This is a genomic window from Psychromonas aquimarina ATCC BAA-1526, from assembly GCF_000428725.1.
Taxonomy (GTDB): domain Bacteria; phylum Pseudomonadota; class Gammaproteobacteria; order Enterobacterales; family Psychromonadaceae; genus Psychromonas; species Psychromonas aquimarina.
In genome coordinates, this window is record NZ_AUAM01000021.1 from 1 (window position 1) to 57,671 (window position 57,671).

Here is a 57,671-nt window from a genome sequence, read left to right on the forward strand (position 1 = left end):
GCGCAAGGTGTGAGAGTTCAAGTCTCTCTTTCCGTTTCATTACTTGTTTTTATAGCGAGTAAGTAAAAAAGAAGCACAGGTCTATTTCTACCGTGGGGGAAGCTCAATAATATTAGAGGATTATCACAGCTCTATATTTCAACACATAATGCCGTAGTCGAATCTTTACATTTCACCGATGCAGTTAGCATTGCTTTTCTACACCATTGATATTTATAATATTAGGTCTCGAAAACCCTCTATCTGAGTGTAACTGATACAGTGAAAACAATTTTACTTAATCATACTAATTTAACACTTCGCAATGCCCTAACATCGCTTTTCGGCGGCCGCTGTATTTCTGTCTTTTATAACTGATACCTAGCTGCGTCAGCAGCACTCTCATTCAATAAATAATAGCAAATCCACTAATTTTCTATTCATTTATGCTTGTTAAAATGGAGACTGGTTAAATACAAATAAGATTTGTATTTGGGTTCTTGATTTTGTAATTAGAATAACTAGTTACTGCAGTCAACGCCCTGCTTCCATCCATTTTTCCTACGCCTAAATAAATTAATGGAACTGCTATAACCTGCACTCCAGATACTGGTGATGCAGCCGTATCTGAATTTTGAAAATAGGCATCAAATGAAATGAAAATTAACAGTCTCTGGCTGGCTGATACCCTGGCCCTAATGTCTTTTACAATAATTACAGGCATCTTTATCGAAGTATTAATTGTCGGCATGACAATACAACAGTCACTGCTGTCACGTTTACTGTGCCAGCCTGTAAATATTGTAACTGGGCGGATGTACGGAATCTATCGAGATAAAATCATTGGAAAATTAAATAGCGCTAAACTGCACAAACGGTATAAGGTTCTGGGTGATATCACAGCTTATATCACCTTCCAACTACCACTATATATACTGATACTTTTCATTATCGGTATGGATATACAAAACATCACCAAGGCTGCCATGGCTCAAACTTTGGCTTTACTTGTTCTAGGCGCCCCCTATGGATATTGGCTTACTGCTGTACGAAAATTTATGAATGCAGCATCAGACCCCGCTTTACGGATAACAGGTTAAAGAAAAGACTGACAGAGAAACCTGCCAGCCTTTTCTTTTATCAGCTTTCTGCATCAGGCTCTTACCTGGATAGCAGTAAGTCGTTACATTTCCTTTGTATCAAGCAGCGAATTGAAGTCTGTACTATTTGCCCTCTTTAGTTTCTTAGATGCTGTAACACAGCCTCTACCATGTTATTTAACGGCTCAACCTGATCCACGCCTCCTGCTAACAGCGCTTCTCTCGGCATCCCGTACACAACGCTGCTTTGTTCATCTTGTGCAAAGTTAAATGCCCCGCTATTTTTCATGCTTAATAATCCCGCTGAACCATCTTTTCCCATACCTGTTAATATTATTCCAATAGCATTTTTTCCGACGTGTGATGCAACAGATTCAAACAATACATCTACTGACGGGCGGTGGCGGTTCACCGGCTCCAGTTCATTAAGCAGCGTGTAATAACAGCCTGATTTGCGAATGACACATAAGTGCTTACTTCCCGGCGCAATGTATGCGGTTCCAGCATTAAGCAGCTCATTATGCTTAGCTTCTTTTACATTTATTGTGCAGAAAGTGTTTAAACGAGCGGCAAATGATGCTGTAAAACCTGCCGGCATATGCTGAGTAATCACAATAGCCGGACATTCTTCGGGCATAGACCTTAATATGCAGCTGATAGCTTCAGTGCCGCCCGTTGATGCACCAATCGCAATAATTGTTTTTCTATTGATATTGTCAGCGGCAGACATTGATACTGTTGAAATACCAGCATTAAGGGGAAGCCGCTTATTCTGCTTAACTTTTGCCATAGAAGCAGCTCGGATTTTATCGGCAATTTCCTGGCTGTATTCCTGCATTCCATTAAGCTGATTAATTTTAGGTTTAGTAATAAAATCAACTGCTCCCAGCTCTAATGCCTGCATAGTTACCGCAGAGCTTTTTTCCGTTAACGTCGATATCATTACTACCGGCATTGGACGTAAACGCATTAATTTTTCAAGAAAATTTAAACCGTCCATTTTCGGCATTTCAACGTCCAGCGTTAAAACATCCGGGTTTAGTGCTTTAATCAGCGTCCGGGCAATTAGCGGATCCGGAGCCTCTCCGATAACTTCCATATCATGCTGAGAATTAATAATCTCTTTCAAAATTCTACGAATTAACATTGAGTCATCAACAATCAACACTTTTATGCTCATAACAACTCCAAATAGAATTTACAATCAGCTGAACAGATCATAATCACCATCTGCATCTGTTTGATTAACTTTAGAAAAGTAACTTTTTTCGCGCATCTCTATGGTGTTGTTATTCACCTTTTTAAGTTTGCGTACCATTACCTTTCCCGTTTTCGGAAAAAAATATACTTTTCTTGGATAATCCCCCAGCAGATCCTCAGCACAAACCGGTATAGATTCATTTTTAAAATAACTGACTACAAATTCCGCATTGCTTAAACCTACATCCAGTTCATGAAAATGGCTCATCATCCGCCCTCCTCCAAACACTTTAGCGGCTAAATTCTCTCTTTTTCCACCAAACTGGATAATTTTGTTAATTAACAGCTCCATCGCGTAGGCACCATAGCGGGCTGATTTATCAAGGCAGGATTTTCCTGCATGGTTATTTTCAGGAAGCATAAAATGATTCATTCCTCCAACCCCGTTGTTCTGATCCCAGATACATGCCGAAACACAGGAGCCTAATACGGTCACCAAAACCATATTACGAGTAGTAACATAATATTCGCCAGGCAGTAACTTAACCGCATCAACATCAAATGTCTGGTCAAAATAGGTTTGGAAAGCCAGCTGCTCTTTATCCATTATTTTTCCCAAGCGCAGAATAAATCCAGCAGCAGCCGGTAAACAGCACTGAAAAAATAACAATAAAAACGCGCTCGTACTGCACACTATTCATTCTTACACTCTCCGATAGACAGTATGCTTTTCTAACTTAAAAACATTGGATGCATTTGGAAAACTCTCTGAATGACCGACAAATAACAAACCTCGCGGGGGCAGTTTCTGAGCAAACTTTTCAAGCAGCTCATACTGCGTATCTTTATCAAAATAGATCATGACATTCCGACAAAATATTACGTCAAACTGTCCTTTCATCGGCCATTCAGGTGATAATAAATTCAATTTTTTAAATGTAATTAAACGCCGCAGTTCAGGTTTTATTAAAACGAATCCCTCTTGAACCCCTTTACCTTTTAGAAAAAACTGTTCAGTTTGTAATCTGCTTAATTTTTCAATTTTATCAATTGGATAAATCCCCTTTTGTGCCTTTTCTAATACACTGGTATCTAAATCTGTTGCTAGAATTTTCACCGGAGGAGCTAAACAGCCGAATAGCGAGACCATAGTCATAGCTATGCTGTAGGGCTCTTCTCCAGTGGAGCTGGCTGAGCACCATATTTTAATCGGCTGGCTCTGTGATACTTTTGAATAATTACGTTTTACATGGGAAGCTAATGCTTCAAAATGATGTTTCTCTCTAAAAAATGAAGTTAAGTTAGTGGTCAGCGCATTGATAAACTCTTCCCACTCTGAACTATGCGGATCGTTCAGTAAGGATAAATAGACACTAAAACGGCTGATTTTATGGAAGCGTAATCGTTTTACTAAACGGCTGTAAACCAGATCCTCTTTTTTTTCGCTCAAAGAGATGCCCGCATGCTCATAAATTAATTTCTGCACATGCGCAAAGTCTTTATCGGTAAAAATAAACTCTCGTAAGTCATCCATTAACTAAAACTCTGTCCATTCATCATCATTCGGCGTTTTAGGAATTTGATGAAAACGATGATGCGCTTTTCTATCTGCCGCTAGAGGAGTCTGCAGTACATGCTCAGCAGCATCACCGGTATCAAAAACACTCACTGATACAGATAAAGTATCAGCCTGCTCTTCTAATGACTCAGCAGCGGCGGCGGCCTCTTCAACCAGTGCTGCATTCTGCTGAGTGACCTCATCCATCTGCATTATTGCCTGACTGACCTGACCAATACCGGAACTCTGCTCCATTGAAGCCGTTGCAATTTCTGCCATAATATCAGTAACCTGCTTAACGGCAGTTACTATCTCATCCATTGTATTGCCCGCTTCATCCACTAATTTAGCACCAGCTTCTACCTTATCAACGGAGTCACCAATTAACGTTTTAATCTCCTTGGCAGCGGCGGCTGAACGCTGCGCAAGGCTTCTCACTTCAGAAGCAACAACCGCAAAACCACGTCCCTGCTCTCCGGCGCGGGCGGCCTCAACCGCCGCATTTAAAGCTAAGATATTGGTCTGGAAAGCAATACCGTCGATCACCGAAATAATGTCAACAATTTCACGGGAGCTGTCATTTATATCACTCATGGTATTAACGACTTTACCAACTACATCACCGCCTTTAAGTGCAATATCTGAAGCACCATTGGCTAATTTATTTGCCTGTTTTGCGTTTTCAGCATTCTGTTTAACTGTGGTGGTTAACTCTTCCATACTGGCGGCTGTTTCTTCCAGGCTGGAGGCCTGCTCTTCGGTGCGTTGTGATAAATCACTATTACCCATTGCAATCTCTTTTGATGCAACATTGATAGTATCCGCGGCTTCTTTTATCTGTAAAACAATCTCTTTAAGTTTATTAGCGGTTAAGTTTGAATCATCTTTTAACTGACCAAATGTACCCTGATATTCATTGGTAATACGATCGGTCAGATCCCCTTTTGCTAAAGCAGACAGCATACGAACAACTTCATTTAAACCTTTTTCGCTAGTTTCCATCAAACGGTTAACCGCTTCACAAAGCTGCGTGAAAAATTTATCTTTCCCTTCCAGGCTCATACGGCGGGTAAAATCCCCCTGTACTGCGCCGTTTACAATGCTCGCTACCTCTTTTTCAATAACCACTTCAGCAGTTCTGTCTGTCCACTCAATGACTGAGCCTAAACGGTCTCCATGTACATTAATAACCGGGTTAGCAACCAGCAGGAAGGTCCTTCCTCCCACTTCTATTTCTGCTCTGTATTCACTGGTAAATGATGCTAATAGTTTTTTCTGATGTTCAGGGTGTTTATGAAACAGATCAATATTACTGCCCATTAATTTCTCAACATCAAAATTAGGCAGTTCTTTACGAATATCATCTTGTGCGTTGCTTAACATCGGCACAATCGAGTTATTCATATAAATAATATTGCGGTTATTATCGGCGATCATGACATTGGTACTTACATTATCTAAGCCTATTTTGATACGTGTCGATTCATTCGCCAGGCGTTTCATATCCTCAACTTCAAAACCAAGCTTTATCTGCATCATTTTTAAGGCTTCAAGTACACGGCCGACCTCATCGTCATTACCCGCTTCAACATCAATACCATAATTCCCCTGGGATAATTCACGAAAATATCCTATCGCCCGATCTAATGGTTCAGTGATACTTTTACTAAGTTTCACAGAAACAACAAAAGCGATAACAATCACAGTTACAGTAGAAACCAGCATAAACAGGGACATGTTAATAAAACTGCTGGTGCTTTGCTGGTAAAGAGATTCTGCCGTATTCATATTCTGTACTATGGCCTTTTCAATCTGCTCCTGCAGTGCAGGCATCTGTCTAGCGGAGACCTTTAATAGTGCCTGCAGCGGTTTCGTATCACCGTCATAAATAAGCAGCTCCGCCGGAGAATAAACACCATCGAGCAGCTTTTTACTTAATTTTTCAAGGGTTTTATTTTCTGACAGCTGCGCAGGAGTAAAGCTGTGCATTGCATATTTTGCCTGCAGTGCTTTGATAATATTTAAGTTTTCACTTAACTGTTCACTTACTGACTGTAGGTCCTGAGTATTTTTTGGTGATAATGCAGCTTGTAATAAATCACTGCTTTCATGCCACTTATGCTGCAGAGATATCAACTCATTCTGCGCAGTCATATGGTTATTGTATAACTCATTAAGGGTGTTATTAGTTTGATTATTAACAGAAACTCCGATTATACCGCCGCCAAGTAAAACAAATGCCATCAGCATAAACATGGCGGAAATTCGTTTTTTAATACTTATATTATGCAGAAAGTTGAGCTTATCCTGCCAGGAAGGAGATACAGGCTGGCCATGTATTATTTTTAATCCCCCCTGTTTTCCCTGTTTAAATAAGCTGTAAACTGCACTGGTAGTTTCAATATCACTGCGCGAAGCCGCTGTGCGTACAGACATATAACCAACATGCTGACCATTTTCTAAAATAGGCGTCACATTCGCTTTAACCCAATAAAAATCACCATTTTTACAGCGGTTTTTTACCAGACCTGTCCATGGTTTTCCATTTTTGATATCAGCCCAAAAATCAGCAAATGCTTCAGCAGGCATATCCGGATGACGAACAATATTCTGCGGCTGGCCCATTAATTCAGCTTCGGTAAATTGACTTATACGCAGAAAATCATCGTTAATATAAGTAATATTCCCCTGCAGATCGGTATTAGATACGATTGAATCCTTTTCAGTTAAAATGTATTCATTATTTGTTACTGGAATATTATTTCGCATAGTGACACCCTAATTTTAAATACTTTAACTACAACTATCTGCTTCAGGCTAACTGTTCAACCAGCGCCATCTCTTTACTGCTCATTAAATTTTCTATATCAATTAGAATCAACATCCGCTGGTCAACGACTCCCAGCCCTTTAATGTATTTAGTATCCACTACAGCGCCAAACTCCGGCGCTTCTTTAATCTGCTCACGGCTTAGAGAAATCACATCGGAAACACCGTCAACCACCATTCCTACCACCCTGTCTGCGATATTAAGAATAATAACAACCGTCATTTCATGGTAAGTCACATCACCTAAATTAAACTTAATTCTCATATCAACAATAGGCACGATAATGCCGCGTAAATTGATCACCCCTTTTATAAACTCCGGCATATTCGCGATGCTTGTCACGGAGTCGTAACCGCGGATTTCCTGCACAGTGAGAATATCAATACCGTATTCTTCATCTCCCAGAGTAAATGTTAAATAACCGCTTTCCTCTGTTCCCGTCATTTCAGAGATAAAATTATGCCCAGTGTCTGCTTCACTTTTTGTTTCCTGCATTGTTTTGTCCTTTTACTCTTTTGTTCTTTATTCCATTGAGCTGATTAAACCGGCAGCATCAAGAATTAAAGCAACCCGTCCATCTCCCATAATGGTTGCACCAGAGATGCACGGCACTGCGTGAAAATTCGTTTCTAAGCTTTTCAAAACGACCTGCTGCTGACCGACTAACTGATCCACTAATAAAGCTATTTTTTTATTACTGCTCTCTAACAGCACTAAAATTCCATCACTCGGCTGATGCACCTGTGTTTCAATATTAAACAACTGGTGCAGAGCCAGTAATGGAATATATTCCCCTCTGACTTTTACCACAGTGCCTTTACCGTTTATGGTTTTTATGTTCTCTGTCTGCGGCTGCAGTGATTCACAGATAAAAGTCAGCGGGATAATGTAGATATGATCTCCAACCGAAATCGACATACCGTCTAAAATGGCTAAGGTAAGTGGTAAGCGGATAGATATGGTTGACCCCAGCCCCAGATCAGAGTGAATTTCAACCTGTCCGCCCATTTCAACGATATTACGTTTCACCACATCCATACCGACACCGCGGCCGGAAACATCGGTGACTTTTTCCGCAGTAGAAAAACCGGCAGAAAAAATCAGCTGATAGACCTCGTTATCAGTCATGCTGTCACTGATATTCAGTCCGCGTTCGGCAGCTTTAGCTGTTATTTTTTCACGGTTTAACCCGGCTCCGTCATCACTGACGTTTATTACTACATTACCGCCTTGATAAAAGGCAAACAGGGTAATAGTACCGATTTCCTCTTTACCCTGTGCAAGGCGTATTTCCGGCATTTCAATGCCGTGATCTATGCTGTTGCGGATAAGATGAGTTAACGGATCTGCAAGCTTTTCCACCAGCCCTTTATCAAGCTCCGTTTCATCACCAATCATCTTCAAATTGATCTTTTTATGTAATTTACTCGATAAGTCACGTACAACTCGAGGAAAACGTGCAAATACAAAACTGATCGGCATCATACGGATCGACATTACCGACTCCTGCAGATCCCGGGTATTTCTTTCAAGCTGAGTGAGCCTGTTTAAAAGAATTTCATGCTCCGAAGGATCCAGCAAAGCAGAGATCTGGGTTAACATAGCCTGAGTAATCACCAGCTCTCCAACCTGATTAATTAACTGATCCACCTTTTCAGTATTAACCCGGATAGAGCTGGATGACTCGGAACCGTTTCGACTGCTTTTTACAGCGCTTTTTAATCTGCCTGCAGGCACCGGCTTTTTTTCTATATGTTTATCTTCATCGCTAAAAAAGCCATAACTCTGCGTTTCCTGCTCTGCGCTTTCCGCTGCTTTTGGAAGGAGCAAAGACGGCTGTGCAGGCAAGTCATCACTATCATTATTAGAGTTAACGGGTAATTCATCGAAAATTCCAAAGCTGTCATTTTCTATTAGTGCATGAGTGTTTTCTTCTGCAAACAATCCAAATGCATCTTCTTCCTGTTTTTTCTCCTCTTTAACCTCCAGTCCAGTGATAACAATAGAGCCGGGTTCTGCAAAAAAGGTGATGCAGTCAATCAGCTCATCATCCGACACTGAAGCTTCAGCCAGCGTCAGGCACCATTTTTTATAACCATCCTGTATATCACAGCTGCAGCTGAGTTCAGCAAACTCTGCTAATTCACGCAGCAGAGTGCTGATATCTTCTTTCTCCTCTGTTAAAAAGGTAATCTCTCGACAAACTGTTTCTGCGGCTGAGTTATTTTCAGCTGATTCCGGGGAAACTGCCCTTTCAGCCGATAAACTTTCTAGAGACTTACATAGTGTTTTAACTTTATCCGGATCAACTTCCCCGCCTTCCTGATGTGCTTCCTTCAGCTCAGCTAAAAGATCTCCTGCCTGTAGAAAAGCATCAATCATTTCAGAGGTTAATATGGTTTCTTGTTTACGTAATTTATCTAAAAGCGTTTCAAGAATATGCGTCACTTCAGTCATATCATCAAAAGCAAAGATTCCTGCGCCTCCCTTAATTGAATGGGCGGCTCGAAAGACAGCATTTAAATCATCTAAACTGGGGGATTCAATATTAATAGCGAGCAGCAGCGACTCCATATTAGCCAGATGCTCTGATACCTCTTCAAAAAAAACAGCATAGAACTGCTTCATATCTATCGACATATCACCTCACATGGAGAAAAAACAATCAATTAACCTAAGACTTTAGCAGTTAATTCAAGCAGCTTAGCCGGATTAAAAGGTTTCACCATCCAGCCCGTTGCACCAGCTTCCTTTCCCTTTAATTTCATTCCATTACTAGCTTCTGTGGTTAACATTATGATAGGTATACGCTGATAAGCGGGTAAACTGCGTAAAGATTTAATCAGAGTAATACCGTCCATTCGCGGCATATTCTGATCCGTAAGGACAAAGTTGTAGGTATTAATTCTGCACATATCAAAAGCTTCTTTACCGTCTTTTGCCAGCGATACCTGATAGTTTGCCGAAAGCAGCGTGACTTCCACCATTTGCCGGATTGAAATCGAGTCATCTACAACTAAAATATGCTTGGCCATTTAATTACCTCTATTATTTCGGTTAATTTTCTAGAAAAACTCAATTTCACCACTATCCATATTGGAAGAAGAAACAGGATTATTTACACTCTGTTGTTTTTTTGACTGTAAATCATGCACTATTTGTTCTATCTCCTCTGGAATGTAACGCCCTTCTGTATTTGCAAGCTGCTCCATAGACTCCGTCAGCTGCTTAATGCTAGAAAGGGTAAACTGCAGGCTTTGAATACTGATGTCACCAAACTGCAGCCCGCGCATCGCATCATGCACCGCTTCGACTAACTGCCCCGCCAGCTGGTCAATATTGCGGGTCATCTGCAGATCATTGTCCGCTTTATGCGCCAGCTTCTCGATCGCGGCTTCCACTTCTTTTTTAGAATTCAATACGTAATCAACATCCTGAGTTGCAACATTTTTCACATCTTTAGCAAGTTCAGAAATAAGACGGTTCATTGAAGAGAGCTGCTTTTGAATCTCCATGCTTACTTCAGATGAACTATTTGATAATGAGCGCACCTCACCGGCAACAACAGCAAACCCTCGCCCGGCTTCCCCGGCTCTGGCCGCTTCAATAGCGGCATTTAATGCTAATAAATTTGTTTGTGATGCAATCCTTTCAATCCCCTGAAGCGCTTTCATCACTTGCGGCATTTGTTCGCTGATATGATTAACTTTATCAAGCAGAAACAGGGACTCATCCCCCATTTTCGCAGCCGTCTCTACAAAATGATTCAAAGTATTAGAGGTTTCCTGTGCAAACTGGCGCATATCAACAACGTCATCATTATTGTGCTTTTCTGAACCTGCACTTAATATGCCGTGCAGATATGACTGCTGCTGCTCAAGCAGGATCTGGATTGCAGAAAAAGCACCGCTTAATGTCGTAACAGCTCCCTCCTGAGTGCCAAGCAGATCGGTTAAATCATGCTTCCAGATATGCATGCTGTCCAGACTTTCGTTAGCAACAGCACGGGTGCTTAATAGGATTTTTTTATCAATTTCAGTTTCGTGACTATTGAGGTCCAGACATTCATCACCTGTATTACCTGTCTCAACGTTTTTGAAATAATCACAGAGGAAGGCCAAAAAAGTCAGCCCTAAAATAATGACGATTTCTGCAAATATAAACTGCAGTGCGGCTAAGCAGATAAGCAGCAGTGCAGAAAGTTTGAATATTTTAATCAACATAATATTTTTAAACATGATGTCTAATACCTGTACTTTTAAAGAACTGTTCATTAAAAGTAGTCATATTTAAATTTGTTTATCTGTTAATCTTTTATTGACGCTTTGCTTTTTTGATCTAGATCACTTTTGCTTAGTTTTTATTAAACTGAAGGATATGTAAAACAGGTTTATTTTAAGAAAGAAAAGAGCAGCCGCGTGGTTTAACGGCAGGCAGGTACTAACAAAAATAGATAATGAAACTTACTCCAAGTCTATTGCCCGGATGGCTTGTTTTAAAAAATCGGACCTAAGCTGAAATTCGGCACTGGATTTTTTACTGCGGCTTGCATGCAGCTGGCTTTCAACCCCTACTAACTCTTGAAATAACCAGCCGCGGATCATCACATAATAACGCGAGTCCGTTCCGTAGGAGATAATGGTCTGTAACGACTGTGCATGCTCAGGATCTGTTAAAGCAGTCTGGATTTCCTGCACCATAATACCGATTTCATAGGCTTGTTCATCACCAGCAGCTGGTGCTGAAGGCTGTTGTGCACAGGCGGAATTCAAGAGTATAAATAATACTGCGCTCAGCAAAGGTTTATTGATCATAAGCAGTTCTCATTAATTTCATTACACAGTAGACAAGCATTATATATCCGTTATCACGCAAAATATATTTATCAAAAGTACAGCGGGTTGTTAAATCCTAGCTTTATTATTTAAAATTCACACCTATATACTCTGCAAAATGGTAAATTACGCCTGTAAATTTATCTTATAGAGCTTAATATCATGATTATCAAAAAAGAGTGGCGAATTCTCACTGTCGGTGATGGAGACTTATCATTTTCCTGCTCGTTACTTAAACACCACCAGCCAGCCTCTTTAACTGCAACTGTCTATGATTCTTTAGAAACAATGCAGGGGAAATACGGTGATGACTTTTATCAGGAGCTTAAAGCCCGGAATAACCCGGTACTGTTTGAATTTGATGTCACCAATCCAGATTCCTGGGGCTCTTTAAAACCACACAGCTTTGATTTAATAATCTTTCAGTTTCCGTTATTACCCGCTTTTCGTTCTTTTGAGGAATACCAAAACCGCGGTGAAGATGTCAATATCAATACCCTGAACCGCCGTTTATTACGCCGTTTTCTAATTAACTCCTGCAGTCATTTTTTAGATCCACAGGGGCAGCAGTTATGTTTCATCACCTCTAAAGATGTAAAACCATATCGTGAATGGAATATTGAAAATGATCTGCATCTATACACAAATATCCATTATTTAGGCTCCACAGCCTTTGATATTAATATGTTTCCCGGATACAAAATTCGTAATGTAGACCGTGATAAACATGTAAAAGATACTAAGGGCATAACCTATGTCTGGAGTAAAAACAAAAACAACGACCTGGCAGAAGAGCTGCAGCAGGCTCTATATCAGGGGGATAACTGCTGCACAGCCTGCCGGGCCGGGCCTTTTTCAACGCAGTCCGATCGTGTCGAACATAACCTGTCAAAAAAGCATTTAAATATGATGGAATTTAAAAGGCTGTGGTTAACCGACCTAAAAAAATGAAAAGGTAAATAGAATGAGGGGCAGCTTCCCCTCACTGATATCTAACGCTTATCTTCAAGCTTTCATTTAAGCTGCTATTTGTTTTTCGCCTGAACAGCTTCAAAAACAGCCGTCTGCTCTGCTGTGGCGGGTAACTGGTGATTATCCTTCCACTGACTGTAGGGCATACCGTAAACATGCTCTCGCGCCTGGTTATCATTCATATCAATGTCTAACTCTTGTGCTTCTGCTGTCATCCATTTTGATAAACAGTTACGGCAAAAACCGGCTAAATTCATCAGTTCAATATTCTGTACATCTTTACGACTGTTCAGATGTTTTAACAAACGGCGAAATGCAGCGGCTTCGAGTTGTATTTTCTGTTCATTAGTCATACTTTTCTCACTTATTGTTTAATCGATAATGAGAATAATAACGATTTAGTTGTTGTTATATCAAGGCTGTTTGTTAACATTTTTACACGACCTTACATCAGATAATTCAACAACCTGTTAACCAGGCATTATCATTTACTTAAACCCTGCAGATAATTACAAAACAACTAACTAGCGCACTGTTATTTAAAGCTTATATCCTATAATTTGAAGGTAAAAATAGATATTTTTGTTTGAATAGGACTCCAGCATGCAATCAACTTCCAGCCAATCTCAGGGACTGTTACTTTTTAAGCTCACAAAAGTACAAAGTTTCGCACTTGGCACATTAAAAATACAAGAGATAGTTCCCTATCAGCCGCTTACACAACTTCCTAACGCGGAGCCTAATGTTATTGGTGCAACCAGTATCCGTGGACAGACCCTGTCAGTTATTGATATGGCGGGTGCGGTTGGCTATCCTCCGATAAGTGAAGAAGAAAGAAAAGACTGCGTCATTATTCTTACTGACTGCAGCCGCCAGCATGTTGGTTTTTTAGTGCGGAAAATAGAACGAATTATCGAATGTAACTGGAAAAATATTGAACCGCCTCCAAGCAGCTTAGGGCATAAAACCTATATTACCGGTATAACCCGCTTTGAAGATAAACTCATTCAACTACTGGATGTTGAATTATTACTGTCTGAGATTTTTCCCAGTGAGGATGAAGGCAGCGTTGAAATTACAGGTGTGCAGAAAGGACTGCTGCAGAACCTGCATATCCTGTTAGTTGATGACTCAGCAGTTGCACGCCGTCAGCTTGAAAATGCGCTCACTAATATCGATGTACCTTTTAAGGTCTGCAAAAACGGTGCAGATGCGCTGTCCGTTATGAAAGAGCTGGCTGCCAAAGACAATCCGATAGACATTCTTGTCAGTGATATTGAGATGCCGGGCTTAGACGGTTATGAACTTACTTTTGAAGTACGCAGCGTTCCTGAAATTGCCGATGCTTATATTATCCTGCATACCTCTCTTTCAAGTGAGATGAGCGTAGACCGGGCTAATCAGGTAGGAGCAGATGATGCGTTAACCAAGTTTGAAGCTCAGGAACTGGTTAATGCCATGCTTAAAGGCGCTAAAAAACACGAACAATAATAATATGCGCCGCCGCACTAAGAATAATCAGCATAGATCTGTGATTTTACTGCTTCTAAAAAATGAGTTTTCAAATCGCAGATAAATTTAAGACACTCATAAAAGAACAATACTTACCGGCATCAGCCGTTAACGATACTTTACAAGAATTACTTATTTAGGATCAGCTTATGCGTCACACCCTTTATTCATTCCGCCGTTGTCCATACGCAATGCGCGCCCGTTTAGCCCTTGCTGTCAGCCTGCAGTCAGTTAATTTACGCGAGATAGTTCTGCAGCAGAAACCAGCGGAAATGCTGGCTGTCTCAACACAGGGAACCGTACCGGTTTTACAGCTGACAGACGGGACAGTGCTTGATGAAAGCTTAGATATCATGGTCTGGGCATTAGAAAAATCAGATCCTGACGGCTGGTTAACAAGCGATTTACCTGAAATGTTAACTTTGATTGATGAAAATGACTTTGAATTTAAGCAGTGGTTAGATAAATATAAATATGCAGAACGCTTCTCTGAATATCCAGTCAGTTATTACCGCCAGCAGGCAGAAGATTTTATCTTCAGACTGGAAAATCGTCTGCTTAATAAACCCTACCTGTTCGGACAAAAGATCAGTCTGGCTGATATGGCTATATTTCCCTTTATTCGCCAGTTTGCCGGCGTAGACAAAAGCAGCTTTGAGCAAAGCCCCTACCCGAATCTCAAAATCTGGTTAGACAGCCTTATCCACTCTTCACTGTTTGAACAGGCCATGGAAAAGTATCCACTCTGGCTGGAATCCGGAGAGCAGTTCTCTTTTCCATAAACACTACAGAGATCTTAAACCCTTCCGTTTTTATCCGTAAGGTCTTTAAAAATAAGACACTTATGGATAAAACATCAAAATATTTGAACATACTATTCATTTTATCTCTGTTTGATTCTTTTTCTTTTTGTATACAATGAACCTATATTAACCAACAAAGTCGCAGCAAGACATTAACAATGTTCGATATATACAGGGGTTACAGATGTCTACAGCAGTCACACAATATAATCGTTTAGCAAAACTCTTACACTGGGGATCCGCAATACTGGTAATCGGTTTGTTTGCACTAGGTTTATGGATGGTAGACCTGACTTATTACAGTGAATGGTATAAACCGGCTCCACACTGGCATAAATCGTTAGGCCTGTGCTTATTTGCCTTAACCCTGTTTCGGGTTATCTGGAAATTTATTACCGCCTCACCTGCAATTGAAGGTGCAGAGTGGGAAATTCAAGGGGCTAAAATAGCACACACAGGTCTTTATTTATTACTCTTTGCCGTTTTCATCAGCGGCTATATGATTTCAACCGCAGATGGAAGAAGCATAGAGGTTTTTAACTGGTTTTCTGTCCCGGGTTTCGGCTCATTTTTTGAAAATCAGGCGGATATTGCCGGTGAGCTGCATTTTTACCTTGCCTGTACCGTTATTGGTTTAGCAGTGCTGCACGCACTGGCAGCCTTAAAACATCACTTTATCAACAAAGACAATACTCTTAGCAAAATGCTTTGAAATAAATAATAGGGAATCAATAATGAAAAAATTACTTTTAGCAGGCGTTTTAACCACCGTATTAAGCGCACCGGCTTTAGTCAATGCGGCCGATTATAATATTGATACTAAAGGTGCACATGCTTCAATCAATTTTAAAGTCAGTCATCTGGGTTACAGTTTTATTCAAGGCCGTTTTAATAAATTTGACGGACAGTTCAGCTTTGATGCGAACAATGTGGAAGCATCAAAAGTAACAGTAAATGTTGATACACAAAGCCTTGATTCAAACCATGCTGAACGCGATAAGCATATCCGCAGTGATGATTTCATTAATGCCGGCAAGTTTCCAACAGCAAAGTTTGTCAGCAGCAAAGTAACTAAAAAAGCGGACGGCGGTCTGGCAATTGAAGGCAGCTTAACTCTACACGGCCAGACTAAAGTTATTACCATCGATGCGGACTTTATCGGAGAAGGTAAAGATCCGTGGGGCGGTTACCGTGCCGGTTTTCAGGGTACAACTCGTTTACAATTAGCTGACTTCGGTATCCAGGTTATGGGCGCTTCAAGTTATGTTGATATGGATTTACATATTGAAGGTGTACGTAAATAACAACAGATACCACTATAAAGTAAAACCCGGAAACAGCCCTGTTTTCGGTTTTTACTTTATACAGTTCAATCAGATAAAAGAATGGATCTTTCCATCATTTCACCTGCACGCACAACTTCACTTTAAAATACGACATTTTCAAAACACCCCTTAATTTTTGATATCAAACATATATTTATTCCCTTTTTTTTGACTATTCCCTTAATCATTCCCATATTTAACTATGCTTATCTGGTGTGCTTTTCTGAAAGGAATAAACAATGGAAATTTTTAATGTTTTAAAATGGCTGAATCATTTTTCGGTAAAGCAGAAAATAATTATATTAATCGCATTTATTCTTGGTGCGCTCAGCTTTATGTCTATCTATACCATCATCACATTAGATAACCAGAAAAAAGACGGTACGGTTATTAATATTGCCGGCCGGCAGCGCATGCTTTCCCAAAAATACAGCAAAGAATTTTTATTAGCTCTGCATTATGCACAGAAAACTGGTGAACAGATTGACACCAGCCAGATGCGCCAGACTAAGAAATTATTTGACGCTTCGCTGCAGGCGCTCAGTAAAGGAGGAACAACTTACCTTGATCTGAGTATGCGTAAAAGTATTCAACTGCCTAAAGAAGAAGATACCCGGATACTTAATCAGTTAAAGGAAGTGCAGAAATACTGGCGGCAGCTGCAGTCATCAATAGAAGCAGTAAACCCGCAGGAGTGCCGTAAAGAACAGCTTATGAATATCAATACACTAAGTAATAAAGTACTCGCCAGTATGAATAAAAGTGTTGTGATGTTTGCAGATAACTCCGAGCAGAAAGTACAGAGGATGCTGACCTGTCAGCAGGGAAGCTGGATAATAACCGTCCTTTTATCAATATTATTAGGCTGGCTTATTTCCCGTAATATTACCCAGCCCCTAAAACATGTTGTAGAAGCGACCAGAAGAGTGGGTCAGGGAGATCTCAAATCCTATCGTTATAATAATGAGAATAAAGATGAACTGGGCTTATTAGTTGCACAGGTTGATAAAATGCGTTCAGTACTCAGCGATGTTATCCATACCGTGCAGCAGAACAGTAAGCAGATGACTCATTCATCCTCACAGGTAGCCACGATCTCTAATGAAATATCCACAGTTAACGAACAGCAGAAAGACGGTTCAGCAAGGGTGATTAGTGCAACTGATTCGCTGCGGGATATCGCCGGCTCTGTCAGTGACCACATAAGCGAAGCCACAAAAACTGCAGAAGAAACACAAGCAACAGCAATACAGTGTATGACTGTCGTACAGGAGAGTATCGAAGAGCTCGAAGGCGCGGTTAAAAGTGTTGATATTACTGCCACTCAGATGGCCTCAGTAAAAAATGCAACTAATCAGATTCATGACATCATTGAAGTAATTGAAAATATTGCAGCTCAGACAAATCTATTAGCACTGAATGCGGCAATTGAAGCTGCCCGTGCAGGCGATCACGGCAGAGGGTTTGCTGTGGTAGCTGATGAAGTACGTACGCTGGCCTCGCGCACCGCTGACTCCACCACACAAATAACGAATTTAATCAGTGAGTTAACCGCTTCAGTTGACAGTTCGGTGAACTCAATGAGTAATGTAACCGGCCAGGTTAATCAGTCGCAGCAGAAATCCCAGCAGACATTAAGTGCATTTGACTCCATGCAGGACGGTATATTACGCAACAATGTCAACTCAACTGAAATTGCAGCTTTAAACCATCAGCAGAGTGATCATTTAGAGTCCCTGCAGAGCGAGTTAGCTCGCCTGTTTGAGATACTTGAACACAGCTCAGAAAAAGCAAACTCCACATCACTTGTTGCCAGTGAGCTGCATAATGTGGCTGAACAGTTAGATACACTGCTGCACCGTTTTGAAACAGATTCCGTGACTGCAGATGCACGCAAAGGTAATGAACAGCGTCATTTCCCGCGCATTCATAACCAGATTAAGGTTTTTGCAGAGCAGGAAGGACAGCAGGTTGAGGCTATAACACAGGATTTCAGTCTTTCAGGTTTACACTTGAAATGTATGGAAGAATTAAATTTCAATACTCGCCGGGAAGTGAATTTTACCATTCATTTACCAGCCCCAAATGCACAGCCTTTTGTTCTTAAAGGGAATATTGTTCACTCTGATAATATTGACAAGGCTTTTTATTACGGGGTTAAATTCAATACTCTAAATGATGATGAGAAAAAAAGATTACAAACAGCATTTGATTTTTTTGAAAAATCATCAGAGTTTAAAATAGCTTATTAGAGCATATAGACCCTCTGTAGTTTTATACGAGGGTCTTTTTACCGGGAAAAATCAGCCTTTATCTGCGGAAGAAACTTTACGAATAACACGACAGGGGTTACCAACAGCAACACTGTTATCTTCAATATCCCGGCAAACTACACTGCCGGCTCCGATTACACAGTTGTCTCCAATCTTCACGCCTGGTAAAACCGAAACATTACCGCCTAACCAGACATTATTACCTATTTTTATCGGCGCGCCGTATTCCGTTGTAAGTCTTTCAACGGGATCAATCGGATGCGTCGCGGCAGCCAGCATAACACCCGGCCCGAACATAACATTATCACCAATATCTACACGGCAGACGTCAATAATAGTCAGATTATGATTTGCATAGAAGTTATCACCGATATGAATGTTATAACCATAATCACAGAAAAAATTCGGCTCGAAATGCGCGTTACCTTTGATATTCAGCAGACCTTTAAGTATAAGCATACGCTCTTCAAATAACGTCGGATCGGCAAGGTTAAAAGCATGACAGGTCGATTTAGCAGTTTTACGCTGTTTAAGTAATAATTCATCCCACGCATCGTAGGGCAAACCTGCTAACATTTTTTCTTGTTCGGTCATTTAATTCTCCTGCATATTAAAGCGGCTTAGCGATAAAAAGATAAACGAATGTTTAACTTTACTCAGCAGTCTTAATTAATCAACAACTTCTACAACATTTACACTAATATGACCTCAAGGCCCTGTGCCCTTAATTCACTAATATCCTGCTGTGGTGCATCCGAGCTGGTAATCAGCACTGCAAACTGGCTGTTTTTTCCTAAACTGGTCGGAAAAATTTTGCCGAATTTACTGGCATCAGTAAGCACAATATTGCGTTTGTTTTTGGCGAGAATAGCACTGGCAACATCGGCGCGCATCATATCGCGGCTGGTAAAACCGCTGTCAGCATGGTAACCGTCAATACCTAAAAATGCCGTGCTGAAATGGGTATGTTCGATACATAAGCGGGTCAGCGATCCCACCAGGCTTTCTCCCTGATGCTGGTAAACGCCCCCCAGCAGAATAACGGCTGCCTGAGTGTTACGGATAAGATGCGCAATAGAAGCGCTTGGTGTGATAATCGTAACATCTCCTCTGTCCGCTAACACGCGAGCTAACAGTGCGTTGGCACTGCCGCCTTCAATCATCACGGTTTCACCGGAACTCACCAGCTCAGCAGCACGTTCAGCGAGTTTTAGTTTTGCATCAAAACTCACTTCCATGCGCGCACTGATATCATCACTCTGCAGTGACACAGCTGCACCATGAACACGTTTTAAGAAGCCCTCTTTTTCAAGCAGGGTTAAATCCTGCCGAATGGTTACTTCAGAAACCCCGGTATGAGCAGATAAATCCGATACCATCACGCGTTTTTCTTGATTAACTAAATGTAAAATCTCAGTATGTCTTGGGTTCATAAACATTCCAGGGAGCATAAAAAAGGCTTTCGTTAACATTTCATATGAAACTGCAGCGAAAGCCGATATCTTATAATTTATGCTCAGTACGTGCAATAATATCGTCCTGTGCATCGGGAGATAAAGCGGTAAAAAAGGCTGAATAACCCGCAACCCGTACCACTAAATCGCGATACAATTCAGGATTTTCTCTGGCGGCTAATAATGTTTCCCGAGACACAATATTATACTGCACATGCCAGCCTTTATGAAAATTAAAGAAAGTACGGATCAACATAGACAGCTTAAGCATATCCTGTTCACTTTCAACTGCAGCCGGTGTCAGCTTCTGATTAAGCAGGACCCCGCCTAGTATTTTATTTACCGGCATTTTCGCTACAGAGTTATAAACTGCTGTCGGACCTAATCTATCAGAGCCCGATGCAGGGCTTGCACCTTCAGCTAGCGGTGTTCGGGCTTTACGACCATCTGGTGTTGCCATTGTTGCGCTGCCGAAGGGCACATTTGCTGAAATACTTGATGTGCCCGCATAATATTTCCCGCCGATCGGACCGCGGCCGAAGCGGGTATTATGAAAATTCGCCAGCTCATTGATATAAACGTTATAAGCCTGCGAAATAAGCTGATCCACCGAGTCATCATCATTACCGTATTTCGGCGCATAATTTAATAAACGCTGACGAAGCAGTTCCCCTTCACTGCCGCTGTAATTATCCGCCAGCGCTTGTGCTAACTGCGGCTGACTGATCTGCGCTTCCTGAAAAACTAAGTGTTTAACAGCCGCCAGACTGTTTCCTAAATTAGCGATCCCCACCTGCAGCCCGGAAACCCAGTCATATTTAGCGCCACCCTCTTTGGCCGTTTTCCCGCGGCTTAAGCAGTCATCCACCAGCGATGAACAGAAAATATCCTGCGCCTGCTGCTCAAGTACCGAGTCCACCACACAGTCAATTTCAACCGACTTACGCGTGTAATAACGAATCTGCTCGGACCATGCCTGCATCACCTGCTCAAAATTCTCAAAGTTACCCTTAGCTAAAGACCTGTCTCCGGCTAAGAAAACCTTACCCGAGGTCGCATCGCGTCCACCGTCTAACGAAGCAAGTAAAATACGCGCAAAGTTAATAAAACTCATGCCCGTACAGCGGTATCCCCATTTACCCGGCACAGCCGTTTCAATACAGCCGATTGCAGAATAGTTATAGGCATCGTTTTTCTCAACACCCAGCTTAATAAATTCAGGAATAACAATTTCATCATTATTAAAAGCCGGCATACCAAAGCCGCATTTAATAACATCAATACAGCCCATTAAAAATTCCTGATTTAACCCCTGGTGATAACGCACACTTAAGTTCGGCTGTGTTGAGCGCAGCTGTCCGCAGGACTCCAGAATTGCCCAGGAAAAACTATTTACCGCGTCCGACGCCCTGCCGTTTTTATCCAGCTTCTGCCCGCCGATGGTGACATTCTGATAAAGCGGACTGCCTGCCGATGCCTTGGAGTGCGCGCCGGAGCGGATTTTATTAACTTCCAGCAGTTTCAGCCAGCAGCTCTGCAGGAGCTCCAGAGCAAACGACTCACTTATCTTTTTAGTCTGCTTAACATCCTGCTCATAATAACTGTGCAGATATTGATCCATACGCCCGAATGAAACGGAGTGACCGTTGGATTCAATTTGCAGAATCAGCTGCACGAAATAACATAACTGCAGAGCCTGCCAGAAAGACTCAGGTTTATTAAAAGCGATAAAGCGGCAGTTAGATGCTATGGTCTGCAGCTCTTGGAGTCGTTCAGGGCGCTTTTCCTGCAAAGCCATTTTATCTGCAAGATCTGCATAACGGACAATATGCTCCTGCACCGCTAATAAAACAATTTCAACGGATTTCAAAAACTGCTCACGCTTTAAATCTTCAAAATCAGCAAGGTCAATTCTGCAGCGGTGACCGCGTACTTCATCTATTAAACCATCCAGACCAATGTCTAATATTTTCTCATTATCCACAGCTAAATGCGCATCACCGGAAGTCATATTACCTTCCGCTTTGATAATCGTTGAAGCGAGCAGCTCCTGCTGTTCATCCGTAAATAAACCATAACAGCGATCCTGCACCGTTTTCCCTGACCAGTAAGGTATCAGTTTATGGATATTCTCTTTATCTTCTGCACTTACAGCAAACCCGGCACCAGGCCGATCCGCTAATTCATCTATTTCAGCGCCTAACCAGCGCACCGTATATTCGGGAAAAATCGGTGCGGCCCGCACTTTACCGGCCTGATTACCAATAATTAATTCATCATGCTTTATCCAGATAGTACGTGAGCGCAGATGTTCCTGCAGTGCCAGCGCACGCCGCACCACCACCGGTTTATCTTCGTTTTCCTGATAAACCCGGGTATAAGCCAGTGCCCGTTCAGTACAGACTGGCGGAGTAATAATATTAATCAGCTGCTCTTTATGATCCCGGATGCGTTTTGCTAAATAGTTAAGATTCATAGAATTAACCTCTAATTTTGACAGTGAATTGTTTTCTGCTTAATGGATGGTTTTGTGCGTACAGCTGCGCATCAGCCAGCAGTTCAGGATTGTTCAATGGTTTGTCTGAGCACAAATACTTAATATCAAGTAAGTTATATTTATTACTGCCCAGGGTGTGATAAGGCAGAAGGTGAAGTTCGCTGCAGCTTTCAAGTGAAACTGCAAAATCAACAATCTCCTGCAGCTCAGCCCGGGTATCATTAAAACCCGGTACCACAGGCACACGGATCACCAGACGTTTTGCCTGCTTTGCCAGCCGCTGAAAATTATTTTTAATACGGGATAAAGAGCCCTTAGCCCAGAGCTTAAATTTCTGCGCATCTGTATGCTTTAAGTCGGTTAGCCAGCAGTCAATATAAGGCAGAACAGATTCGATATTTTTCCAGGGTACATGCATGCAGGTTTCAACCGCAGTATTAATGCCTTCCTGATGCATACGCTGCGCAATATCTCTGACTAATTCAGCCTGCATCAAAGGCTCCCCGCCAGAAAAGGTAACTCCGCCATCACTTTGAATATAAAAGGGTTTATCTTTTAAAAGCTGCTCGCAAAGCAGATCTGTATGCGCCTGTTCACCACAGACGGACAGTGCTTTAGTCGGGCATACCGTTTTCAGCCTGTCGAGGTACAGTTCATTAACTGCTGGACGGTTAATGATAACTGCATCAGTATGATCACGGGTGATTGCACTGCTGACTTCCAGACAAGCAGAGCAGCCGCTTAAACACAAAGACGGATCAAATAACAGAGAGCGCTTTTCACTGCGGCTCTCGGGATTCTGACACCAGGAACAAGCCAGAGTGCATCCTTTTAAAAACAAAATAGAGCGAATTCCATCCCCGTCATGAGTAGAAAATCGTTGAATATTAAAATACATAAGCACCTCAAGTGAACCCCGCCAGCCTTTCGGCAAACAAAACAATAATACTTACGAACGAAATACAGCTTGATTTAGATCAAGCCAAGACCAGTTTTTAATCGTTATAGTTTTTCCATCAAATAACACCACGGAGTAATAACCATGATTGAGCTATATCTTGACAGTGCAGACATTGAGCAGGTGAGACGTTTTAACCTATGCTTACCGCTAACAGGAGTTACCACCAATCCTTCTATTCTGGCTAATTCAGGCGCCGGATTAACTAAAGTGCTGCCCGCATTAGCCGAGGTGCTCGGCCCTAATGCCCGTTTTCACGCACAGGTGGTTTCCCCTACTGTTGAAGGCATGCTGGCAGAGGCAAAACAGCTTAATCAGCTTCCCTATAACATGGTGGTTAAGGTGCCGGCGACAGAGACTGGTTTAAGTGCCGTTAAACTGATTAAAAAGGAGGGAATTTTAGTACTGGCAACGGCGATCTATTCCGCACAGCAGGGATTTTTAGCGGCACTATGCGGCGCAGACTATCTGGCCCCCTATGTAAACCGCATTGATGCAATGGGCGCAGACGGTGTCGGGGTTGTGGCGGATCTGCAGCATCTGTTAAACCAGCACGGCTTAGAAAGTAAAATACTGGCGGCCAGTTTTAAGAATACGCAGCAGGTCATGGATGTCATGAAACTCGGGATCGGCGCCGTCACACTGCCGCCTGATGTAGCGGCGCAGATGTTTTCCCACCCGGCTGTACAGCCTGCCGTGGAGCAGTTTTCACAGGACTGGCAGGCGGTTTTTGCGGACAAGCTTTCATTCGAAAGCTGAATTTAAGAACGTAACCTCAGCGTGATGCAGACAATACCATGGTCGGTACTTTGACCGTCTCGCTCAAATATAGGATTGATTAAATGCCGGTCATAGGTGTGGTGTTCGCTTAATTCAAAGATACTTGACTGGCAGCACGCATCAAACTCATTGGAGAGTAAAATATAATCCAGCACCGAGCTTGTTTCACCAAAGTAATGGGTCGCTTTACGTTGTATATGCTCACTGTCATTATCCGTTGCCTGATACAGATCCCATGAATCTTTTAACAGATATTTAGCCAGAAAAGCTTCGCTGTCATATTTAGAAACAAAACGCAGCGAGTCAGTCAGCAGATGGGTTAAAATGCCGTCAGCCAGGGTATTATTAAAATCACCCATCAATATCATCGGCAGCCCGCTCTGTTCACGGCGGCTGATCATATTAACCAGTAACAAAGCGGCTTCCGAGCCGCGCTGAATTGTTGATCCCCAGCCCCCTGCGACTTGTGCTTTTAAAGATTCAATAATGTTTTTTTCTGCTGAAAGCAAATCATCTTTTTCATGCTCAAGCATCGGGCGCTTGGATTTAAAGTGCACCACATAACAGTCGCAGTCACCTATATGCGGCAGATCAACTGTTGCACGCAGCACCTTACGGCTGAAGGAAAAATCATCTGTTAAACCAATCGCGGCGGCCAGCTCAGGATCCGGCTGCACTGCCTGGATATCTTTAATCGGATAGCGTGAAGCAATCGCCACCACCGGACTTCGGCAGATAAAATCATCAACGATCTCGGCACTGTCCACCACCGCAAAATGTCCATAACCATGATCTAAAACCAGTTCACATAACGACTCAGGACTGAACACTTCCTGAAAGCCTATTACATCCGGCTGAAACTCATTCAGGTAATCGCCGATCCAGCGCTGTTTTTTAGCCCACTGCTCGGCACTGTAAATTCGCTCAAAATCATAATAAGCAAACGGCGGCTCAAGGTAATTAAACAGATTAAAGGTGGCAATTTTAAGCTGCGAATGCGGCACAAGCTCATTTGAATTCTGCGTTGCTTCAGGATCTAGCGGGTTATTTTCTGGCAAACTGTTATCTCTAGTCATATATATATACAGAGTATAACGGAATTCACCTGTGCTCCGAAAAACATTAACTCAAAAACTCTATTTTAAAGGTTTCTGCATCACGTAAAATTCATAGCCATAGCAGCCTTTGTATTTGCGATAAATCTCAATTTCCTTCCTGCTCATCTCCAGAATCACAGCGCCGCAGCTGTCATTAATATGCTCCGCCTCAATACTCTGTAAATGCTGTTCCAGGTTGTCATAGAAAATGTCCCAGTCCCGCTGCGGTATAACAAAATGCCCCAGCAGTTTATATCCCGCCTCTTCTACTGCTTTGATATTAGCGCGCGAATCACGCATTGCCGGATAAGCTTCGTTCCAGAATATGCGCAGTTCTTCGGGCGCATCACTTCTTAACCACATCGCCTCGCTTAGCGCCATACAGGCGCCAGGTTTAAGAAACTGCTTCCAGTAGTTAAGCGCCGCATCAAATCCCATGATATAGGCAGCGCCTTCTGACCAGATAAGATCCAGACTTTGCGCCTTAAAACATAAATCGGCCATATCAGCTTTCATAGTAATAATGCGTTCTTCTAATCCAGCCTGCAGTGCTGTGTTTTGTGTTTCATGCAGATACGGCTCATATATATCCAGCGCAGTCACACGAGCACCGCTGAGTTTTGCCAGATCAACTGCATTTCTGCCGTTACCGCAGCCGATATCGATAATCTCAGGATTTTTCGGCAAACTAGTGCACAGCTCAAAAGCACGCTTTGTACTTTCGTAATCACCCGGTCCTTTTCTATCAAGCTTCTCATAAATACGAAAAAATGATTCCATAAATTTTTCAGATTCCTTTTTTAAATTAAGTATCTTGTGCGGGGCCGCCGACCAGGCGCGAATCAGACCGATCTCTTCCTCTGGAATATGCAGAAAACGAAGAAAACGAGCATGCTTATCCGGGTTCATACGTTCAAAGTCTGCGTGCCAGTGGCGCATCTCCTGTTCACTGATACCTGCCTCCTGAAACAAAGTCTGCCAGGTGTTTTTATTCATCTCCCGGGCATCAGCCAGTGTAGATTTATTGAGAAGCTCCGCCACTACCCTTCTCTGATTGTGCAGTACTGCGGCCTCCTCACTAAGCTCATTCAGCCTCTGTTTGAGCACCGATTCTAATTCTGAAGAGCTCTCTGAACTAAGAAGCAAAGTGATATCTTTAAGACTTAGCCCCGCTTGCCGATAAGCACAGATCTGCCCCAGATTCTGTGCATCATCTTCGCTGTATTGACGATATTCGCCCTTATTATGCAGTGTCGGAGATAACAGACCTATCGAGTCATAATAGAGAAGCGTACTTCTTGATAATCCATATTTTTTTGCCAGTCTACCTACGGTATACATAGCAGTCCCCCCTTTGATTTAACACATGCCGAATTAGTACTGTCAGCACTAATTCTCGCGAAATAACTATTCAGACCAATGCTCCTCTTTATTTAAGGCATCACAGCAGATAACCGTACCGCATACCTCACCCAGTACTTTCGGATTAAGCGCCTTCACCATCCAGGCATCAACATGTTTCTCCGGAATCGGGTAGGGTGCTTTCAATCCATAATGAGCCGCTGTTTTAAAGCCGTGTTTAGGGTAGTACTCTGGATGTCCGAGTACAAAAACCAGATCTGTTCCTGCCTCAGCGAGATACTCCAGTCCCGCTTTAATCAGCTCACCGCCTACCCCCTGCCTCTGCGCATCAGGTACTACAGCTAAAGGGGCCAGTAGAGACAGCGACAGATGCGGATCACTATCCCATAACTTAGCCTTAGTAAATAAGATATGCCCCACCACCTGTTCACCGTGAAATGCTATTAACGATAATCTCGGCTGTGCACTGCTGTCATTTAATAAGTCACGGGCCAGCTCAGCCTCTTTATCATAACCAAAAGCCTCACAATGCACGCGGTAGATATCATGCAGATCCGAGCTTTTAGTTTCTCGTATATATAAATTCAATTATCTGTTCCTATCTTAGATTATATTACCCGCCCTTGAAGGCAGGTGTTCATTTATAAACTATGAAGTTATAGACAGGTCAATAAATGAATCAATAATAAAAACGATTCACTAAATGCCCGGCAAGGCCGTTACCTGATGCATCACAGCTAGTAACATCTTCAGCTGTGTACTATAAGTTAAGCTGACCCACAATATAAACAGGACTCAGTTATGATTAATTTAAATATAAAACGGACATTACTAAGACTGCCCCTGCTGATATTAATAAGCATCATCAGCTTTAACAGTTTTGCAGTAGATGTCACCACACCAGCACTTCGCAAAGGTTCAGACCTGGATAAATACGCCAGCCGCCTGATTGAGTTTTTAGTCGATAAAGCCGGTGATAAAGCGGCCATGACACCTTACCGCAGTATTGTGAACTCGCAGTCGCGTAAAGTATCCATGCTTCAGGAAGGAACACTTAGTGTTGACTGGCTCGGCGCAAGTAAAACAATGGAAGAAAAGCTCATTCCTGTACGTTTTCCTGTCTTCCGCGGTCTGCTTGGACATCGTATTTTTATCACTAATACAGATACCGGCAAAAAACTGCATAGCGTTACTACCAAAGAGCAGCTTGATACCTTCTTGATGATTCAGGGCGAAGGCTGGGCCGATGTTGATGTATTACGTTCAAGCGGCTTTAAAGTAAAAGAACTGCCCAGCTTTGAAAATATTTTTAAAGTTGTCAGCGCCGGCCGGGCAGATCTGTTTCCCCGCGCAGTGATTGAACCCTTCAGCGAAGTTGCAGAACGATCTCAACTCAATAACTTAATAGTCGATGATCAGCTGATGGTGGTATACAAATTTCCAATGTTTTTCTTTGTTTCCCCCAAGCGGCCTGAACTTGCAGAGTTATTAAAAAAAGGTTTTGAAAAATCCTATGCAGACGGCTCTTTTATCAAGTTCTTTGAAAATGATCCTTTAGTGAAAAAAACCTTTGCTGAAGCCAAACTCAAGCAGCGCCGTATTTTTGTTATTGATAATCCTCACTTAAGTGATGAAACACGAAATATTGATGATAAGTACTGGATGAAGTTATAAATCTATTCACCTCCAGGCTGCGGGAATGAACAAACAGTACGGCAGCCTGAAAACTCCCCCGCTTAGACCGGTGCACTTGGTAACGACTTAGCGGCTGCAACGCCTAAACTGATGAAACTATTAACTGTGGCCGCCACGACTGCAGTGTTGTTAGTCGAAGGCGGCATTATTATACACAGCATTCCAGCCGTTCATCACCTGCTTGGCAGCATTATCAGCCCCTGCCAAGGAGCTCTTATATTTCATCTAGTTATGTAATGTCCGCAACGCTGTTATAGGCCTGACCTGCGGATTCTGCCTTGTTTTTATCAGCACGGTCTGGAAGTTAATTAAAAAACAACCGTAGAACAAGCCCCTTATTATCGTTAGAAGGAAACAAATAGATCAGTTAAATAATTGATAACGAACTATACTTAGTCATCTACAGTGAAAGGAACCGTAGCCGATCAGCCTAGGGAGATTAAGCAATGAAAACAAGCATAAACGCCTGGTTATGTCTTCTATTGCTTTGCCTTCCCCTGCACCTGTCAGCCAGGCAAAAAGTATTAATCATTGAAAGCTACCACAGCGAATATGAATGGGATCAGAGTTATATCAAAGGTATTAAATCTGTTTTACTTGATGATTTTGAACTTAGCTATTTTCAAATGAATACCAAACGTCTGCCTAAAGACAGTTACCCGCAAAGAGCCGATAAAGCCTGGCAGTATTTCCAGAAAGTACAGCCGGATCTAGTGATTTTAGGTGATGATAATGCCCTGAATTATCTCGGCAGACGTTTTTCAAAAACCAGCACGCCGGTTATCTATCTCGGTATCAATAATAATCCGCGTCATTATCATGTTCACAGAAGCAAAAATATTTCCGGCGTATTAGAGCGCCCTTTAATTAAACGAGCAATTCCTACTGTTACCCAGTTATTAGCTCAGGACACAAAAAGTATTCTGCTGATGTTTGATAACAGCCTGACCGCTCATACCATTTTAGAAGAAATATTTTCCAGTAATACCCAGATAAAAATATCTGGAATTAAAGTAGACATACGCTTGATCGGGGAATGGGAAGTTTGGAAAACAAGGTTATTAACAGCCTCTGAGAGCTCCTACGATGCAGTATTTTTGGGTTTATTCCACACGCTTAAAGATAAAAACGGCAGGCATGTACCAGCTGAGCAGGTTCTGCAGTGGTCTGCACAAAACAGTCCGGTACCGCCTTTTGCTTTCTGGGACTTTGCAGTCGGTGAGGATAAAGCCATCGGCGGTTTAGTCTTGTTTGGTTATGAACAGGGAAAACTGGCGGCGGAGATGGCCAGAGAAGTACTGACAACCGGTATACAGCCTTATCGGCTCGGTACTAAAACAGCAGAAAAAGGACGCTACCTGTTCAGCAGCAGCCAGTTACAAAAATACGGAATTACACTGCCGGAAAAATTATCAGCAAAGGTTATGTTAGTAGAATAAATGACAAAAACCGGCAGAGGAGGGATCTACAATGAAAACACGATTAAGCGCCTGGTTATTTATTATATTAATCTGCCTGCCTTTACAGTTATCAGCTAAACAAAAAATATTAATTATTGAAAGTTATCATAGCGAATACAGCTGGGATAAAAGTTATATCCAGGGCATTAAGTCTGTTCTGCACAACGATTTTGAACTTAGTTATTTCCAGATGGATACTAAACGCCTAGCGAAACCTTTATATGATGAAAGAGCAGCTCTTGCATGGCAGTTTTATCAACAGCAGCAGCCGGATTTAGTGATTTTAGGTGATGATAATGCGCTGAATTATCTTGGCACGCTTTTTTCAGAAACGACCACTCCGGTTATTTACCTCGGTATCAATAATAACCCCCGCCATTATAATATTCATAAAAGTAAAAACATCAGCGGTGTATTAGAACGCCCGTTTATCAAGCGTTCAATTCCTGCGATGGCGCAGTTACTGCCGCAGAAAGCAGATAAAATATTACTTATGTTTGATAACAGCCGTACCTCCTACGTAATTTTAGAAGAGGTATTTTCCAGTAATACTCAGATGGTGCTCTCCGGAATCAAAATTGAAATAAGATTAATTGGTGACTGGGATACCTGGAAAAACAAGCTGCTAACAGCTAAAAGTAAAGGATACGATGCCGTATTTTTAGGTTTATTCCATACTTTGAAAGATCAGGAAGACAGACATGTTCCAGCCGAGCAGGTTCTCAAGTGGTCCGCAGAAAATACACCGGTGCCGCCTTTTGCTTTCTGGGACTTTGCTGTTGGAGCAGACAAAACCATCGGCGGTTTAGTACTGTTTGGTTATGAACAGGGAAAACTAGCGGCGGAAATGGCCAGAGAAGTACTGACAAGCGGCATACAGCCCTATCAATTAGGCACTAAAACTGCTGAAAAAGGGCGTTATCTTTTCAGTCGTAAAAAACTGCACAAATACGGTATCATACTGCCGGAAAAATTTGTAAACAAAGCGGCTTTAATCGACTAAAAGAGAGTTTATACTCCCTTTTAGTCGTAGTTTCTGTTCTTTGATTAAAAATCTAGAGATGTACCGTTTTGTAAAAAATCATCTAGATGCTTCTGATAAGGAGAAACATCACCAATGTTATTTTCCACCCATTCAGGGTTAAAATAACTGTCCAGATAACGATCACCTTTGTCACACAGCAGCGTCACAATTGAACCTGTCTGACCTTTTGCCTGCATCTCCTGAGCAAGTTTTAATACGCCGTACATATTGGTTCCGGTACTTGCCCCGACTTTACGCCCTAATACTTTTTCTAACCACAGGGTTACTGCAACCGATGCAGCATCGGGCACTCGAATCATCTCATCTACCACTGAAGCGATAAATGAAGGCTCAACACGGGGACGGCCGATACCCTCTATTTTACTGCCCCGGCTGCTGGTTAAACTGCTGTCAGCACTATGGAAATAATCTAAAAATACTGAGTTTTCAGGATCAACCACAGTAAGGCTTGTATCTAGCTGATGATAACGTAAATAGCGGCCGATGGTTGCGCTGGTGCCGCCGGTGCCGGCACTCATCACAATATGTTTAGGGATCGGGTGCGGCTCAAGCTGCATCTGCTGAAAAATTGAATCAGCAATATTATTATTACCACGCCAGTCTGTCGCACGCTCGGCATGAGTAAACTGATCCATATAATAACCGTTAAGTTCTTTAGCTAACTTTTCTGATTCAGCATAAATCATTTCTGTAGAATCAACTAAATAACACTCACCGCCGTACATTTTAATCTGCTCGATTTTCTCCTGGCTGGTGCTTTTCGCCATTACAGCGACAAACTTAAGCCCCAGCAGACGGGCAAAATAAGCTTCAGAAATGGCAGTGCTGCCCGATGATGACTCAATTACCGTCGTGCCCTGTTGAATTTTGCCGTTACATAAAGCATACAAAAACAGAGATCTTGCTAAACGGTGTTTTAGGCTGCCGGTCGGGTGTGTACTTTCATCTTTCAGATAAATATCAATACCTTCAAGCTGCGGTAAGTTCACTTTAATAAGATGTGTATCGGCGCTGCGCTGGTAGTCAGCCTGAATTTTGGCAATTGCATCCGCTACCCAAGTACGTTGTTCATTCATCATCGACCTGCCTTTTATTTTTTATTTATCACGTTGATTTGATAACTTAATCTTAAGTAAAGCAGTGTAGAAATAGTTCCTTAAATCATTATTAAATTGCAAAATAAAAGAAAATTATCCTATTATTAGGAAATATAAAGAAAATACTGCTTTTTCTTCCGCAATAGAGAGATATTAATGCCGATTGATAATACCGATAAACAAATTTTAAGCTTACTGCAGCAGGACAGCTCTTTATCTTTACAGCAGATTGCTGAACAGTTAAATCTGACCACCACCCCCTGCTGGAACCGTATTAAACGCCTTGAAAGCGAAGGAGTTATCAGCAGGCGAGTCGCTTTGTTAAATGCACAGAAAATCGGCTTAGAACTGATCGCCTTTGTACAGGTCAAAACCCAGCAGCATTCTGAAACCTGGTTAGAAGAATTTGTGCTGCAGGTAAAAGATTTTGCTCAGGTAATGGAGTTTTACCGGATGGCCGGCGAATACGACTACATGCTCAAAGTACTAGTATCTGATATGCGCAGCTACGACAGGTTTTATAAGAAGCTGGTTAATAATGTCAGCGGCCTGACCGATGTGAATTCCAGTTTTGCCATGGAGCAGCTCAAATACACCACAGAGCTGCCGCTAAACTAGATGCAGTAGATGAATAATAATTAAATTGAATTACAATTATGCTGTAAAATTATTACACTCTTGATCATTGATACTTAAAAGGAAAAATCGATGAAACTGTTTATTAAATTATTTGCAGGGTTAATTACACTGCTTGTTCTGGCCGTTGTTATTTTGCTGACGGTAATCGATCCGAATGATTATAAGGAAGAGATTCAAACTCAGGTTAAAAATACCATTAACCGCGATTTATTAATTAACGGTGATATAAGCTGGACTTTTTATCCGCAGCTGGGATTCAGCAGTGGTGAAATTGAACTGAATAACCTGGATGGTTTTAATCGTAAGCACCTGGTTAAAATTGATGAAGCTTCACTCGGTTTAGATATTATGCCCCTGCTTAAAGGGCAGATCCAGATAGGTGAACTGACACTTAATGGTTTTGTTTTAAATCTGATCACAGATAAAAACGGACGCTCTAATCTTGATAACATGAGCAGCAAAAGTGCAGCAGAAGCACCTGCACCGCAGGAAAGCACTGAATCTCAAGAGCAAACCAGCTCTGATGGGAAATCCGATACTTTTACAGCCGATAAAATACAGCTGGCGGGTATTAATATCAATAATGCAGTTATTGAAATTCAAGACTTAACAGTTCCTTCAAGCACTAAACTCAATATCAGCCATATTCGTCTGGGAGAATTTGCATTAGGTAAAGAAGCGGATTTGTCAGTATTAACCGATGTGCTGGTTGCTGAAATGGACGGCCATATTGATTTACAGTCGAAGCTGCTGGTTGCTGCAGATTTTTCTTCAATTAAGCTTAACAAACTTTTATTAAAAACCGACTTTAGCGGTAAAACTCTGCCTAACGGAAAAGTCAGCAGTGTACTGAGCAGTGATATCACTTATAACCTCAACAGCGCGGCAGCTGAGATTAACAACCTGCAGTTAAACGTTGATAAGATTCAGTTAAAAGGCAGTGCCTCTGTACAAACCGGTGCCGTAACCAAAGTACGTTACGCTTTAGAAGGTAATGAATGGGACCTTAACCCTTATTTAAACCAGTCAGGGTCTGCTGACAGTACACCTGAGAGTACTCCCGAGAGCGCCCCCGGCACAGCCCCTGGTCCGCAAAACGAAACCCCGGCAGCGGAGCAGGAGCCTGATTTAAGCTTTTTAAACACCTTAGATGTCCAGGGCACCTTAAAAATTGCCGGAGTGAAAGCAGACAAACTGGTGATCGGCGAGATTAATAAAACCCTGCAGATCAAAAATGGTAAAGCTGAAATTAAACCATTAACTGCACAGTTATATAAAGGCCTGCTGACCGTTAACGGCATGGTCGACGATGCTAAGGGGAAAAACAAATACAAGGTTTCTACTAATCTGAACAACGTAGATCTGCGCCCTTTATTAACTGATGCAGCCCAGGTGGATATATTAAGCGGTACCACTGCCTTTAACTTTGCAGGTACGGGTCAGGGTCTAACTCCGACAAAAATTAAATCAGGACTCATGGGCAGCGGTGACTTCGAACTGCTTGACGGTGAGTTATACGGCGTTAATATTCCCCAGGAGATCCGCACCCTGAAAGCCAGACTTTCAGGTAAACCTGCTCCTACTACGGCAGATGTCAAAAAAACAGATTTTGCATCGTTAACCGGTAAATTCAGCATTAAAAAAGGTCTGGTTAACAATCAGAAGTTTTTAATGCTGTCACCTGTCATGCGCCTTGACGGTTTAGGTCTGGTTGATATTTTAAAAGAAACCTTAGATTACAAATTAAGCATAGCGCCGCTGTCAAAAAGTGATGCTAAAACCGAACAGTTCGACCTTAACGGTGTAACCATACCGCTGCTTATTACCGGCACCTTTACTGAGCCTAAGTTTGCTTTAGATATGGACGGCGCCCTGCGGGAGCAGCTTAAAGAAAAAGCAAAACAAGAGCTTAAAAGACAGCAGGAAAAACTCAAAGGCAAATCGACAGAAGAGCTTAAAGAGGAAGGTAAAAAGCTGGAAGACAAAGTGAAATCTAAATTTAAAAATTTATTTGGTTAATACATTTGTATTAGTTTGAACTGGAGGTGACGGTTCCGAAACCAGACTGGAATCAGATCCGGCATCTCCACTCGATAACAAAATTAACTGCCGCTGCGTACATACCTGTCTGGCAGCGGCTATTGCCTAATTGAAGATCTGCGTGAATATGCCCGTTACAGTCAAGGTGTATTTTGACGGGTAACAGGTTTATATTATGTATATAACTTATGCTGTTAAATCTTTCATTAAGTCTTCAAGTACATCAGCCTGCTTATTAAGCTGCTGCACCTCTGCAGCCGACTGAATGATCATTTCAGCAACTAAACGCGACTGACTGCGCACCTGCTCAACATCGGAAGCAATATTATCAGCAACCGCTCCCTGCTCTTCTGCTGAGGCGGCAATTTCAGTACTCCGATCCGCAATATATTGATTCTTCTCTGCTATCTGCCGAATGTCACAGCTGACGGTATTCATGTGCTGTTCACTCGATTCAGAGTTATTAACAGTTTGGTGCATTACCTTCATTAATCCCTGACTATTACCCTGCAGCGACTCAATCATTTTTTGGATCTCCACCGTTGCTTCTTGCGTTCTACCGGCCAGTGTGCGCACCTCATCGGCAACAACAGCAAAACCACGCCCCTGCTCACCAGCCCGCGCAGCTTCTATGGCCGCATTTAATGCCAGTAGGTTTGTTTGTTCTGAGATAGAGTTAATGGTCGTCACTACATTATCAATCTGCGCAGCATCGTTATCCAGTTTTGCTACAGCATCGGCTGCTGAGCTGATTTCAGAGGCTAACTGCTTTATCGCATCAAGCGTTTGGTCGACATGCGTCAGACTCTGTGTTGTTGTCTGCGTTGCCTCACTGGTTTGGCTAGAGGTATTTTGTGCATGACTAGCCACTTCACGGATTGAACTTGCCATTTGCTCGGTTGCACTGGCCAGGGAATCTATGCGTTCTTGCTGTTGATTAGATAACGCTTCGTTTTCGTTACTGCGTTGACGCAGCTGCGAGCTAATTTGCTGGATCAGTGCAATCGCTTCCTGCGTTGCTTTCACCAGCAGTTGTTCGCGTTCAGATACACGGTCAATCGTCTGTGCTATTAGATTAAATTCATTTCGGGCTGGCGCATAACCAATACGAGAAACCAGGTCGCCGTCAGCAAGACGACGTAATGCATCGTAGATGTTAAACAATGCCCCGCCCATAAAGGTCATAATGTAATAAAGAGATAGCGAGATAAGCAAGCATGACACTATGATAATGCTGACGTGGCTAAGATTAAGTGTACTGAGTAAGCCTGGCTTTGCCTGAGCTGTTAAACTGTAGCCGGCATCCTGTACCGCAGTGGTATTTACGCCCTTTGAGCCCACCTGAATACTGCTGCCAGCAAGAATACGCGTAACATCGTTTTCAGTCAGGCTGGACTGTGAAATTAAGCTGGCAATCGTATCCATGTTCTGCTGTAACAGCTGTTCCTGCTGACGCTCAAAAGCATTCATCAGCGCTAAACTGACCATAATGATCGCCAGGAGCGGCGTAAAAAACAAGATTAAAAAGTTTTCTTTTATTTTTACATGTACCAGGTATTTATCAATCCAACGAAACGCAACTTCTTTCATTATTTCTATTTCCTTATTACAGCCACTATTAATGACTTCAGTTTCAAACGGAACCTATCCTTATTAGGCCATAGTAAAGGTAAAAATAAAGAGTTTAGTGATAACGTTCACACTAACTATAGAATATAGTTTTTAGACTTTTCAAAAGTAACTTATCTATCAGCCTTGAAGTGACACAGCGTAATAATTTAAAAGAGTTTTAGCATGTTACACAGCCGCATAATACGGGATAAAATTGAGAGCTCTGAAGAATAAAAAAATCCGCCAGCAAATCGAATCTGATAACGGCTCAATCACTTTTGCTTAAAAATAATGCCGATGTGATATTAACTTACTTAAATACAGCTTTGCCCACAGAAGATACCTTCGAAACCTGCCGGCTCGGAGAGCATTTATGAGTTAATTTTTTAACTCGCTTCGTTAGCTTTTTTATGAAATTAAATGAGCTTAATTAACTGGTATTTTACAATGAACTACAATTTACTCGACAGCTGATGCGTATTGCTAAGCAAACAGCCTAATTATCTGTCATGTACAGAAAATGACTTATATATCTAAGTTTATGCATATGCTGTTTATGGAATTACTGCAGAAAAAATATTACTGCGGTAAAGAAAATATGAATTTAAAGAGGAAAGCACAGTATGAGTAAGGGCACAGTAAAGTGGTTCAATGCAGACAAAGGTTTCGGTTTCATCACCCCGGAGGATGGAGGTAATGATCTGTTTGTGCACCACTCGGAAATCAAAACAGGTGGTTATGCTACGCTAGATGAAGGTCAGAAAGTAGAATTCGAAGTCGGGCAAAGTCAGAAGGGACCGTGTGCAAATAACGTTGTACCGATCTGATTTGAAGTAATACCCCATAATAACGGGCACGTCGATAAGGTGTGCCTGCTGTTGGCGCTAGTCTTCTAGCCGCCTAAATTTATTATACGCCTGGAAGTACTTGTATTATAAAGAGCAGCTAAGCCTGCTGCAGTAATGTTTCAGGGCTTTGTACTCTTTCCCCAATCTCAGCGGCAGATTAACCGTCCGCGCTCTGCCGAAAAATGCACAAGATACCTGAAACACACATAGGCCACCATCAAAGTTGCAATCAGCAGCTCAATATTTGCTAAACGTTCCACCATAGCGGCCAGCTGCGGATCAAATTTAGAGACAGATAAATAATCAGCCGTTTTATACAAAGCTGTTGCACCAATTACTAACGGAAAAGTAAAGGCAGAATAAGCCGGACTGAAAGGCAGGCGCAGCAGTTTAGTAAAAGCAAAATAAATAAAGAAGGTAGCAAATACTGCAGTTCCGCCTAGTATAACCACCAGCAGATGGTGCGGATTTTCAGCAATGGTTAAATAACCAGCTAATAATAAGCTGGCAGGCGCGGCAAATACCGCAATAGTCGGCTTTTCACTATCAGAAATAGAGGCTGTAAAAAATAAACGGTATAACATAACAGGCAGTAATACTGCATAAGCTGCCAGACCGAATACAAACAAAGTCTGCGCCAGCGGCGCAAAAATACCGCCCGGAAATGAAACAGCCGCCACCACTATGCCTACCGGCGGAATAAACCAGCTCGGCAAAATATGTTCAACAGTGAAACTTTTACAGCGGTAATAGATAAAAACACTCAAGAAAAGCAGATGCAGCAAAATTGCAGTCAGCCATAAGACTTGTGCTAAAGAGTGATCAAAACGGCTGATATTCTTCGCCACGACCATAGCCGCCATGGCAAATGTCGGCACCACGCTGCCGCTCATATGATGGCTTAAATCCTGTTTTAATAAACCGGGATTAAAGATAAATTTAAGCAGCAGCAGAATTAATAAAGCTCCGCCTGTCAGCGCGCCAAGCATCTGCGCTTTACCCTGCAGATCCGCTTGGTTTTCCCAGCACCAGCCTAAACTTGCAATACCTAAAGCGAGGCCCGCCAGCGCAGTCGGCGTATTACATAAAGAAGTATTCACTTTTTTTATTTTTTGAATCATTGCTCTGCTCTCGCCTGCTTTAATATGAAATGATTATAAATCACAATGTTTGTTAAGAATAGTTTAAAGTATTTAACTAGGTGTTAAGGTACACTTAACGAAATAACCGTATAATCTACTGCTTCATCCAATCCTGCGAGGTTTATGTGCATATTACCTTAAAACAGCTGCAGGTTTTTATCTGTATTACTCAGGAAAAAACCATTACAGCAGCCGCCTTAAAGCTTTTTATCAGCAAACCGGCTGTCAGCATGGCGCTGGCCGAACTAGAAAAACAGTTAGGTCATAAACTCTTTGAGCGTAAAAATAACCGCTTAATCATTAATGAACAGGGCAGGCAGTTACTGCCGCTGGCGGATGAACAGATTGAACGCAGTAAAGAGATAAGCAGCTTATTTAAACCGGCAGCTCAAAGCCGCGGTAAACTGAAAATCGGCTCAAGCAACACTATCGGCAACCATGTTATCCCCTCTCTGCTGGGTGATTTCAGAGTTACATCCAGTCAAAGCAGTCAGTCTTTATTAATTGATAACAGCACCTTTATTGCTCAGCAGCTGAAAGATTACGAACTGGATATAGGCTTAGTTGAAGCAAATATCTTTGACAGTGAGCTGCACTCAAGCCGCTGGCTGCAGGATGAAATGCTGATAGTCTGTAACAGCGGACATCAGCTGGCACAAAAAAAACAGGTAGCATTAAAAGATCTGGAAAAGCAGCAGTGGATTTTACGCGAAAACGGCTCCGGTACCCGTGACTTTTTCTTAAAACAGATTGGTGAAAAACTAGCTGCTTATGAGGTCTCGCTGGAGCTGAATACTACTGAAGCAATTATTAACTGTGTCTCTGCAGGGTTAGGCATCAGCTGTATGTCGAAACTAGCCGCACGTCATGCGCTTAAAGATAGACGCTTAGTACAGTTAGATTTAAAGCTCAGTGAAGATATAACTATGACACGTGACTACTGGCTTATCCTGCATAAAGAAAAATACCAGAGCCCGTTATTAAAGCAGTTTATTGAATTTGCACAAAACTGGAAGCTGCCCTTTTAAGCATAAAAAAACGCATTAAGTAAACAGATACCTAATGCGTTTTCAGCAGCTTATTAAGAAAAATTATTTAATAAAAGGCGTATTAGTTGTTACATGCAGATTCTGTGCACGGTGACGAAGCAGGTGATCCAGCAGCGTTATCGCCATCTGCGCTTCTGCAATCGGCACTGCGCGGATACCGACACAGGGATCGTGACGTCCTTTAGTGATCATCTCTGTCGCTTCACCGTCAGTTGTGATGGTACGGCCCGGAATAGTCAGACTTGATGTCGGTTTCAGGGCAATATGCGCGATAATATCCTGGCCGGTTGAAATACCGCCTAATATACCGCCGGCATGATTGGATAAAAAACCCTCCGGTGTCATTTCATCGCGATGCTCAGTGCCCTTTTGCGCGGCAACAGCAAAACCGTCGCCAATCTCCACACCTTTAACGGCATTAATGCTCATTAAAGAGTGTGCAAGTTCAGCATCTAAACGGTCAAATACCGGCTCGCCCAAACCAACCGGCACAGCAGAAGCAACCACAGATACTTTAGCACCCACTGAGTTGCCCTCTTTAATCAGAGCCTTCATGTAATCTTCAAGTGCTTCTAATTTCGACGTATCTGGAAAGAAAAACGGATTGTTTTCAATCTCATTCCAGTCAATCGAATCTGGTTTAATATCACCGAGCTGGCTTAAATAACCACGAATTTCAATGCCGAACTGCTCTTTTAAATATTTTTTAGCAATCGCACCGGCGGCTACACGCATAGCCGTTTCACGCGCCGATGAACGGCCGCCGCCGCGGTAGTCACGATGTCCGTATTTCTGGTGATAGGTGTAATCAGCATGACCGGGGCGGAACAGATCTTTGATCGCCGAATAGTCTTTTGAACGCTGGTCGGTATTTTCAATTAACAAACCTATGCTGCAGCCGGTTGTTTTACCTTCAAATACACCGGATAAAATCTTAACCTGATCCCCTTCCTGACGCATCGTAGTATAACGCGACTGTCCAGGACGGCGTCTGTCTAAATCGTGCTGCAGATCTGCTTCACAAATCTCTAAACCTGGTGGAATACCGTCAACGATACAACCTAGAGCCGCACCGTGACTCTCACCAAATGTGGTTACTTTAAAAAGTTGACCAATACTGCTTCCTGCCATGATTTTTTCCCGCTTGTCTGTGACTTAAAACCGGAGGTTATATAACCTCCACCTTATTTGATTGTTCTTAAACTTAGAACTCAGCTGCATCAATCTGTGCTTTGGTTAATACAAATACACCATGCCCGCCCGCTTTGAATTCGATCCAGGTAAAGGGAACGTCTGGATAAGCCTGCTGCAGATGTATCTGTGAATTACCGACTTCAACAAATAACACGCCGTTTTCAGTTAATTTACTGCTCGCCTGCTGGAGCATTTTACGTACTAAGTCTAAACCGTCAAACCCGCATGCTAAGCCCAGCTCAGGTTCATGTTTAAACTCTTCCGGTAAGTTTGCCATATCTTCAGCGTCAACATAAGGCGGATTCGAAACAATTAAATCGTACTTTTCCTGCTCAATGCCGGAAAAAAGATCTGACTGAATCGGGAAAACCTGCTGCTCAAGCCCATGCCCCTGAATATTAATTTCCGCGACATCTAAAGCATCTTCAGAAATATCAACGGCATCCACTTCCGCTTCTGGGAAGGCATAAGCACAGGCTATTGCAATACACGCACTGCCGGTGCATAAGTCGAGAATACGTTTAGGCTCCTCTTCAACCCAAGGTGCAAACTGTGATTTAATTAACTCAGCAAACGGTGAACGCGGCACTAAAGTACGTTCGTCAACATAAAACTCTAAACCCGCAAACCAGGCTGTATTGGTTAAATAGGCAACCGGAATACGCTTTTCAATACGCATAACAATCAGCTCAGCTAACATTTCCCGTTCACGTCTGGTTAGGCGTGCCTGCAGAACACTGTCGTGGCTGTCCATGGCTAAATTCAATGAAGGTAATATAAGCTGAAGCGCATCATCCCAGGCGTTGTCTGTTCCATGGCCGTAAAAAATCCCGGCGCGGTTAAACTCGGTTGCAGCCCAGCGCAGCATATCCTGGATAGTGACCAGTTCATTAACGGCTTCATCTGTAAAAATCGTATCCAACTTATTCTCCAATTAAGGTAAACTCACGCAACTTTGTTTTATTTAAATAAGCAGCAATAGGAAAGACCATGACTAATAAAAATAAAAACGATGATTTTTCGCTATTCAGCGCTGAGTTTTCAGGTATCAAAAAGTTGCAACAGGATACCATAAAACTACCGACTAAAAACATGAAGAAAAAAGAAGCCGTCAAACAAAAGCGCGAAGAAACATTTGAAGCAAATCATTTCTCCGACGGGTTTGAACCCCACCTTCCGGAAGAGGGCCCGGTTCGTTACTGCCGTGAAGATGCAGATAAGTATTTAGTAAAACAGATAAGACGCGGTGATTTTGCACCGGAAATTATCCTCGATATGCACGGCCTGACACAGGAAGAAGCCAAACGTGAATTAGGCGCACTCATCGCCTGCTGTAAAAAAGAGGGGCTGTACTGCTGCAGCGTGATGCACGGTGTTGGTAAACATATCTTAAAAAAACAGGTACCGTTATGGCTTGCTCAGCATCCGGATATTTTAGCCTTTCATCAAGCACCGCTTGAATTCGGCGGACACGGCGCCCTGCTGGTTTTAGTTGAACTGGAAGACTGGCAGATGAAGCAGGAATACGAAAAATAATTGAGTTAAAATAAAAAGCACTTCAACCTGCAGCAGCCTGTTATTCCGCAAAGAAAATACGCTAGGCCGACTACAGAAGTGCTCAGCCGCGTCTCAACTTTTGACTGATTTGATAATCAATCCTATCTTTTAACTATGCTTTATTGCCTTATTAAAACAGTCGTGGTCCCATTTAAGGGCAGTGCAAGAGAGGTAATTGCTCAGATTAGTGCATCATTAATATTTTGACTGCCGGCAGACAAACTTCAAACAGCAAGGAAAGCTTATGTTAAAAAAGCTTTTAACCTTATTCACTGTATGCGCATTGTCTCTTATACTGCCTGCTACAAAGGTGCCTGCAGATGTAATTCCCCTGCATGTCCCGGTTCTTGAAGAGAGTCCTGAGCAGCACCTGTTCTACCATGAGCTCCTGGAAACAGCTATTGAAGAAATTGGCCATACCCCTGAATTGACAGCATCCCAACTCCCGCAGCTTAGAATTAAAAGCTACCTGCAGCACGGCTTAATCAGCCTGTACTGGATGATCGAATCTGAACAGAGAAACCAGGACTACATTCCTATTGAGATAGGGCTTACCAGTAAATTAATCGGCAAAAGAGTTTTATTTATTAAAAAAGGCGACCAGCATTTATTTGAGACGGTGGAAAATCTTGAGGACTTTCGAGATTTAAACTTAACGGCACATTTAGGCAAAAAATGGTTTGATGTCAGGGTCTGGCAGGAAAATGAGCTTGCCTATAAAGAGCACTCCGGCAGCTGGAAACAGATTTTCAGAATGATTGAGCTGGGCACCAGGCATAATTACTTCCCCAGAGGAATAAATGAGATCCTTGTAGAAGCGGCGGAATACCCGAATCTAGCGATAGAAAAACGCCTGGTTTTAATCTACGACCGGGATTTTCGTTTTTACCTGAGCAATACAGGTATCAACGCCGGCAGCAGGTATAAAGCAGTGATTGAGCAGGCTCTAAAAAAAGCCCGGGAAAGCGGCTTAATAAAGCGTTTAATTAAGAAATACTGGGGCAGTGAATTCGAAATATTAGATTATGACAACAGAATAAAAATTCTTCTGCAGACACCAGAATAATAAAGACAGGCACACCTTAATAGTATTAACCAGCCCGAAAACAGGCACCTCATTTCCCTGCGTAAAATAAAAATTCAAATTATTTGGCGCACATCATATTCTCTTCCTGCAAACATGCCTGTCTGTACTATTCTTAACCTTACATTGCCTCAAGGAGCTGATATTAAACATGAAAACAAAACAAATAATATTAGCAGGCTTAGGAATACTAAGCGCCCCGGCGGCCTTTTCCGCTTCACAGACACTAGACTTTACAAATGCACCTGTCGGTTATGCTTCCCTGGTTTTTTTTACCCTTGCATACTGTCTGGTAATGGGAGAAGAGTTTTTACATCTGCATAAATCCAAACCTGTACTGCTGGCTGCCGGGTTGATCTGGCTTATGATCGGCTGTGTACTGAAACAGCAGGGGCAGACAGAAATTGCTCAGAATGCGATAGAGCACAACTTACTCGAATATTCTAAACTGCTGCTGTTTTTATTAGTTGCCATGACTTATATAAATGCCATGGAAGAACGGCGCTTATTTGATGCATTACAATCCTGGATGGTAAGCAGAGGATTCGGCTACAGGACCCTGTTCTGGCTGACCGGTATCCTGTCTTTTATCATTTCCCCTATTGCCGATAACTTAACAACAGCATTATTGATGTGCGCAGTGGTGATGAAAGTAGCGGGAAACAACAGTAAATTTATTAACCTTGCCTGTATCAATATTGTAGTTGCGGCAAACGCCGGCGGCGCTTTCAGCCCGTTTGGTGATATTACCACCTTAATGGTCTGGCAGACCGGGCTGGTGTCGTTTAGTGAATTTTTAACATTATTCTTTCCTTCCCTGGTCAACTATTTAGTTCCCGCTTTAATCATGTCGCTGTTTGTACCTAAAGCACAGCCGCATACAGTCAATGAATATATTGAACTAAAACGCGGTGCCCGGCGTATTGTTCTGCTGTTTTTATTAACCATAGCAACAGCAGTTGGTTTTCATGCCGTTATGCATTTACCTCCGGTAATCGGAATGATGATGGGACTGGCTTATTTACAGTTTTTTGCATACTTCCTGCGCCGCACGCTGGCCAGATCACTGGCCAAAAAAACCAGAAGAGCAATCGCTAACAATGATGAAGCAGCGCTTAGGCGGATTGGTTATGTAGTACCTTTTAATGTATTTAAACGTATCTCTGATGCGGAGTGGGATACCTTACTGTTCTTTTACGGCGTTGTTATGTGCGTCGGAGGGTTAAACTTATTAGGATATTTAGATCTGGTCTCTGAAATTATGTACAGCCAGTGGAATCCTGTATCGGCCAACATTATGGTTGGCGGCTTGTCAGCGATTGTAGATAATATTCCGATTATGTATGCAGTCTTAACCATGGAGCCGGACATGTCTTTAGGAAACTGGCTGTTAGTGACCTTAACTGCCGGAGTCGGCGGCAGTATGCTCTCTATCGGCTCAGCCGCCGGTGTTGCTTTGATGGGAGCATCACGAGGTAAATATACCTTCTTTGGTCACCTGAAATGGGCCCCTGTCATTGCACTTGGCTACGCAACCGGGATTATGCTCCATCTGCAGCTTAACAGTCAGCTGTTTGATATGTGGCCTTAACAGCCCTGCTTTGTACGGTAACGTCAGTAACTGCCTAGGTTTACTATCACAGCAGCGCTGTTTCCTGCTCAGGCGGCATATCTAATTTACTCAGTATCTGCTCTACACATGCCTGCTTATCCGCAATCCACAAACCATAACTAACCGGCAGTATATCAATGCCTGCGCGCTTAAACAGTTTGTAGCTGTTTAACTCAAAATAATCTGTCCAGGGGCCGGGATAACCAATAAGATCCAGCGCTAGATAACGCCCGTTACTGCGGCATAAAATATCCGCTTCAGTCCCGGCAACGGTATAACCGGGCCAGTGGTCAATCCCCAGTTCATCTAATAACTTAATCACCGCCCGCTGAAATTTATCCAGTTCATTTTTCGCTGTATGCCGGACTTCAAATTCGTTAACCGAGTTAATATAGGACTTTAACAGGCTGTTATCCGGGAGCTGATTTTCATCAAGCGACAGAAACAGCCTCTGCAGCTGCCGTGCCCTGGTAACTGTGACATTAAAAACATCAGCTTTATTGAGGTAAACAGCGGCCCGGCGTGAATTATTATCAACAGCAAAGGAGATATAAATAATATCCCGCTCTTCCCCTTGAAAACCAAAAGGTGTAGCGGCGCGGATATTATGTTTTAAAATATCAGATTCACTCAGATTTAAACTGATTTGTTTCGCTAAGTATTCTGCCTGATGCCGGAAAGGAGAGATAATGCCCAGACTGTGAATAACACCCGTTTGTGCATCTTTGTTTATCTGCGCAGTAACAGCCTTAATCACTTCAGCGGCTTCAACCTTATTAATCCCTGATCTGTCCCGGCAGCCGCAGCTGCGGTGAACAAGCAGATGACCGCTTGTGGTACAGGGGCGGTGCTGCATTATTTTTAATTTATTCTGATAAAACATTGTATTGCTGAAATTGATCAACTCAGGTTTGCTGCGGAAATGTTCATCTAAAAACGCCACCTGTTTATGACTGGCAACCGCAGCTAAGGTCAAATCCAGAATAGAATTATCTCGGTAGCTTACCACTCCAGGCATCTGCTCCGTAAGATTATGGCGGCTCAGCAGCTGCTGCTCTTTAGCCCGCGCAAGAAACGAATAATGTCTCAGCTGTTTTGTATCACCAACCACCATCACCCTTTTGGCACGATATAATGCCGGCAGACAGCTGCTGATATTACACTGGGTTGCCTCATCGATAATCAGCAGATCAAACATCTGTGCTTTTAAAGGCAGAACTCGGTGTAAAGCGTTGAGACTGGCTAACCAGACCGGGAAAGCCGAGAAAAAAGGTCTATATTCAATTTCGTCAAATAATTCAAACTGCCGTTTTGAAGTCCGGCTGCGGATAGCTTTATTAAACGCCTGCAGAGACTTACGCTGAGTTTCAATAAGTTTCTGCAGATTTAAATTTTTCAATTCACTAAGATAACTTCTTGATAAAGCTTCTCTGTGCATCTGCTGCTCATTAACATCCTCCAGTACCTGCCACTGCTTGACCAGTTCACGGATCCCTCTGCGTGCAAATGACAAATAAACTTTTTTAAACCACAACTGTTCTCGCTGCTCAAAACCCCGTAACCTCTGCCCTCTGACGATAGCAGCCCGGCAGAACTTTACAAACTGTTTTTCTAAGCGTTCTAACTTTTTATTAAGCTTCTGCAGCTGCTGTTCACTGTCAGCAGGATTTTTTAAATCCTGCTCAGTAAAGTATCCAGACAACAGATCCGCAACATAACTCTTTAATTTTTTTAGAAATACTTTTTGACCCGCGCGAATAGAGATATCACCTAAACCAAAAGTAACATCCAGCTTATGCGCAATCACATCCAGCGCACTGTCATTATCTGCAGCTATCAGTACCGACTCCCCTCTTGCCATATGCTCCGCGGCGACGGCGGCAATGGTATAACTTTTACCGGTACCAGGAGGCCCGGAGGTACAGCCGATACTAGCATTGGCGGCAATAGATAAAACTTTCTTCTGTGCGCTGGAAAGTAAACCGGGCAGATAATCGTATTTTAATAATTTATCTGTTTGCCCTACTGCCTGCGGTTCAAATAAATTAAGCAGTGCGGCTGACTGCTGCTGTGACTCAATAATGGTTTCTATTTCATGAAGCACACCACGGCTGCTTGCAGAACGCTCAATAAAAACCAGCATTGATGCCGGTAACAAAACATTTCTGCCGCCTTTAACAGCCTGTTTAATCTGCGGCATCTCTGCCAGTTTTGGAAAGTTTAATAAGCCCAGAGAGTCAATATCTAAGGGACTGTCTTTTAACCATGAGGTCCATAAAGAGGGTTGGTACAGAAAACCGCACTCCCGGCTTGAAGGGATATTATTACTTTCCGGCTTGAGCAGCTGGGTTAAAGGTTCATTTATCTGCACCGATTCCCGGCTGACAGAAAAATAATAATCATCATTATCCTGCTCAATTTCAGCTTCATTAAACAGCAGCGGCGAAACCACTGATTTCATTTCACCGTTTATTTCTAATTTACCGACAAAAATAAAACTGGCATAAAGTAAAACCCGCTCGCGCTGATAAACCTCAACACGTTTGCTCATCTGTTCGGCAAAATCAGCCGGGATCGGCAGCCGCGGCAGAAACCCGGCACCTAAATCATCTGAGCCCTGCAGTAACAGACAGTCCTCTTTTTTAAGTTTTAATAGATTCCACAGATTAAGGTCGCTGCTGTCTTCTTTATAACAGTCGCGATAATAGGCCAGCCTGCTGTTTAAATTCATTATTCGGCTGCCGCTTGTTTCTGCAGATAGAGCAGGTAAGCGCCCCAGATAAAACTCAGGCAGATAATCAAACTGCCGATCACAAAGCTTATATCAGCAAGCAGTTGAGTATGCTGCAGATTTCCGGTCATAGATAATAAATTTCCCCAGTCATGGGACTCTTTGCCCAGGCCGGAGATTAAGGGAAGGGAACGACTTTGCGCGTCTGCAATGTAAGGGCTGATATCGATAAAGCTCTGACCACACCACCACAACATAATAGATGCGCCGAAATTATCTTTCTGCTGAATAGAGAAGGCGAAAAATAACATGGCCGAATTCATGAAAGGGTAAATTGACATTATGTAAAAAGGAGCCGCCGATACTTACCCAGTCCCGCTCTCCGAAAATAAAAGAACAGCCCCAGATAAAAAACAGCACAAAAATAATAACACGGCCGTAAAAAGCCAGACTGTCCACTTTTTCGGGTACGCTGAAAAAAACATCCAGCAGCCTGGCACAGAAAGAGTCTTTTTGATCGGAGCAGTCAACATCCGGCGGCGGCTCTGTTGATAAACTTTTATCTGAGGGAGCCTGCCATTTAGCATAGACAATACCGCAGGCCGGACACATTGCCTGATGAACTAATTTATCGTATTCATTTCGCTGATAAGCGCAGTTCGGGCAGACTGGATACTTAATGGTCATTCTATTGTCCTTAATAGTCTGACAAAGATAGTACTGTGAATCAGGAAAAGCAGCTAATGCTGCTTTTTGACACTGTTATTTAAGCGGCTGATATTTGCGCAACACTGGTTAAACTGTGCAGGCAGGCAAAACCACTTTCATCCAGCTCCACATGTCCTACGGTCGAGGTAGCAAACGCAGGCACGCCGGCCGCCGGAGTTAATTCTCCAACTATATAACCAACTAGCGGCAAGTGTGAAACTATCAACAGTTTTTTCACACCGCTTGCCTGTAACGCTAAAATCTCATTAACTGATTTTCGAGCACTTCCGCTCGGCGTTAAAAACTTAATAACCTGAACATTATCTACTTCAGGAAAAAACGGGCATACAGAGTCCCAGGTCTGCAGAGCACGCAGATAGGGGCTGACCATAACCGCATCAAACGTTATGCCGCCGGCAGCTAAATAAGCGGCCATTTTTTCTGATTCTGTGCGCCCAACCGAGGTCAGAGCCCGTTCAGCATCCGAACAAGCCATCATTTCCGCCTGCCCATGGCGCATAATATAAATCTGCATAACGCTCTCCTCGAGCTATAAAAAAAAGCCCCGCTGTAAGAATACAGGGAGCTTATCAATAATTGCTTTATTTCAATAGTGCTTTTGCGCTAGCGAACAATAATTGTGATTAATCTTCGACGGGAGTATCACCGGACACTTTTAAAATTGCCACTGCAGCAAGAAATACACCGATAAAACCAGCGACAAATATCGTCGGCATAGCTAAATAACCGAGAGTATGCCAAATAATCGATTCCAATTCGCTCATTTTAATTCCTTAAATTTAGTTAAATTAGATAAGAGTTTGTTAATGATACGTAAATAAGTCCTAAAAAAACATGTGCAAAATCATAAAAATCAGGATTAACAGACTTTTGACGACTGCCCTAATAATATTATTACTTCAAGCGTCTTTAATTAACAGGTAATTATGGAACTTTTTAATCTTGAAGTTGACTGTTATTGGCAGTATATTTTTCATTCTCTTTATTTAAGCAGATTATAATCATGGCAAAACAACAACTTAATGCGTTACGAACTTACCTTAATAAAATGATTTTAGGACAGAGTGAACTGGTAGACGGTTTATTGATTGCTTTGTTAGCAGACGGTCACATTCTTGTTGAAAGCCCGCCGGGACTGGCTAAAACCCGTGCGATCAATGCATTGTCCGACGGTATTGAGGGTGATTTTCACCGTATTCAGTTTACCCCGGATTTATTACCCTCTGACTTAACCGGCACAGATATATTCCGTCAGGAAACCGGAGAATTTATTTTTGAAAAAGGCCCGCTGTTTCATAATTTAATTCTAGCCGATGAAATAAACCGCGCACCGGCAAAGGTACAGTCTGCGTTATTAGAAGCGATGGCCGAACATCAGATCACTGTTGGTAAAAAGACCTATAAACTGCCGGAGCTTTTTCTGGTAATGGCAACGCAGAATCCGCTTGAGCAGGAAGGAACGTACCCGCTTCCAGAAGCACAGTTAGACCGTTTTATTATGCATCTTGAGCTGGATTACCCGGATGCACTGACAGAAAAAGAGATTTTAAAACTCAATCAGAAAGAGATATTAAAAGAAAAAATTGCCGAAGTGACTCCTCTGCTTAATGAGCAGATTTTTGCAGTTCGTCAGGAAATAATGAACATCACTATTGCCCCGCATTTAGAGCAGTATCTGATTGATCTGATTATCGCAACACGCCAGCCGGCACGTTACGGTGAACAGTTAAACGAATGGATAAGTTACGGTGCCAGCCCCCGTGCAACCATTGCATTAATGCGTACGGCAAAAGCCCGCGCATGGTTAGATAACCGAGATTACGTGATGCCCGATGATATTATTCAAAATCTCTATCCGGTTTTACGCCACCGCCTTATTTTAAGTTACGAAGCAGAAGCACAGGGTGTTAATGCCAACCGTGTCATTAAAGAGATTATTAATCAGGTAGCGATTCCAGCCTAATGAATACCACTAAACCAAAGATATTTGCCGACACGCCCTATCAGACGGGGATCAACGTCAGCTTAAATGAACTGCTCAGCTATAAAAAGCAGGCTAAGCTGCAGCTGCAGCCGGCGGCTAAAGCGGCTTATCGGCAGCTGTCCGGAAATTATCTGGCAAAAATTAAAGGTCGCGGCATGGAGTTTGCCGAAGTACGCCATTATCAGGCCGGAGATGATGTGCGCACCATCGACTGGTCTGTAACCGCGCGCACCGGCAAGGCACATACTAAATTATTTCAGGAAGAAAAAGAGCGCCCGGTTTTTATTTTATTAGATCTTTCCGACAGTATGATTTTCGGCAGTCAGTTTGTTTTTAAATCTGTACAGGCCTGTCATCTGGCGGCCCTGCTCAGCTGGCAGGCAAAACAGCGTAATGACCGCCTCGGCGGCATTGTCTTTAATCAGCAGAAAGCAGCTGAATTAAAACCGACCGGCAGAAATAAAGGTCTGATGACTTTCCTTCATCAAAGTGAACAGTTATGTACCACTCAGGCATTTAAAACCACAGCGGCTGCGCAGTCCTTGTTCGTGCAGCTGAAACGCCTTTCCCGTCTGGTGCAGACAGGCAGCCAGGTGCATTTAATCAGTGATTTTTCACAGCTTGATGGACCCTGCCGGAAATTAATCAGTCAAATTCGCCGTCATAATCAGATCAACGCCTGGCAGATCAGCGATCCGCTGGAGCAGGTTCTGCCAGAAGATGTACAGCAGACGAACCTGAAAGTAAACAGCCTCTACGGAAGCGGCTTTTTTAAACAGAAAAATGCTTTACAAGAATATCAGGAGGCTGCTTGTGAACGTCAGCAGAATGTCGTTAACACCTTTCTGAAATACGGCATTCCACTTTACCCGATATCAGCTTCCAGCTCATTAATGGAGCAGTTTCATGCCCCCGAACGATAACCAGAATCCGCTTGCTCAGCTGCACGGCATTATAGATCCGGATACAGCATCTTCCTGGCCTCCGCCCTTTATTTACTGGCTGCTGGCAGTACTCGTTATTATTTTACTAGCGGCTGCGGTATATTTTTTCAAAAAATATAAAGAAAAAAAAGAACTGCAGAAAAAAGCGCTGCAGGAACTAAATCAGTTAAATAGCAGCAAGGGCAGTTTTGCCTCCTTAAATCAGCTGTTAAAAGGCACTGCCCTGCTGTATTTTCCAAGGTCTGAGGTCGCTTCGCTGCACGGTGAATTGTGGTTTGAATTTTTACAAAACTATTCAGCGGAAACTATTTTCCAAGATAAACAAACGTTTAGCAGACGCCTTTATCACAGCACTGCACAGCCCTGCAGTGCGGATGATTTTCAGCAGGCTGGAAACTGGATAAAAAATTTACCGCATCAGATTAAAAAACAACAAAAAGAGAGCAGTAAAAATGTTTGAGTTTGTTTATCTATGGATTTTCCTGCTGTTACCTCTGCCCCTGGTTTTCCGCTATTTCTTAAGCGCACAAAAACGTACCTATACCCAGGTGTGGATCCCGCTGGCCAAGGGATTAAGCGGCGAACAGTCACAAAATCAGCGCACTAACTTAAGCGCCTTTATTCCCTGGTTAGTATGGCTTTTATTACTCAGCGCATTAGCCAAACCTATCTGGTTTGGAGAGCCTGTTCGCCTGCAGCAGCAGAGCCGCGATATGATTTTATCGCTGGATCTGTCGGGCAGTATGCAGGAAGTAGATATGCCCTTAAACGGCAAACAGGTCGAGCGTTTAACCCTGGTAAAAGATCTGTTGAAAACCTTTATTGATAAACGTCACGGCGACCGTTTAGGTTTAATTTTATTTGCCGATCACGCCTATTTACAAACACCGCTGACTTTTGATCTCAACACCATACAGCAGATGGTTGATGAAGCAGAAATAGGTTTAGTCGGGCAGCGTACCGCAATTGGGGAATCCATTGCTATGGGCATTAAACGCTTTGTTGAAAATAAAAATGAGCAGCGGGTGCTTATTTTAATTACCGACGGTGCAAATACCGCCGGCACCATAAAGCCGCTTACGGCAGCTAAACAAGCGGCTAAAAACAATATCACTATTTACACTATCGGCATTGGTGCCGATGAAATGATTAAACGGGGCCTGTTTGGTAAACAGCGCATCAATCCGTCCGCAGATTTAGATGAAAAAACCTTAACAGAAATCGCCCAATTAACCGGCGGCTTGTATTTTAGAGCAAGAAACCAGGATGAATTACAAGACATCTACCAGAAGATTAATAAATTAGAGCCTATTGACAGCGATTTCTTAGAATTTCGTCCGGAAAAAGACCTCTTTTACTGGCCCTTATCGGGCGCTCTTTTAGTCCTGTTTTTATTTGCTTTATATTTTAAATTAAGAGGCCGTTATGCTGCCTGAAACCACCTTTATACCGCTAGAATTTTTACGTCCAGCCTGGCTGCTGGGAATAATTGTTGTATTTTTATTCTCACTGCTGCGTTACCGGAGCACTAAAAATAATCAGGGACAAACCTTGATTGCCCCGCATTTAAGCAAAAATCTGGTAAGTGCCCCGGATAAGTCTAATGCAGGACAATTCGCTTTCACTGCACTGGCTGTCATTGCCTGTATCTCTTTATCCGGTCCGAGCTGGCGTCAGCTGGAGCTTCCGGTTTATGAAATGGAAAAAGCCCAGGTTGTTGTTTTAGACCTTTCCTATTCAATGTATGCAACAGATGCAAAACCCAGCCGCTTAACGCAGGCCAAGTATAAAGCCATCGATCTGATCAAAAAATGGAGTGAAGGTGAAAAAGGCTTAATTACCTACGCAGGGGATGCTTTTACCATTTCGCCGTTAACCGTTGACGGGAATTCCATTATTAATCATATTCCGCATCTCTCACCGGAGATAATGCCGGTAAGCGGCTCGCGCGCAGATCTGGCCTTAGAAAAAGCAATAGAGCTGATGACTAACGCCGGCTACAAACAGGGACATATTGTTTTTCTCAGCGATGATATTGATAAACAAACTGCAGAGAAAATGATCAAAGAGCTGAAAGGCAGTGACTGGGTTGTTTCAATTTTAGCCATGGCAACCCCGAAAGGTGCGCCGATAAAACTGCCCGACGGTTCATTATTAAAGGATGAAAACGGCAGCATAGTTGTTCCTAAATTAAAGGGTAAACCTTTTTACGATATCACCCGTGCCAGCGGCGGCATGTATTTAACCTTTACTAATACGGCTGAAGATGTCGACAAATTAGCACAGCATTTCTCTGTTAAAGAGGCGCGGAAAAATACATCACAGCAGTCCGCTAAAAATGAGATGGTCATAGACGACGGTTACTGGCTGGCCTTTTTATTACTGCCTTTATTCCTGCTGCTGTTTAGAAAAGGAGTCTTCTACGTGCTGCTTATAAGTGTCTCTCTGCAGCTGTCCAGCCCGAAAGTAGAAGCTTCTGTGTGGAAGAATAATCAGCAGAACGCATTTCAGGCTTATCAAGATAAAGACTATCAGAAAGCAGTTGAACTATATGAAGACCCTCTCAATAAAGGCGCCGCCTATTATCAGAATAAGCAGTATAAAGAAGCCTTAGCCTCCTTTACCCAGGCTGCCGCTGAAACACCTGAAAACGCAGATGCATTTTATAACCAGGGCAACAGTTATGCACAGCTGAAGGAAATTGATAAAGCGATCCGCTCTTATCAAAAAGCACTTACTCTCCGGCCTGATTTTCAACAAGCACAAGACAATAAAAAACTCCTTGAAGATCTAAAAAAACAGCAGCAGGAGCAGAAAGACAAACAGCAAAGCAGCGAACAGCAGGAAAGCGACCAGCAGCAAAGCGACCAGCAGAGCAGCGAACAGCAGGACAGCGAACAGCAGCAAAGCGAACAGCAGAGCAGCGACCAGCAGCAAAGCGAACAGCAGAGCAGCGACCAGCAGCAAAGCGAACAGCAGCAAAGCGACCAGCAGCAAAGCGAACAGCAGCAAAGCGAACAGCAGGACAGCGAACAGCAGGACAGCGAGCAGCAAAGCGAACAGCAAAGCAGCGAGCAGCAGAACAGCGAACAGCAGAACAGCGAACAGCAGAGCAGCGAGCAGCAGGACAGCGAACAGCTGGAAAAAGAAGCACAGGAACAGCCTGCACAAACTGAGCAGGAAACTGAGCAGGAAACTGAGCAGAAGGATCAGCAGCAGCTCAATGCATTACAAGAAAGCGGCGAAGTTAACCAAGAGTTAGAGCAGCTGCCGAACTGGCTGAAAAATATGCCCGACGATCCCTCTTTATTACTTAAAAACAAAATGCGTCTTGAATATCGAAAAAGGGCTTTATCACAGCCGGTAAAACAAGAAAATAACGGAGCTATCTGGTAATGAAAATATTATTTACAATTATTACAAGCCTATTTTTATCACTGTTTATTCACCAAAGTGTGTCAGCAGCACAGGTACAGGTGCAGACATCGGTCAGTGATCATTCCGTATATTTAGGCGATATGTTTACATTAACTATCGAAATAAACAGCACCAGCTCAGACTATCAGCTGGACACTCGTCCTTTAGAAAAAGACTTTACCGTTTATCGTCCTTCGAAAAGTCAGCAAAGCAAATTAATCAATGGTAAATTTACCCAGCTCACCCAGTGGCAGGTCACCCTGCAGGCAAAAGCAATAGGTACCTTTACCATTCCCGCTTTAAAAATCGGTTCGCTAAGCAGTAAAAAAATAGCCATTAGCGTCGAAAAACCCTCTGCACAGGCAACAACAAGCAAAGATAATGTCGTGTTTATAGAAAACAGCATCAATCGAGAGACCCTTTACCTGGGGCAGCCGCTGATATTTACCACTAAGATTTTTCTTTCACAAAACAGTAATGAATTAAACCTGCTGAATCCGACTTTAGATGATGCTGATATTGAAGTTTACGGAGAAGATAAAAACGGCCAGACAATCCGCAACGGTATCCGTTATAAAACCATCACCCGAAAGTACCAGATAACCGCTAATAAAGCCGGTGATTTTACCATCAACTCGCCCCTTTTAACCGGCAGCCTGCGTAAAACGGTTCGTGTCAATGACTGGAATAACCGGATTATTGCCGATCCCATTAATATTCGCGGTGACAGCCTGAAAGTGACCATCAAGGAAAAACCAGCGAACTATCAGGGAGAATGGCTGATCAGCGATGATGTTCGTCTGGTTGAAAATCAGAGTCTGGACGGCCAGAGCTACCGCGTCGGAGAGCCGATCACCCGCAGCATCGCACTGCAGGTCGCTTCAATTAATAAAGACAAGCTGCCGGTGATTAATTTCAATTATCCGAAAAGTCTGCGTTTTTATCCGGATCAGGATGAATTAAAGGAAGGCCAGGCAAACGATCTGCTCTATGCACAGCGCACCCTGCGTCATGCGATCATCCCGGATCAAAGCGGTCAGCTTATCCTGCCGGAAATAAAAGTGCCATGGTGGAACAGCCGCACAGATAAACAGGAATTTGCTGTTTTACCCGCACAGACATTAACCATTCTGCCGGCAGAAAAAGAGCAGACAGCCGAAGAGAGAAACACGGTACCGCAGGCGGCTCCCGCGGTAGATACACCACAGGAAGCACCTGCAGTTGCTGCTGCAGATAACAGCGCTGTAGTTATATGGCAGGTTATTTCTGCTGTACTGTTATTTTTACTATTCATATTAGCGGCTTATCATTACTCTTACCGACGAAAGGCAGCCGCAGAGCAAAGTCCCCCTGCTCCTCCTCCCTTAAACCAGGAGCTTGTGAGCCTGCATAATACGTTGCAGAAACAGGATGCGCCTCTTATTTACCAGGCACTGTTAAGCTATGCTCAGAGTGAATATCAGCAGCTGAAAAGCCTGTCACAACTGCCTGATTATCTGAATTTAAATGCTCAGGATAAAAAACAGTTAGCTGATGAAATTAAAAAATTAGAAAACCGCTGCAGTGATCCGTCTATTACCTGGGATGCAGTGCAGTTAAGTCAGCTAATTAAAAAACATCGGCAGCATAAACCGCACAGCAGCGACAGTAAGGTTATGAATATCAACCCGTAATTATGTATGTTTTTTGAACAGCAAACATATTTGTATCATGATTAACATGTTTGCTGTTGGAAAATCACACTTTTTGTTTATTTAACAAACGATATTGTGAGAGAACTCTTGTAACAGTTAACAATTTCGTAACAAACTGGAGTTTCATATATTCTTTTCTATGCTTGATTAATCAATCGAAAGTAAGGTTTTCACTTTCCATATATTGAAATTGATATCAATAACATAGACAAGGATATAAAAATGAAATTGACGAAAATAGCTTTAATGCTGGGTATTGCTTCACTGCTTCCTAATCTTGCTTCAGCATCAACACTGGACCAGGTTGTTAAAAAAGGTGTATTAAACTGCGGCGTTTCAACGGGTATCCCGGGGTTCTCTGCAACCGACTCTAAAGGTGTATGGAAAGGTATTGATGTCGATTTTTGTCAGTCAGTAGCAGCGGCTGTATTAGGCGATCCTGCAAAAGTTAAATATATTCCACTAACCGCAAAAGAACGCTTTACTGCATTACAAAGCGGTGAGATTGATCTTTTAGCCCGCTCTTCTACCTGGACCGCAACACGTGATACCTCACTGGGTTTAAACTTTGCCGGTGTTAACTACTACGACGGCCAGGGTTTCTTAGTTAATAAAGAGCTCGGCATCAGTTCAGCCAAAGAGTTAGACGGCGCAACTTTCTGTATTCAGGCAGGTACTACCACAGAGCTTAATTTAACCGACTACTTTAAAGCGAATAAAATGGCCTATAAAGCGGTTACTTACGATACATCCGGTCAGACTATTGACGGTTTCAAAAAAGGCCGCTGTGACGCGGTTACCTCTGATGCATCGCAGTTATACGGTTTAAAACTTAAAATGAACAAACCTAATTCGGTGGTTGTTCTGCCGGAAATAATCTCCAAAGAGCCGCTAGGTCCGGTTGTACGCCAGGGTGATGACCAGTGGTTTAATATTGTCCGCTGGACCATGTTCGCTACTTTAGAAGCCGAAGAGTTAGGTGTCAGTTCTGCGAATGTCGATGCACAGCTTAAGTCTCAGAATCCGGGTATTAAACGTTTATTAGGTACTTCCGGCAAAGCGGGCGAAAACTTAGGTCTGAGTTCTGACTGGGCGTACAACATCATCAAAAAAGTTGGTAACTACGGGGAAATGTTTGACAGAAACGTTGGTAAGGGGTCACCGCTGAATATTGAGCGCGGGCTTAATAATTTATGGAATCAGGGCGGGTTAATGTACTCAATGCCAATTCGATAAATTAATATTGGGGGAGCAAAACTCCCCTTTTTAAGGCTTGTTATGAACAGTTCTCAACTCCCCCCTTCCGCTAACGGATTCTTAAACAACCCGCAGAATCGAGCCGTTATTTTCCAGGTGCTCGCATTAATGTTTGTTGTTTTTCTCGCTTATTATTTCGCCAGCAACATGTTCGATAATGTCGAAAAAAGAGGTATTACCACTGGTTTCTCTTTTTTAGATGATGTTGCTGGCTTTGGTATCAGCCAGACGCTTATTGAATATGATGACGCCGGTTCAACCTATTACGATGTATTTATTGTCGGTTTATTAAATACGCTGTTAGTCT

Annotated in this window: 52 protein-coding genes and 3 pseudogenes (1 of these 55 running past the window's edge); 27 read left to right on the forward strand and 28 right to left on the reverse strand. The window is 42.7% G+C overall.

All coding sequences use genetic code 11. The features are described 5' to 3' along the window. Positions 1-635 precede the first annotated feature (635 nt). On the forward strand, positions 636-1,079 hold the full coding sequence (gene alaE / locus G337_RS25955) for an L-alanine exporter AlaE (protein WP_051303107.1): 444 nt from the start codon (positions 636-638) through the stop codon (positions 1,077-1,079). A 136-nt stretch (positions 1,080-1,215) separates the two neighbouring features. On the opposite strand, the gene G337_RS0109340 is transcribed toward alaE, so the two are convergent. The 10 genes and pseudogenes from G337_RS0109340 to G337_RS0109385 form a co-directional block, all read right to left on the reverse strand. After that, positions 1,216-2,259, reverse strand: coding sequence for a protein-glutamate methylesterase/protein-glutamine glutaminase (locus G337_RS0109340; RefSeq protein ID WP_028863648.1), 1,044 nt, complete (start codon positions 2,257-2,259; stop codon positions 1,216-1,218). A gap of 24 nt (positions 2,260-2,283) precedes the next feature. Continuing rightward, positions 2,284-2,886 (reverse strand): chemoreceptor glutamine deamidase CheD, encoded by a 603-nt coding sequence (cheD, locus tag G337_RS0109345; RefSeq protein ID WP_028863649.1) that lies wholly within the window; start codon positions 2,884-2,886, stop codon positions 2,284-2,286. 96 nt (positions 2,887-2,982) lie between these two features. Next, complete coding sequence (locus tag G337_RS0109355) at positions 2,983-3,813, reverse strand: CheR family methyltransferase (RefSeq protein ID WP_028863650.1); 831 nt, start codon at positions 3,811-3,813, stop codon at positions 2,983-2,985. A 3-nt stretch (positions 3,814-3,816) separates the two neighbouring features. Further along, a pseudogene (locus G337_RS29535) lies at positions 3,817-5,313 on the reverse strand (methyl-accepting chemotaxis protein); the annotation flags it as partial. Positions 5,314-5,370: 57 nt separating this feature from the next. Continuing rightward, positions 5,371-6,606 (reverse strand): annotated as a pseudogene (locus tag G337_RS29540) (methyl-accepting chemotaxis protein); the annotation flags it as partial. A 43-nt stretch (positions 6,607-6,649) separates the two neighbouring features. Beyond that, positions 6,650-7,162: a chemotaxis protein CheW gene (locus G337_RS0109365; RefSeq protein ID WP_028863651.1), complete on the reverse strand. Its 513-nt coding sequence runs from the start codon at positions 7,160-7,162 to the stop codon at positions 6,650-6,652. Between the two features lie 27 nt (positions 7,163-7,189). Next, positions 7,190-9,307, reverse strand: a complete 2,118-nt coding sequence (locus G337_RS0109370; protein ID WP_028863652.1) for a chemotaxis protein CheW — start codon at positions 9,305-9,307, stop codon at positions 7,190-7,192. A gap of 29 nt (positions 9,308-9,336) precedes the next feature. After that, positions 9,337-9,702, reverse strand: a complete 366-nt coding sequence (locus G337_RS0109375) for a response regulator (protein WP_028863653.1) — start codon at positions 9,700-9,702, stop codon at positions 9,337-9,339. A 30-nt stretch (positions 9,703-9,732) separates the two neighbouring features. Beyond that, complete coding sequence (locus tag G337_RS29410) at positions 9,733-10,941, reverse strand: methyl-accepting chemotaxis protein (protein ID WP_084605324.1); 1,209 nt, start codon at positions 10,939-10,941, stop codon at positions 9,733-9,735. 189 nt (positions 10,942-11,130) lie between these two features. Further along, positions 11,131-11,481 (reverse strand): hypothetical protein, encoded by a 351-nt coding sequence (locus tag G337_RS0109385; protein WP_245597649.1) that lies wholly within the window; start codon positions 11,479-11,481, stop codon positions 11,131-11,133. A gap of 183 nt (positions 11,482-11,664) precedes the next feature. Between G337_RS0109385 and G337_RS0109390 the strand changes: the two genes are divergently transcribed. After that, the gene (locus G337_RS0109390; protein WP_028863655.1) at positions 11,665-12,453 is read left to right on the forward strand and encodes a class I SAM-dependent methyltransferase; all 789 of its coding nucleotides are present in this window, start codon (positions 11,665-11,667) and stop codon (positions 12,451-12,453) included. A gap of 74 nt (positions 12,454-12,527) precedes the next feature. Here the strand turns inward: G337_RS0109390 and G337_RS0109395 are convergent, their stop codons facing one another. Beyond that, positions 12,528-12,827, reverse strand: a complete 300-nt coding sequence (locus G337_RS0109395) for a DUF1244 domain-containing protein (protein WP_028863656.1) — start codon at positions 12,825-12,827, stop codon at positions 12,528-12,530. Between the two features lie 250 nt (positions 12,828-13,077). Here G337_RS0109395 and G337_RS0109400 point away from each other — a divergent pair, with 250 nt between their 5' ends. From G337_RS0109400 to G337_RS0109420, 5 genes are all read left to right on the forward strand, one after another. Continuing rightward, a complete protein-coding gene (locus tag G337_RS0109400; RefSeq protein ID WP_028863657.1) occupies positions 13,078-13,965 on the forward strand; it encodes a chemotaxis protein in 888 nt (295 codons plus the stop codon). Positions 13,966-14,135: 170 nt separating this feature from the next. After that, positions 14,136-14,768 (forward strand): glutathione S-transferase, encoded by a 633-nt coding sequence (locus G337_RS0109405; RefSeq protein ID WP_028863658.1) that lies wholly within the window; start codon positions 14,136-14,138, stop codon positions 14,766-14,768. Between the two features lie 205 nt (positions 14,769-14,973). Further along, positions 14,974-15,501: a cytochrome b gene (locus G337_RS0109410; RefSeq protein WP_028863659.1), complete on the forward strand. Its 528-nt coding sequence runs from the start codon at positions 14,974-14,976 to the stop codon at positions 15,499-15,501. 22 nt (positions 15,502-15,523) lie between these two features. After that, positions 15,524-16,093 carry a YceI family protein gene (locus G337_RS0109415; RefSeq protein WP_028863660.1) on the forward strand — a complete coding sequence of 190 codons (570 nt, stop codon included), beginning with the start codon at positions 15,524-15,526 and terminating at the stop codon, positions 16,091-16,093. 260 nt (positions 16,094-16,353) lie between these two features. Then, positions 16,354-18,366, forward strand: a complete 2,013-nt coding sequence (locus G337_RS0109420) for a methyl-accepting chemotaxis protein (protein ID WP_028863661.1) — start codon at positions 16,354-16,356, stop codon at positions 18,364-18,366. A 51-nt stretch (positions 18,367-18,417) separates the two neighbouring features. Here the strand turns inward: G337_RS0109420 and G337_RS0109425 are convergent, their stop codons facing one another. From G337_RS0109425 to G337_RS0109440, 4 genes are all read right to left on the reverse strand, one after another. Beyond that, positions 18,418-18,981: a sugar O-acetyltransferase gene (locus tag G337_RS0109425; RefSeq protein WP_028863662.1), complete on the reverse strand. Its 564-nt coding sequence runs from the start codon at positions 18,979-18,981 to the stop codon at positions 18,418-18,420. Positions 18,982-19,079: 98 nt separating this feature from the next. Beyond that, a complete protein-coding gene (locus G337_RS0109430; protein ID WP_028863663.1) occupies positions 19,080-19,820 on the reverse strand; it encodes a DeoR/GlpR family DNA-binding transcription regulator in 741 nt (246 codons plus the stop codon). 70 nt (positions 19,821-19,890) lie between these two features. Beyond that, the gene (locus tag G337_RS0109435) at positions 19,891-22,317 is read right to left on the reverse strand and encodes a formate C-acetyltransferase/glycerol dehydratase family glycyl radical enzyme (RefSeq protein WP_028863664.1); all 2,427 of its coding nucleotides are present in this window, start codon (positions 22,315-22,317) and stop codon (positions 19,891-19,893) included. Positions 22,318-22,321: 4 nt separating this feature from the next. Further along, positions 22,322-23,236 (reverse strand): glycyl-radical enzyme activating protein, encoded by a 915-nt coding sequence (locus G337_RS0109440; protein ID WP_028863665.1) that lies wholly within the window; start codon positions 23,234-23,236, stop codon positions 22,322-22,324. A 144-nt stretch (positions 23,237-23,380) separates the two neighbouring features. Here G337_RS0109440 and G337_RS0109445 point away from each other — a divergent pair, with 144 nt between their 5' ends. Next, the gene (locus G337_RS0109445) at positions 23,381-24,055 is read left to right on the forward strand and encodes a fructose-6-phosphate aldolase (protein ID WP_028863666.1); all 675 of its coding nucleotides are present in this window, start codon (positions 23,381-23,383) and stop codon (positions 24,053-24,055) included. Positions 24,056-24,057: 2 nt separating this feature from the next. On the opposite strand, the gene G337_RS0109450 is transcribed toward G337_RS0109445, so the two are convergent. From G337_RS0109450 to G337_RS0109460, 3 genes are all read right to left on the reverse strand, one after another. Beyond that, positions 24,058-25,134, reverse strand: coding sequence for an endonuclease/exonuclease/phosphatase family protein (locus G337_RS0109450; protein ID WP_084605326.1), 1,077 nt, complete (start codon positions 25,132-25,134; stop codon positions 24,058-24,060). Positions 25,135-25,212: 78 nt separating this feature from the next. Further along, positions 25,213-26,514 (reverse strand): MerR family transcriptional regulator, encoded by a 1,302-nt coding sequence (locus tag G337_RS27660; RefSeq protein ID WP_051303114.1) that lies wholly within the window; start codon positions 26,512-26,514, stop codon positions 25,213-25,215. 66 nt (positions 26,515-26,580) lie between these two features. Then, on the reverse strand, positions 26,581-27,123 hold the full coding sequence (locus G337_RS0109460) for a GNAT family N-acetyltransferase (RefSeq protein ID WP_028863669.1): 543 nt from the start codon (positions 27,121-27,123) through the stop codon (positions 26,581-26,583). A gap of 213 nt (positions 27,124-27,336) precedes the next feature. Between G337_RS0109460 and G337_RS25970 the strand changes: the two genes are divergently transcribed. The 4 genes and pseudogenes from G337_RS25970 (at position 27,337) to G337_RS0109475 (ending at position 30,693) form a co-directional block, all read left to right on the forward strand. After that, a complete protein-coding gene (locus G337_RS25970) occupies positions 27,337-28,209 on the forward strand; it encodes a type 2 periplasmic-binding domain-containing protein (protein WP_051303116.1) in 873 nt (290 codons plus the stop codon). 84 nt (positions 28,210-28,293) lie between these two features. Further along, positions 28,294-28,467 (forward strand): annotated as a pseudogene (locus G337_RS29545) (hypothetical protein); the annotation flags it as partial. A 209-nt stretch (positions 28,468-28,676) separates the two neighbouring features. Next, positions 28,677-29,669: an ABC transporter substrate-binding protein gene (locus G337_RS0109470; RefSeq protein ID WP_028863670.1), complete on the forward strand. Its 993-nt coding sequence runs from the start codon at positions 28,677-28,679 to the stop codon at positions 29,667-29,669. Positions 29,670-29,700: 31 nt separating this feature from the next. Then, a complete protein-coding gene (locus tag G337_RS0109475) occupies positions 29,701-30,693 on the forward strand; it encodes an ABC transporter substrate-binding protein (protein WP_028863671.1) in 993 nt (330 codons plus the stop codon). A 44-nt stretch (positions 30,694-30,737) separates the two neighbouring features. Here G337_RS0109475 and G337_RS0109480 read toward each other — a convergent pair whose 3' ends face one another. Next, positions 30,738-31,814 (reverse strand): PLP-dependent cysteine synthase family protein, encoded by a 1,077-nt coding sequence (locus tag G337_RS0109480; RefSeq protein WP_157619260.1) that lies wholly within the window; start codon positions 31,812-31,814, stop codon positions 30,738-30,740. A 174-nt stretch (positions 31,815-31,988) separates the two neighbouring features. Here G337_RS0109480 and G337_RS0109485 point away from each other — a divergent pair, with 174 nt between their 5' ends. Continuing rightward, positions 31,989-32,450 carry an Lrp/AsnC family transcriptional regulator gene (locus tag G337_RS0109485; RefSeq protein ID WP_028863673.1) on the forward strand — a complete coding sequence of 154 codons (462 nt, stop codon included), beginning with the start codon at positions 31,989-31,991 and terminating at the stop codon, positions 32,448-32,450. Between the two features lie 90 nt (positions 32,451-32,540). Further along, positions 32,541-34,490, forward strand: a complete 1,950-nt coding sequence (locus G337_RS0109490) for an AsmA family protein (protein WP_028863674.1) — start codon at positions 32,541-32,543, stop codon at positions 34,488-34,490. Between the two features lie 207 nt (positions 34,491-34,697). Here G337_RS0109490 and G337_RS0109495 read toward each other — a convergent pair whose 3' ends face one another. After that, positions 34,698-36,101, reverse strand: coding sequence for a methyl-accepting chemotaxis protein (locus G337_RS0109495; RefSeq protein WP_028863675.1), 1,404 nt, complete (start codon positions 36,099-36,101; stop codon positions 34,698-34,700). A gap of 644 nt (positions 36,102-36,745) precedes the next feature. Here G337_RS0109495 and G337_RS0109505 point away from each other — a divergent pair. Further along, a complete protein-coding gene (locus tag G337_RS0109505) occupies positions 36,746-36,949 on the forward strand; it encodes a cold-shock protein (RefSeq protein ID WP_028863676.1) in 204 nt (67 codons plus the stop codon). Between the two features lie 167 nt (positions 36,950-37,116). Here the strand turns inward: G337_RS0109505 and G337_RS0109510 are convergent, their stop codons facing one another. Next, positions 37,117-38,091 (reverse strand): TDT family transporter, encoded by a 975-nt coding sequence (locus G337_RS0109510; protein WP_028863677.1) that lies wholly within the window; start codon positions 38,089-38,091, stop codon positions 37,117-37,119. 146 nt (positions 38,092-38,237) lie between these two features. On the opposite strand from G337_RS0109510, the gene G337_RS0109515 reads away from it, so the two are divergent. Continuing rightward, entirely contained in the window at positions 38,238-39,140 is a 903-nt protein-coding gene (locus tag G337_RS0109515; protein WP_028863678.1) for a LysR family transcriptional regulator, read from the forward strand. A 63-nt stretch (positions 39,141-39,203) separates the two neighbouring features. Here G337_RS0109515 and aroC read toward each other — a convergent pair whose 3' ends face one another. Beyond that, on the reverse strand, positions 39,204-40,292 hold the full coding sequence (aroC, locus tag G337_RS0109520; RefSeq protein ID WP_028863679.1) for a chorismate synthase: 1,089 nt from the start codon (positions 40,290-40,292) through the stop codon (positions 39,204-39,206). A 73-nt stretch (positions 40,293-40,365) separates the two neighbouring features. Further along, the gene (prmB, locus tag G337_RS0109525; protein WP_028863680.1) at positions 40,366-41,277 is read right to left on the reverse strand and encodes a 50S ribosomal protein L3 N(5)-glutamine methyltransferase; all 912 of its coding nucleotides are present in this window, start codon (positions 41,275-41,277) and stop codon (positions 40,366-40,368) included. Positions 41,278-41,345: 68 nt separating this feature from the next. Here prmB and smrB point away from each other — a divergent pair, with 68 nt between their 5' ends. From smrB to nhaD, 3 genes are all read left to right on the forward strand, one after another. Next, positions 41,346-41,891 carry an endonuclease SmrB gene (gene smrB / locus G337_RS0109530; RefSeq protein WP_037027284.1) on the forward strand — a complete coding sequence of 182 codons (546 nt, stop codon included), beginning with the start codon at positions 41,346-41,348 and terminating at the stop codon, positions 41,889-41,891. Between the two features lie 265 nt (positions 41,892-42,156). Further along, entirely contained in the window at positions 42,157-42,978 is an 822-nt protein-coding gene (locus tag G337_RS0109535; protein ID WP_051303118.1) for a hypothetical protein, read from the forward strand. A gap of 169 nt (positions 42,979-43,147) precedes the next feature. After that, the gene (gene nhaD / locus G337_RS0109540; RefSeq protein WP_157619262.1) at positions 43,148-44,587 is read left to right on the forward strand and encodes a sodium:proton antiporter NhaD; all 1,440 of its coding nucleotides are present in this window, start codon (positions 43,148-43,150) and stop codon (positions 44,585-44,587) included. Between the two features lie 46 nt (positions 44,588-44,633). Here the strand turns inward: nhaD and G337_RS0109545 are convergent, their stop codons facing one another. From G337_RS0109545 to G337_RS28185, 5 genes are all read right to left on the reverse strand, one after another. After that, positions 44,634-47,339, reverse strand: coding sequence for an AAA domain-containing protein (locus G337_RS0109545; RefSeq protein WP_037027285.1), 2,706 nt, complete (start codon positions 47,337-47,339; stop codon positions 44,634-44,636). Next, positions 47,339-47,650, reverse strand: coding sequence for a hypothetical protein (locus tag G337_RS29025; protein ID WP_028863685.1), 312 nt, complete (start codon positions 47,648-47,650; stop codon positions 47,339-47,341). Before G337_RS29025 ends, G337_RS0109545 begins: the two co-directional genes overlap by 1 nt. Further along, positions 47,613-48,026: a hypothetical protein gene (locus tag G337_RS29030; RefSeq protein WP_028863686.1), complete on the reverse strand. Its 414-nt coding sequence runs from the start codon at positions 48,024-48,026 to the stop codon at positions 47,613-47,615. The genes G337_RS29025 and G337_RS29030 overlap by 38 nt, the downstream gene beginning before the upstream one ends. A 79-nt stretch (positions 48,027-48,105) precedes the next feature. Next, a complete protein-coding gene (gene sixA, locus G337_RS0109560; RefSeq protein ID WP_028863687.1) occupies positions 48,106-48,582 on the reverse strand; it encodes a phosphohistidine phosphatase SixA in 477 nt (158 codons plus the stop codon). Positions 48,583-48,691: 109 nt separating this feature from the next. Then, positions 48,692-48,832: a TIGR02808 family protein gene (locus G337_RS28185; RefSeq protein WP_084605325.1), complete on the reverse strand. Its 141-nt coding sequence runs from the start codon at positions 48,830-48,832 to the stop codon at positions 48,692-48,694. A 239-nt stretch (positions 48,833-49,071) separates the two neighbouring features. Between G337_RS28185 and G337_RS0109570 the strand changes: the two genes are divergently transcribed. The 8 genes from G337_RS0109570 to G337_RS25975 form a co-directional block, all read left to right on the forward strand. Continuing rightward, complete coding sequence (locus tag G337_RS0109570; RefSeq protein ID WP_028863688.1) at positions 49,072-50,031, forward strand: AAA family ATPase; 960 nt, start codon at positions 49,072-49,074, stop codon at positions 50,029-50,031. Continuing rightward, positions 50,031-50,975, forward strand: a complete 945-nt coding sequence (locus G337_RS0109575) for a DUF58 domain-containing protein (protein WP_028863689.1) — start codon at positions 50,031-50,033, stop codon at positions 50,973-50,975. Before G337_RS0109570 ends, G337_RS0109575 begins: the two co-directional genes overlap by 1 nt. After that, the gene (locus tag G337_RS0109580; RefSeq protein ID WP_028863690.1) at positions 50,959-51,456 is read left to right on the forward strand and encodes a DUF4381 domain-containing protein; all 498 of its coding nucleotides are present in this window, start codon (positions 50,959-50,961) and stop codon (positions 51,454-51,456) included. The genes G337_RS0109575 and G337_RS0109580 overlap by 17 nt, the downstream gene beginning before the upstream one ends. Beyond that, complete coding sequence (locus G337_RS0109585; protein WP_028863691.1) at positions 51,449-52,432, forward strand: vWA domain-containing protein; 984 nt, start codon at positions 51,449-51,451, stop codon at positions 52,430-52,432. Before G337_RS0109580 ends, G337_RS0109585 begins: the two co-directional genes overlap by 8 nt. Continuing rightward, complete coding sequence (locus tag G337_RS0109590) at positions 52,422-54,392, forward strand: vWA domain-containing protein (RefSeq protein ID WP_028863692.1); 1,971 nt, start codon at positions 52,422-52,424, stop codon at positions 54,390-54,392. The genes G337_RS0109585 and G337_RS0109590 overlap by 11 nt, the downstream gene beginning before the upstream one ends. Next, the gene (locus G337_RS0109595; RefSeq protein ID WP_028863693.1) at positions 54,392-56,086 is read left to right on the forward strand and encodes a BatD family protein; all 1,695 of its coding nucleotides are present in this window, start codon (positions 54,392-54,394) and stop codon (positions 56,084-56,086) included. Before G337_RS0109590 ends, G337_RS0109595 begins: the two co-directional genes overlap by 1 nt. 243 nt (positions 56,087-56,329) lie before the next feature. Then, positions 56,330-57,343 (forward strand): amino acid ABC transporter substrate-binding protein, encoded by a 1,014-nt coding sequence (locus tag G337_RS0109600; RefSeq protein WP_028863694.1) that lies wholly within the window; start codon positions 56,330-56,332, stop codon positions 57,341-57,343. A gap of 42 nt (positions 57,344-57,385) precedes the next feature. Then, on the forward strand, positions 57,386-57,671 hold the 5' end (the start) of the coding sequence (locus G337_RS25975) for an amino acid ABC transporter permease (protein WP_028863695.1). The gene runs 899 nt beyond the window's last position; 286 of the gene's 1,185 nt are visible here — the first part of the coding sequence; it begins with the start codon at positions 57,386-57,388; the stop codon falls past the right edge of the window.

Bases quoted from the DNA above. Each gene is read 5' to 3' on its own strand.
- alaE (WP_051303107.1), top strand. From the start codon at position 636: ATGAAAATTAACAGTCTCTGGCTGGCTGATACCCTGGCCCTAATGTCT.
- G337_RS0109340 (WP_028863648.1), bottom strand. From the start codon at position 2,259: ATGAGCATAAAAGTGTTGATTGTTGATGACTCAATGTTAATTCGTAGA.
- cheD (WP_028863649.1), bottom strand. From the start codon at position 2,886: ATGGATAAAGAGCAGCTGGCTTTCCAAACCTATTTTGACCAGACATTT.
- G337_RS0109355 (WP_028863650.1), bottom strand. From the start codon at position 3,813: ATGGATGACTTACGAGAGTTTATTTTTACCGATAAAGACTTTGCGCAT.
- G337_RS0109365 (WP_028863651.1), bottom strand. From the start codon at position 7,162: ATGCAGGAAACAAAAAGTGAAGCAGACACTGGGCATAATTTTATCTCT.
- G337_RS0109370 (WP_028863652.1), bottom strand. From the start codon at position 9,307: ATGTCGATAGATATGAAGCAGTTCTATGCTGTTTTTTTTGAAGAGGTA.
- G337_RS0109375 (WP_028863653.1), bottom strand. From the start codon at position 9,702: ATGGCCAAGCATATTTTAGTTGTAGATGACTCGATTTCAATCCGGCAA.
- G337_RS29410 (WP_084605324.1), bottom strand. From the start codon at position 10,941: ATGAACAGTTCTTTAAAAGTACAGGTATTAGACATCATGTTTAAAAAT.
- G337_RS0109385 (WP_245597649.1), bottom strand. From the start codon at position 11,481: ATGATCAATAAACCTTTGCTGAGCGCAGTATTATTTATACTCTTGAAT.
- G337_RS0109390 (WP_028863655.1), top strand. From the start codon at position 11,665: ATGATTATCAAAAAAGAGTGGCGAATTCTCACTGTCGGTGATGGAGAC.
- G337_RS0109395 (WP_028863656.1), bottom strand. From the start codon at position 12,827: ATGACTAATGAACAGAAAATACAACTCGAAGCCGCTGCATTTCGCCGT.
- G337_RS0109400 (WP_028863657.1), top strand. From the start codon at position 13,078: ATGCAATCAACTTCCAGCCAATCTCAGGGACTGTTACTTTTTAAGCTC.
- G337_RS0109405 (WP_028863658.1), top strand. From the start codon at position 14,136: ATGCGTCACACCCTTTATTCATTCCGCCGTTGTCCATACGCAATGCGC.
- G337_RS0109410 (WP_028863659.1), top strand. From the start codon at position 14,974: ATGTCTACAGCAGTCACACAATATAATCGTTTAGCAAAACTCTTACAC.
- G337_RS0109415 (WP_028863660.1), top strand. From the start codon at position 15,524: ATGAAAAAATTACTTTTAGCAGGCGTTTTAACCACCGTATTAAGCGCA.
- G337_RS0109420 (WP_028863661.1), top strand. From the start codon at position 16,354: ATGGAAATTTTTAATGTTTTAAAATGGCTGAATCATTTTTCGGTAAAG.
- G337_RS0109425 (WP_028863662.1), bottom strand. From the start codon at position 18,981: ATGACCGAACAAGAAAAAATGTTAGCAGGTTTGCCCTACGATGCGTGG.
- G337_RS0109430 (WP_028863663.1), bottom strand. From the start codon at position 19,820: ATGAACCCAAGACATACTGAGATTTTACATTTAGTTAATCAAGAAAAA.
- G337_RS0109435 (WP_028863664.1), bottom strand. From the start codon at position 22,317: ATGAATCTTAACTATTTAGCAAAACGCATCCGGGATCATAAAGAGCAG.
- G337_RS0109440 (WP_028863665.1), bottom strand. From the start codon at position 23,236: ATGTATTTTAATATTCAACGATTTTCTACTCATGACGGGGATGGAATT.
- G337_RS0109445 (WP_028863666.1), top strand. From the start codon at position 23,381: ATGATTGAGCTATATCTTGACAGTGCAGACATTGAGCAGGTGAGACGT.
- G337_RS27660 (WP_051303114.1), bottom strand. From the start codon at position 26,514: ATGTATACCGTAGGTAGACTGGCAAAAAAATATGGATTATCAAGAAGT.
- G337_RS25970 (WP_051303116.1), top strand. From the start codon at position 27,337: ATGATTAATTTAAATATAAAACGGACATTACTAAGACTGCCCCTGCTG.
- G337_RS0109470 (WP_028863670.1), top strand. From the start codon at position 28,677: ATGAAAACAAGCATAAACGCCTGGTTATGTCTTCTATTGCTTTGCCTT.
- G337_RS0109475 (WP_028863671.1), top strand. From the start codon at position 29,701: ATGAAAACACGATTAAGCGCCTGGTTATTTATTATATTAATCTGCCTG.
- G337_RS0109480 (WP_157619260.1), bottom strand. From the start codon at position 31,814: ATGATGAATGAACAACGTACTTGGGTAGCGGATGCAATTGCCAAAATT.
- G337_RS0109485 (WP_028863673.1), top strand. From the start codon at position 31,989: ATGCCGATTGATAATACCGATAAACAAATTTTAAGCTTACTGCAGCAG.
- G337_RS0109490 (WP_028863674.1), top strand. From the start codon at position 32,541: ATGAAACTGTTTATTAAATTATTTGCAGGGTTAATTACACTGCTTGTT.
- G337_RS0109495 (WP_028863675.1), bottom strand. From the start codon at position 36,101: ATGAAAGAAGTTGCGTTTCGTTGGATTGATAAATACCTGGTACATGTA.
- G337_RS0109505 (WP_028863676.1), top strand. From the start codon at position 36,746: ATGAGTAAGGGCACAGTAAAGTGGTTCAATGCAGACAAAGGTTTCGGT.
- G337_RS0109510 (WP_028863677.1), bottom strand. From the start codon at position 38,091: ATGATTCAAAAAATAAAAAAAGTGAATACTTCTTTATGTAATACGCCG.
- aroC (WP_028863679.1), bottom strand. From the start codon at position 40,292: ATGGCAGGAAGCAGTATTGGTCAACTTTTTAAAGTAACCACATTTGGT.
- smrB (WP_037027284.1), top strand. From the start codon at position 41,346: ATGACTAATAAAAATAAAAACGATGATTTTTCGCTATTCAGCGCTGAG.
- G337_RS0109535 (WP_051303118.1), top strand. From the start codon at position 42,157: ATGTTAAAAAAGCTTTTAACCTTATTCACTGTATGCGCATTGTCTCTT.
- nhaD (WP_157619262.1), top strand. From the start codon at position 43,148: ATGAAAACAAAACAAATAATATTAGCAGGCTTAGGAATACTAAGCGCC.
- G337_RS0109545 (WP_037027285.1), bottom strand. From the start codon at position 47,339: ATGAATTTAAACAGCAGGCTGGCCTATTATCGCGACTGTTATAAAGAA.
- G337_RS29025 (WP_028863685.1), bottom strand. From the start codon at position 47,650: ATGTTATTTTTCGCCTTCTCTATTCAGCAGAAAGATAATTTCGGCGCA.
- G337_RS29030 (WP_028863686.1), bottom strand. From the start codon at position 48,026: ATGACCATTAAGTATCCAGTCTGCCCGAACTGCGCTTATCAGCGAAAT.
- sixA (WP_028863687.1), bottom strand. From the start codon at position 48,582: ATGCAGATTTATATTATGCGCCATGGGCAGGCGGAAATGATGGCTTGT.
- G337_RS28185 (WP_084605325.1), bottom strand. From the start codon at position 48,832: ATGAGCGAATTGGAATCGATTATTTGGCATACTCTCGGTTATTTAGCT.
- G337_RS0109570 (WP_028863688.1), top strand. From the start codon at position 49,072: ATGGCAAAACAACAACTTAATGCGTTACGAACTTACCTTAATAAAATG.
- G337_RS0109575 (WP_028863689.1), top strand. From the start codon at position 50,031: ATGAATACCACTAAACCAAAGATATTTGCCGACACGCCCTATCAGACG.
- G337_RS0109580 (WP_028863690.1), top strand. From the start codon at position 50,959: ATGCCCCCGAACGATAACCAGAATCCGCTTGCTCAGCTGCACGGCATT.
- G337_RS0109585 (WP_028863691.1), top strand. From the start codon at position 51,449: ATGTTTGAGTTTGTTTATCTATGGATTTTCCTGCTGTTACCTCTGCCC.
- G337_RS0109590 (WP_028863692.1), top strand. From the start codon at position 52,422: ATGCTGCCTGAAACCACCTTTATACCGCTAGAATTTTTACGTCCAGCC.
- G337_RS0109595 (WP_028863693.1), top strand. From the start codon at position 54,392: ATGAAAATATTATTTACAATTATTACAAGCCTATTTTTATCACTGTTT.
- G337_RS0109600 (WP_028863694.1), top strand. From the start codon at position 56,330: ATGAAATTGACGAAAATAGCTTTAATGCTGGGTATTGCTTCACTGCTT.